Source organism: Flavobacterium omnivorum (assembly GCF_900099915.1).
Classification (GTDB): Bacteria; Bacteroidota; Bacteroidia; order Flavobacteriales; family Flavobacteriaceae; genus Flavobacterium; species Flavobacterium omnivorum.
The window spans coordinates 328,266-385,936 of the sequence record NZ_FNDB01000002.1; the positions used below are offsets into that span (position 1 = coordinate 328,266).

Genomic DNA, 57,671 nt, shown 5'->3' on the forward strand with positions numbered 1-57,671 from the left:
CGCTACAAAGGTCACCAATATAAGCAGACTATTTAGAAGAAACATTCCTTTATTAAACCATGAAAGATTTTTCATTTTCTATCTTTTTTATTTTTACAAACAGCTAAAAGTTGATTTCAATCAAGTAAAAAAATTTAAACAATCTACTTTGGCAGCGGACAAAAGAATTCCTTTTTTGGAAATTTTCCTTTTAATATAAAACTATCGGACGAGATGAAAGTCGGATTCTATTGCCAAGCATTTATAAATTACTTCCCTACCTTGAATAAAAATTCTTTTTCCTCTTTCGTTAAACTATCATAACCGGACTGACTGATTTTGTCCAAAATTTCATCAATTTGCTGTTGCGATTTATCTTTAGTGATTATTTTAGGAATACTTTTCTCTACTGGCTTAGTGTAATTTTTATGCACCTTTTTAAATGGAGTTGTTTTGTTTTTTTGGAACAAATTTGCAAAAAAACCAAAAAAACGAGAAACACCCCTACTTAAATCGGTTCCATTTTGAAGCAATTTAATAAAAATAAATCCAAATAAAGCTCCTGAAAGATGAGAAATATGTCCGCCCATATTTTCAGAACGCAGCTGCACTAAATCGATGAAGATGATGACGGCCGTAACATGCCATAACTTGACATTTCCAATTAGTAACAAGCGAAGATCCATTAAAGGATGATATGTCGTAGTTGCAACCAAAATAGCCATTATTGCGGCAGAAGCTCCCACGATTGGCGCATTTATATTCAAAACATAGAACACAAGAATGTAGCATATTCCAGCAAAAACAGCACTTAACACATACAATCCAAGTAATTGTTTAGCCGTAAAATAGGTCATAAATAATCGCCCAGAAAAATTCAAAACAATCATATTAAAAACAATATGCATGATTCCACTATGAAAAAAGGCATATGAAAGCAACGACCAAGGTTTCCAAAGCAAATGAGCCGGATTAGAAGACAAACTCACAAATTGAAGATAATCAATAGGAAAACCCAACAGAGATAGAAGAGCGAAAAACAACCATGGAAAAACAAATAAAGCTACGTTCCAAAGGATTAACTTGGTTACTATTCCTCCTATATTGTATTGTAATTTCAGGTCGTCAATAATATTCATAAGCTAAGTGGGAATTAAGATCTGATAGTTGCGTCGTCTAATTTAAAAAATTTTAAACTTTTAATTCCAACGATTGTTATTAAATTGATTTTTCTTCCAATACCACATAATCAGAAAACCGAACAAAGCACCACCAACGTGAGCAAAATGGGCAATTCCTCCACCTCCAAATATAGATTTTCCAGAAATCCCTAAGTACAAATCGACTAAAACGATACCTGGAACAAAATACTTCGCTTTTATTGGAACAGGAATGAACATCAGCGCCAATTCAGCATTCGGAAACATAAAAGCAAATGCTACGATCGTTCCATAAATGGCTCCCGATGCACCAACAGCTGTTCCCAAATAGGCACTAGTAAAATTTTGAAAATCAGATACCGACAAAATTTCCTGCCATCTTGTGTTAATTTTACCTTCATTCAAAATCTGCAAGATCTCCTGTTTTTGAAAACCATTGGCAATTAGTGTATTCAAATTATCCTGAAAAAAGTAATAATTCACTCCAGTGTGCATTAAGGCGGCACCTAAACCACAAGAAATATAGAAAAACAAGAATTTTTTACATCCCCAAACCTGCTCTAAAGCCGATCCAAAGGAATACAGCGCAAACATATTGAAGAAAATATGCATAAATCCGCCGTGCATAAACATGTGTGATATAGGTTGCCACAATTGAAAACTGGGATTTTCAGGAAAGTACAATGCCAATATCTTATATGCTGGCTCTTTTATAATTAGTGTACCTACAAAAAACAATACGTTAATAATTATTAATTGTTTTACGGTCTCAGTTACGTTTCTCATAGTGCAAATTTTTTATCCAAATCTTCCACACGCATCGTGATGAAAGTGGGTTTATGAAAAGGGGATGTATTAGGATCTTTACAGGCAAAAAGTCCATTAACCAAGTTTTCCTGTTCTTTTTCTGTAAGGTGTTTTCCTGTTTTTACGGCTAAACTTTTGGCCATGGATTTAGCAATCGTATCACTTTGACTGAAACTACTTTCTGGAATTCCATCCTGTAAATCGGCTAATAATTGCTCTAAAACAAGGGATACTTCACTTTCTGTAACATTTACAGGTATTCCTGAAATGACAATATGATCGGTAGTATTTTCTTCAAACACGAATCCAGTATTTTTTAATGACACTTGCAAATCCTGAATAAGTTCCATTTCACTACTAGAGAAGAACAAATTAAGGGGAAGCAACAACTGCTGACTTGATGCTTGATGTACTGTCATATTTACCAGAAATTGTTCATACAAAACACGTTGATGTGCCCGTTGCTGATCTACAATTACCATTCCTGACTTTATCGATGAAACGATGTATTTTTTATGAATTTGATACGTTTTATGAATTGAATGTTCTATGTCTTCATCATTGAATAAAGACGAGGTCATTTCTTCATTTTCAAAGGTAATGTGGGCTATATCGTCTGTATCTTGTTTTAATCCTACGTATAAACTTTCCCAGTTCGCTGTTGATTCCGGCTTCTTATAATTAGAAAAGTGTTTGTTTGGCTTATCATCAGAAAACGGATTAAAATTACCATCCACCTGAATTGTTGGTGTAGCACCTTCTAAATCTTTATAATGATAAGGGGTATCCAAATTGGAATCGCGATCAAAATCCAAAACTGGAGCAACATTAAACTGCCCTAAACCATGTTTTATAGAAGCTCTCAAAATAGCATATAAAGCCTGCTCATCATCAAACTTTATTTCCGTTTTAGTAGGATGAATGTTGATATCAATCGTGTTTGGAGGCACTGATAAATTTAAAAAATAACTAGGCTGTGCACCGTCTTTCAAAATTCCATCATAAGCCGCCATCACCGCATGATGCAAATATCCACTTTTTATAAAACGATCGTTGACAAAGAAAAACTGTTCTCCTCTATTTTTTTTGGCAAATTCAGGTTTACTGACAAATCCTTGAATCGCTACGATTTCTGTTTCTTCCTGAACTGGTATTAATTTCTCATTGGTCTTACCCGAAAAAATAGTAACAATTCGTTGACGCAAAGTCGAGGGTGGCAAATTAAACATTTCGCTCCCGTTGTGGTAAAAAGTAAAATGTATTTTTGGGTGCGCCAAAGCAACCCGTTGAAATTCATCTACGACATGACGGTATTCCACCGTATCAGATTTTAGGAAATTCCGCCTTGCTGGAATATTAAAAAACAAATTTTTAACAGCGAACGATGTCCCTTTTGGCAAAACTGCTGCTTCCTGCGACACAAACTTACTGCCTTCAATAATGATATGCACTCCTAATTCTTCTTGATCTTGCTTGGTTTTCATTTCAACATGAGCAATCGCTGCAATAGAAGCCAATGCTTCTCCCCGAAACCCTTTAGTGTGCAATGAAAATAAATCTTCGGCATGACGAATCTTGGACGTGGCATGCCGTTCAAAACACAACCGTGCATCAGTAACACTCATCCCCAAACCATTATCGATTACTTGCACTAGTGCTTTCCCAGCATCTTTAATAATTAGTTTGATATCGGTTGCCTTAGCATCAACTGCATTTTCAAGGAGTTCTTTAACCACCGAAGCGGGTCTTTGAACCACTTCTCCAGCAGCAATTTGATTGGCAACATGATCAGGAAGTAATTGAATTATACTCGACATTAAAAAAATTAGGTTAAAAGTTTAACCCTTCGTCTGCGCTCAGGGTGACTATAGTTTATTAAAAAACCAAGAAACACAAATTTAATGAATTTCTACTGGGAATGCGGACATATTTAATCATAAAAAAAACAAAAAACCTATACTATTTAGAAGACAGTATAGGTTAAATAATTAATTTTTTTGTAGATTATTCCTTCAGTTCCAAAGGTTTTCCTTCTTCAATTTGAATGGCTCCTGAGGATAATAAATGTTGATTGTCTATTTGATGTGATAAAGAAGCTTGCTGGCGAATATAGGCCATTTTTATAGCCGCAATAGCCGCTTCAGTACCTTTATTCCCGTGAATTCCTCCGCTTCTATCTATGGACTGTTGCATCGTATTATCGGTCAAAACACAAAAAATAACTGGAATATCCGTTTGTACATTCAAATCTTTAATTCCTTGGGTTACTCCTTCGCAAACAAAATCAAAATGCTTGGTCTGTCCTTGAATGACACATCCAATTGCAATTACAGCATCTACATTTTGTGTTTGCAACATTTTCTTTGAACCATATATGAGTTCGAAACTACCAGGAACATTCCAGCGAATAATATGCTGGGCTGGAACTTGGTTTTCTAAAAGGGCGTCAATTGCGCCTTTAAAAAGTCCTTCAGTTATAGTATCATTCCATTCTGCAACAACAATCCCAAAACGAAAATCTTTCGCATTTGGAATTGAATTTTTATCGTAATCCGATAAATTTTTATTTACGGTAGCCATTTGATTGTAGTTTTATGATTCTAGATTTTATATTTCAGATGTTAAAGATAGAATTTTGAAATCAGAAATCGACCCTCTTGAATCACCAATCTTAATTCACTTTTACTATTGTGCTAATCCCATCAAAACATCAACTGAAGCCGCTTCTGGGGTAGCTTCATAGTTGTCTTTAATATCTGTAAAATATTTTAATGCATCTGCTTTATTCCCTAATGCCAAAGCTGTTTTACCAGCTTTCAACAAGAAACGAGGTGTTGTAAAATCATTTTTATTTGATTCAGCAGCTTTCACGTAATTTTCTAAAGCTTCTTTCGGTTGATTTTTTTGAGAATAAGCATCTCCTATTGCTCCTTTTGCCAAAGCTCCTAAAACAATATCGTCTGATTTAAATTTATTAAGGTAATCAATCGCTTCAGTATATTTTCCTGTATTCAAATACGCAATACCGGCATAATAATTAGCTAAATTTCCCGCATCGGTTCCAGAATATTCATCTGCGATTTTCAAAAATCCAAATTTACCTTCGGATCCATTCAACGACAATTTATACAAAGAATCACTAGCTACTCCATCCGTTGCTTTTTGAAAATTTTGCTGTGCAAGAAACATTTCATTAGCCGCTTCCTCTTGTTGTGGTGCAGCAATAAACCTTTGATACCCTAAATAACCAATAGTAAAGAGGGCAGCAGCAGCAACTAATCCAATAATAATTTTTTGATTTTTAGCAACCCAATCCTCAGTTATTGTAGCAGTTTCATCTAATTTTGAAAAAACTTCAGCAGTTGTGCTGTCTTTTTCATCAATTACCACAGCTTCAACTCCTTCTCCTTTTACTTCTTTTTCTTTTGGTGCTTTATATCCTCTTTTATTGTAAGTAGCCATTTATTTTTAATTTAGTGAATCGCAAAAATAAAATTTTTATTCAATCCCACATAAAAAATATGCTTTTATATTTAAAAAAAATATCCTGTCCAATTCTTTCGTTCCAAAGGCGAAATAAATCCCAGAGAAAAAAGAGAAATACCCTTTTTATCAATAATTTTCGATAATTTGCACCCTCTTTAAAACAGCTGTTCAAAAACAGCAAAGTTCTCAATACCAGCAAGCCTTACCATGTATTTAAAAAAGATTTCATTATTCAATTATAAGAACTTTTCAGAAGCAAATTTCGATTTTGATAGCAAAATAAACTGTTTTGTGGGTAAAAACGGTATTGGAAAAACAAATGTACTGGATGCAATCTACCATCTGGCGTACGGAAAAAGTTATTTTAATCCGTTAGCCGTCCAAAACATTAAACATGGCGAGGAATTTTTTGTAATTGATGCTGAATTTGAAAAAAAAGACAGAACGGAACAAATCGTTTGCAGCTTAAAAAAAGGCCAAAAAAAAATATTAAAGCGCAATGGAAAAGCGTACGATAAATTTTCGGATCATATTGGCTTTATTCCTTTGGTTATTATCTCTCCAGCGGACAGGGATTTAATTGTAGAAGGCAGCGAAACTAGGCGGAAATTTATGGACAGTGTCATTTCGCAATTGGATTCGGCTTATTTGCAACAACTCATTCAATACCAGAAGGTCATGAGCCAGCGCAATGCCTTGCTAAAATACTTTGCGTTGAATCATGTTTTTGACATCGATACGCTATCTATATATAATGAGCAACTCCATGGTTTTGCCCAATCTATTTTCGAAAAAAGAAAAGAATTTATCGAAGATTTAATACCTATTTTCAACAGGCATCATCAAGCCATAACTGGTTCTCAAGAAACCGTACAATTGGTTTACGAAAGTCACTTATTTGAAAAGGATTTATTGACACTTTTAAAAGAAAATAGCAATAAAGACAGGACTTTACAATACACTAGTGTAGGAATACATAAAGACGATTTAGCCTTTGAAATTGACCACCACCCTATAAAGAAATTTGGATCACAAGGACAACAAAAATCATATCTAATCGCTTTGAAATTAGCCCAATTTGAATTTTTAAAGAAGCAAAGTGGCGTAAAACCCATCCTTCTTTTTGATGATATCTTTGATAAGCTAGATGAAAGTCGGGTAGCTAAAATTATCGAAATGGTCAACAGCGCTACTTTTGGACAACTCTTTATTTCCGACACGCATCAAGAACGAACCGAAGCGATTCTAAAATCAACACATCAGACCTATAGAATATTTAACTTATAACTTTTATTTAGCACTTTATTGACTTCAAAAATTTAAAAATTACCTAATTTAGCTTATTACATTTAAAAAAAAACAATGAAATACAATCCAATACTAGTGCTACTCCTCTCTTTTGTAATGCTATCGTGTAACGGTCAATCTTCAAAGTACAGTAAATCGATCGACGCGAAAGCTTTTTCTGAAAAAATCGCAGCAACACCAAATCCACAAATTCTCGACGTAAGAACTCCCGAGGAGTTTGCCTCAGATCATATCGACAAGGCTATAAATATAAATTGGCTAGGAGACAGTTTTGTTGTGGACAGTAAAAAACTAGACAAAACAAGGCCTCTTTTTGTGTATTGTAAAAGCGGAGCAAGAAGTCAAAACGCGGTTCAAAAACTAGAAGAACTTGGTTTTACAAATTTATACCAATTGCAAGGGGGAATTCTAAAATGGGAGGCTTCAGGATTTTCTAAACCAACTGACAAAATTAGCGGAATGACGGAGCAGGAATACAATAATTTACTACGCTCTGATAAAAAAGTATTGATCGATTTTTACGCAGAGTGGTGTGCTCCTTGCAAAAAAATGAAACCCTTCCTTTTAAAAATGGAAAAAGAATTGGCAGATAAAGTAACTATCATTCGCTTGGATGCCGATAAAAACAAAACCTTGATGACCGAAATGAAAATAAGTGAGCTTCCCACGCTACTACTATATGATAATGCGACAGTAAAATGGAGACAATCTGGTTTTGTAAGCGAAGAAGAATTAAGAAAACAAATACAATAGCTCAAAATGCTTTCAAAAGAAACCCTACAATTTCTAGATGATTTAAAAGCCAACAACAATCGAGATTGGTTTTTGGAAAACAAAAAACGATACGAATCTTTCAAAAAAGACTACCAACAATTAGTTGCTGATTTCCTAGACGCCATGAAACCGCTTGATCCTTCACTAGAAATGTTGGAGGTCAAAAATTGTACTTTTAGAATCAATCGTGACATTCGGTTTTCCAAAGACAAGACGCCCTACAAAACCCATTTAGGAGTCTGGCTTTCCTCTGGTGCCAAAGGGTTGAATCGTTCCGGGTATTATATTCACTTAGAAAAAGGAGCTAGTTTTATTGCAGGTGGATTGTATTGTCCCGAAGCAGATGACCTAAAAAAAATGCGTAAAGAAATTGCCTTTTTCTATGATGATTTAGAAGCCATTCTTGACGAAATAAATTTCAAAAAAGAGTTTAAGGATTTTGATAGAAATGAAAAAAACATGCTAAAAAATCCACCTAGAGGTTATGAAAAAGAACATCCAGCTATTGAATTACTAAAATTAAAAAGCTTTGAGTCTTCGCAAAAAATTGAGTTCTCCAGCGTTTCTAAAAAAGATTTTGTTGCGGTCATGAGTCATAAATTAATTGCACTAAAACCATTGAATGACTTTATAAATCGCGCTTTAACGTCGGAATAATTACAATGAAAAAAAAGAAAATACTTTTTCTTGGCGAATCCTATAGAGCCGATGCGATCACGTGGATGAACGGACTAAAGGAATTTGGTGATTTCGAAATTATTACTTGGGAATTAAAAACACCCAGCAATTGCTTCCATAATCGCATTTTAAGGATTTTCGAATTTCAATTTGCTATTTTTAAAATTAGAGAAATAATCAAATTACAGAAGCCTGATATGGTCATTGCAGAACGCACAACCAGCTATGGCTTCCTTGCAGCATTATCAGGAGTAAAACCTGTTGCAATAGCACAGCAAGGAAGAACTGATTTATGGCCAGAAAAATCTCTCTCGTTACCATTAAAAAAAATTATTCAACATTATGCTTTTCAAAAAGCGGATTTAATACATGCTTGGGGACCTATTATGACCCTTTCTATGATCAAGGCAAAGGCAGATATGACTAAAGTTTTAGTATTGCCAAAAGGAATTGATTTGAGGAAATTTGGAAACACAAATAAGGCAACACCCGAAAAAATTTGTGCTATTGTAACACGCTCTTTGCTGCCAGAATACCGCCATGCCACTATTCTAAAATCTTTTGGGATTTTAAACCAAAAAGGAATTGATTTCGAACTGACCATTATAGGTAATGGAACTGAACTTCCAACTTTAAAAAGTTTAGCTAAAAAACTAAAGATTGAAAAGAAAGTGAATTTTATGGGAAGAATTCCAAACACGGAGTTACCCACGTTATTACAAAAATCAAATATTTACATCAGCATGCCAATAACGGAAGGGGTTTCCGCCTCTTTATTTGAAGCTATGGCTTGTTATTGCTATCCTATTGTAACCGATATCCCTGGAAATAAAAGTTGGATTACCCATCGAGAAAACGGGGGACTCGTTGCTATTGATGATCATGCAAAACTAGCAGAAGAATTGATCTGGTCCTTTGAAAATAAAGCGCATCGCGAGCAAGCCGTTACTAAAAACGGAATATTTGTGGAAGAAAATGCTAATTACAAGATCAACATGAAGATTATTGCTCATAAATACCACGAATTAATCAACTCTAATCTTCCTGACTAAATATGTGTGGAATTAACGGAATCTTGCATTTACAATCCCAAAAAAAAGTAGACGAACGCATTCTCATCAAGATGCGTGATTCGCTAGAGCATCGCGGCCCTGATGACAAAGGTATATTTATTGACAATAACATTGGTTTTGGACACAGACGATTGTCAATATTAGATGTTTCTAGCGCCGGCCATCAGCCCTTTCTTTCGAATGATGGAAGATATGTGATGACCTATAATGGCGAAATCTATAACTATAAAGAATTTTATCCAGAGTTGAAGAGTAATGGATTTGACATTGAAACCACTTCAGATACGGAAGTTCTGATGAAATTGTTTGAGTTGCACGGCTTAAAAATGCTGCACCGCCTCAATGGAATGTTTGCCTTTGCGATTTGGGATAAATTAGAAAAAAAACTAATTGTTGCCCGAGATCGAATGGGTGTAAAACCCTTGTATTATTCTTTTTATAACGAAATTTTTTATTTTGCATCGGAGCAAAAAGCACTTTTTACCGCAGGTGTTCCGCTAAAAATGGCACAGGAAGGGCTAGAAGAATATATATTTAATCGATTTGTAGCCGGTGAAAACACGCTGTACCAAAACGTAAAAAAAGTATTGCCCGGACATGTAATGACCCTACACGAAGGCGGAAAAGTTACGACCGAAAAATGGTGGGATTTGAAAAAAGAAATACAGAACCAGCCTAAAATTAAAAATCCTGTAGAATGGTTTCGAGAAACATTTGATGATTCTATAAAAATGAGAATGATCAGTGACGTTCCTGTCGGTGTTTTATTAAGTGGCGGACTGGACTCCTCCTCTGTTTTAGCTTCTCTACACCACCAAAATTACAAAGACATTGAAACCTTTAATATTGGCTTTAAAGAAAAGGAACATAACGAATCGCACTTAGCCAAAATGATGGCTGAGAAATTTGATTATGGATTTCACACCATGCAATTAGAAAATCAAAATCTTTATGATCAATTGTTAAGTGCCACTTATTTTCAGGATGAACCTATTATGCATTTAAGTGAACCACATCTTTTAGCCCTGTCGAAAATGGCAAAACCATCAGTAAAAGTTTTGCTTTCTGGCGAAGGTGCTGATGAATTAATGGGTGGATACGTACGCTACAAAGCATTAAAATATCCCTCCTTATTAAATTCAATTGCAACAATTGGTGCTTTGGATCTTTTTAACAAACAACCTCGTTATGATAAGCTAACGCGTTATGCGCAAATTAGTAAAAAATCGGAACTGGTCATTTTTAATGGTTCCAATATCTATCCAAAAGATATCGCGGAAATTTATGGAATTAATGCACTTCCAAAAAATGAATATAGGAAGCAAATTTATAAAGACGCAAAATCGTTATACCCAGAAAATTTACGAAGACAGGCGCTTTATTTTGATCAACATACTTACTTGTGCTCACTATTGGATCGAAATGACCGCTGCACGATGGGCGCTTCTATTGAATGCAGAGAACCCTTTTTAGATCCAAGACTGATAATTGGCTTGGGCTCCTTAGATGACAAATGGTTATTTGCTGGAAAAAAATGGAAATTCATCCTCAAAAAGGCAATGCAAGAGCGTCTGCCCAATGAAATTCTGCAATTTAAAAAAGTAGGCTTAAGTGCCCCTTGGGGAGATTATATTACAAAAAGCACCGCTTTTAAAGACGAATTAGAATCATTTTCGAAAAGTGAACTTTTTCAAATGCCGTATTTTGAACACATCAACATCCAAAAACTTGTAGTGAATTTACAAAAAGGAGATAACCGAATGACACCGTACATTATGCCGTTATTTATGATGCATATCTGGATGAAATCCTATGCAGCTAAATTTTAATTCTTACTTTTGACCAAGAATATATAATTCAAATACGCCCTTTCGTTTATGGAAACACAAGCTAATTTCTCTTTAAGAAAACTCAATACTTTTGGCATTGAAGCCAAGGCCAAACAGTTCGTTGCCGTGCATTCTGTACAAGATTTAGAAACTATTTTAATTGAAAACAAATCACAGAAAAAATTTATTTTGGGTGGAGGCAGCAATATGCTTTTGACCCAGGATATTGAAGCATTGGTGATTCATATCGATTTAAAAGGTAAAAAAATTATAGAAGAAAATGAAGATTTTGTCTGGGTCGAAAGTCAGGCTGGCGAAAGTTGGCATGAATTTGTGCTTTGGACCATCGATCAAAATTTTGGTGGATTAGAAAACATGTCACTCATCCCTGGAAATGTGGGAACTACACCGGTACAAAACATTGGTGCTTATGGAACTGAAATCAAAGATACTTTTATTTCTTGTGAAGCAATGACAATAGAAAATCAGAAAATGAAAACGTTCACCAAGGACGAATGTCATTTTGGATACCGAGAAAGTGTTTTCAAAAATGAAGTAAAAAACCAATACATCATTACATCCGTCGTTTTTAAATTGACCAAAACAAATCATAAAATCAATACCTCTTATGGAGACATTACGGCTGAGTTAGCTAAAAACAACATTACAAATCCTACTTTAAAGGATATCAGTACTGCTGTAATTGCTATCCGACAAAGCAAATTACCAGATCCAAAAGAATTGGGAAACAGCGGTAGTTTCTTTAAAAATCCGATTCTATTGAAATCTGATTTCGAAAAAATTCATCAGCAATTCCCTGAAATGAAATATTTTGATATTTCTGAAACCGAAGTAAAAGTTCCTGCGGGATGGCTGATTGAGCAAGCGGGTTTTAAAGGAAAACGTTTTGGCGATGCCGGAATCCACAAAAACCAGGCTTTAGTTTTAGTAAATTATGGCAATGCGACAGGACAAGAAATTTTGACTGTTTCAAAGGATATTCAGCAAACCGTTTTTAATATATTTGGTATCCACATCGAGGCCGAAGTAAATGTGATTTAGAGTTCAAACTAAGAAGCAAAAAATACGAGTACAACAAATGAAAAATTTTAATTCGTCAATCTAAAATCACAATGTACACTCCAGAAATCTACAAAAACGAGAATTCAGAAGAAATCAATAAATTTCTTCAAGAAAATAGCTTTGGTATTTTAATCAATCAATCCAACGGGAAATTGTGCGCCACACATATTCCTTTGGAACTAGATGTTAATAAAGAAGGTGAAGATATTTTGTATGGACACATTTCTAAAGAAAATCCACAATGGAAAGGATTTACTGATAACGACCAAGTCTTAGCCGTATTTTCAGGACCTCATAGTTATATTTCTTCCTCTTGGTACGATCATGAAAATGTGCCAACATGGAATTATATTGCCGTTCATGTGTACGGAAAAATAAAAATTATTGAAGGAGAAGGCGTGGTCGAATCCTTGAAGAAACTAGTTGATAAATACGAACAAAACTCTGAAAAACCGATTCGAATAGAAGATTTAGCTCAGAAAACGATGTTGCAAAGTCGGGGTATTGTAGCCTTTGAAATTAAAATAACTGAAATCCAAGCTACGAGAAAAATGTCGCAAAATAGGGATGCAAAGAACTATCAAACCATTATCACCGAATTAGAAAAAATAAATACAGATCAGTCCATCGCTACCGCAAAAGAGATGAAGAAATGCCCAATATAAATTCTTTAGAAATTCACAGATTGTATTTAACAATTCGCAATTCTATTCATACCTTTGCACGTTCCCGAGATTTCGGGTATTAAAAACTCATTAAACTCAAAATGCTTATATTAATTCTTTACTTTTTTATTTTTATTGTTGCGGTTCAAATTTTTTATTATCTAGGTGTTTTTGGGAAATTTGCTTTCGCCAAAGCGCAAAAGATAACGCCCAAAAGAATCCCAATTTCAGTTATAGTGTGTGCTAAAAACGAAGAAGAAAATGTGACCAATTTCATTCCCTTGCTGGCTGAACAAAACTATCCAGATTTTGAAATTGTCTTGATTGATGATGCTTCAAGCGACAATACTTTGGCTATATTTGAAGGTTTTGAAAAGCAATATGCAAACGTTCGCTTGGTAAAAGTAGAGAACAACGAAGCCTTTTGGGGAAACAAAAAATACGCCCTAACGTTAGGAATAAAAGCCGCTAAAAAGGAGTATCTATTATTCACGGATGCCGATTGTTACCCCACTTCAAAAGAATGGATTACAGGCATGAGCTCTCAGTTTACGATGCAAAAAACTATTGTTTTGGGTTATGGTAAATATGAAAAAATCGCAAACTCTTTCTTGAATAAAATAATACGTTTTGAGACTTTATTGACCGCTATTCAATATTTTTCTTGGGCAAAAATTGGGCATCCTTACATGGGCGTTGGACGAAATTTAGCCTATAAAAAAGAAGAGTTCTTCAACGTGAATGGATTCATAGAACACATGCAAATTCGTTCTGGAGACGATGATTTATTTATAAACCAAGCTGCAAAAGCCAAAAACACGACAATCGCTTACACGCCAGAAAGCGTAACGCTTTCTAAGCCTAAAACAACTTACAAGGACTGGCTAATTCAAAAAAGAAGACATATTGCAACGGCCAATTATTACAAGTCCTTTGACAAGTTTCAATTGGGCCTTTTCTACGGTTCCCAATTATTATTTCTTATCCTCCCTATCGTATTGCTGGCTTTTCAATTTCAATGGATTCTAGTACTTTGCTTAATAGCGCTGCGATATATTATAACCTGGATCATAGTAGGATTTTCGGCAGGTAAATTAAAAGAAAAAGATGTCGTATATTGGTATCCAATTATTGAATTAGTATTAATATTCGCCCAAATTAATATCTTCATCACTAATACATTCTCAAAACCAGTACATTGGAAATAAACAAACAAATAGAAAAAGCAAAACAAGGCGATCAAGTTGCCTTCACTTTTCTATTAAATTATTATTGGAATGAAGTATATGGTTTTATGCTTAAACGCACCGAAAATGAAACCAATGCAGAAGATATTACTATCGAAACGTTCTCAAAAGCATTTGACAAAATAGCTTCGTACAACGCTGAATTCCAGTTTAACACTTGGCTGATTGCTATTGCAAAAAATGTCCACATCGACCTATTAAGAAAAAAGAAATCAAGCCTTTTTGTCGAAATTACTGAAGAAGAAGACCATCAAGCCTACAATATTGCAGATACCACTCCCTCCGCAGAAGATGAATTAATAACAGAACAAAATCTTTCTCAATTACTGCAATTCATCAAAGAATTGAAACCCCATTATCAAGAAGTCATTCAGTTGCGCTATTTTCAGGAAATGAGTTATCAGGAAATTGCCAATAAAATTAATGAACCTTTGAGCAATGTGAAGATTAAATTGCTTCGCGCCAAGAAACTTCTGGCAGAAATCATTCAGAATAAAAGGTAGTTTTATTTTAGAAAATCTGAATCTATTCTTTAGTAGCTGCAAAGAAAAGTGATCTAAATAATTTTTAGACCACTTAGTAACATCAAAGTATTTTTTAATAAAATTACCTTACAATTCTTTCCGGATAATCCGTTATAATACCACTTACTTTAAGTTGTTGTAAATTATCGATATCCACAAGTTCGTTTACAGTCCAAGGATATATTTTAAAATTATTCGCTTTCATTATCGCAACATTTTCAACCGTTAAAGTTTTAAAATAGGGATTTATTGCCTGAGCTTTCAGTTCTTTTCCTGTTTTAATAATATCCTCAATAGGATCTTTGTAGGTTAGTAAACCAATCGCAATGTCGGTACTTAAAGATCTCATTTTTTGCAATTCCCCTATTCGGAAACTCGAAATAAAAAAATCTTTATTTCTCCACCCTTTTTTCTTGTACTCTTCTATAATTCTATAGGTATCCGCTGCGGTGTTCGTTCCTTTCAACTCAATATTAAGCACCACTTTTTTATCAATAGTCTCAATCACTTCCTGCAAAGTTGGGATTTGATGTTTTCCGGCGACCAAAACTTTTCGCAAATCTTCAAAAGTATATGCTTCTATTTTTCCTTTTGCATTTGTGATTCGGTCTAAATCATCATCATGAAACACAACCACTTCACCCGTTTTAATTTTGAAAACATCAATTTCTACCATATCGGCTTTTAATTCCATTCCTTTTTTTATGGATGCCAATGTGTTTTCGGTTTCGCGTCCCATAGCGCCTCTGTGCCCACAAACAACAAATTTATTAGAAGTACAATTTGATAATAACAAGGCCATTGATGAAGCCATTAATAGTGTAGTGAATTTCATAATTTTCATTTAGGTTTTGTCGTAAAAATAGATGAATCGCCAAAATTAAACATTAAGTAAGGATTAAATTAAGACTATTTTACCTCAAGAAATTTGATCTTTCTTGGTCTACTTTGATTAACAGTATCTTAAAAAAAGCTAATAAAATACTCGATTTTTAAGGTTTCATTAACACAAAAGTATTTTACAGTTATTGTTAAAGTAACAGCCTTTTTTCAATTAGTCAATTCCTTTGTCAGCACTAAAAAACAAAAAAATAGTATTCATGAAACAACTTCACTTATTTTTATTTACGATGGTGCTAACGGTTTTTATTGGCGCAACAAATTTTGCCCAAACAACTCAAGCCTCTATTTCAGGTATCGTTTTTGGCAATAATTCAGAACCACTGAAAGATGCGACAGTTCAAATCCGGAATGAATCAACCGGATTCAAAACCAATTCATTGTCTAATTTCAAAGGTGTTTTTACGTTCAAAGAACTTCCTTTAGGCGGACCTTACACCATTAGCGTTACAGCTCTAGGTTTTGGAGAACAACAACGTTCCGGTTACACATTAAATCAAGGGGATTTAATAAATATCAAAATTCTGATGCAAGACGACATTCAAAATCTGGAAGTGGTTGAAGTGGTAGGTCGAGGACTGAAAAACAAAACAGGAAATTTAGGAGCAGCAACAGCTGTAACGGCAAAACTAATCAATGCGTTACCGGTCAATGGAAGAAATTTCACCAGCTTAATGGATTTATCGCCTTTGACCAGAGGCGGAAATATTTCAGGCCAATTAGCTTCCTCGACAAATTACACATTAGATGGAATGAATGCTAAAAACCCAACTTCGGCAGGATCTACAACCAGTCGAAGTGGCGCTCCCTACTCAATTTCCATAGAAGCCGTGAGAGAATTTAAGGTGGTTACCAATCAATATGACGTAAGTTACGGTCGAAGTGGTGGCGGAACAGTAAGTGCCGTAACTAAATCAGGAACAAATGATTTTACAGGAAGTATGTTTGCCTACAACCGCGCTGACTGGCTGTCAAGCCCGTACGACATTAGAGGAAACAGACGTCAAAATGATTTTACGACTACGCAATACGGTTTCACTTTAGGAGGACCAATAATTAAAGATAAATTACATTTTTTTGTAGCCTTGGATCATCAACAAGATTTACGGCCTTTAATCATCGCTGATGTTCAATCTGCAGACGACGAACTGCGTTTTAATGTTACGAGAGCTACCTTAGACAATTTTGTAACTATTGCCCGCAATGAATATGGTGTTTCCACTTCTCCACAATACGGAACTTTTGATAAAAAAAGGAATTCTGATGCCGCTTTCGCTCGTCTTGACTGGCAAATTAACAGCAATAATTTATTGACAGTACGAAATAACTTCACCTATGACAATAATAAATTAGGACTACAAGATAACACTGCCATAAATTTATATGAATCTTTTGGAGATGACTTAAATATTGACAATAGTATTTTGGCTTCTTTACGGACTAAAGTAAATGCAAGAGTCACAAATGAATTAAAAATACAGCATTTGTATACTTTTCAGGATAGTAATCCAGGTGATCAATTGCCTTCTTACAACATTCCTCGCGCTATTGTGGAAAATGTGGCTTCAACAATCAACGGCGCAATAAGAACCACAAATATTCAAATTGGAGGCCATCGATTTGCACAGGAAAAATTTACCAATACTGTTTTCCAAATTGTTGATAACATTTATTACAACACGGATAAAGTGAAATATACTTTTGGTTTTGATTTAATGCAAACACATTCAAAATCTTTATATGGCAGCGAAGTAAACGGTCGTTTCCATTTCAATAGTGTGGCTAACTTTGACAATCAAACTCCTTATCGTTATTTCAGAGAAGTTCCTTTGGTCGCTGATCCTACCGTGATTTCGAACATATTAAACGCTGGAATTTATGGTCAGTTGCAGACTAAAATTGGCGTGGGATTAGACTTGACTTTAGGGTTGCGTTTTGATTATGCTAAGTATCCGACTGCAACATTCAATCAGCAAGTTTTTGATGAATTAGGCATTCGTACGGATAATAAACTTCAGTCAGCTATTCTTCAACCAAGAGTGCAATTGTCTTGGGATGTAAATGAAAACCACAAAGATTACATTCGTTTTGGAGGGGGGATTTTTGCTTCTGATTTAAATAATTATGCGATAATCAACAACTTATATTTTGATGGAAATCACACTGCAACTGTAGATGTGCGAGCTCCAAATGTTCCTTTGCCAAATTTCATTGATTATAGAAATAATTATGCTAGTATTCCAACTTTGGATGCGTTTCAGCTACCTACAATAAATTTCACAGGAACAGATGCTAAAGTTCCTGTTGTTTATAAAGCGAATGCATCTTACTCCCATTTTTTTACTGATAGATTGAAAGCAGGAATAGCAGGATATGCAACTTTAGGACGCAACAACTATGTTTATGTAGACCGCAATATGGTGGCGAATCCATTTTTTACATTAGCCAATGAAGGCAATCGTGGCGTTTATGTTCCAGCAAGCTCAATCCCTGCAAATGGAGCCGGGGACTGGATGCAAGGGCGAATCAGTAATAAATTAGGACGTGTTTTAGAACTTAACAGCGAGGGTAAAGTCAATCAATTTGCAATGGTGGTAGATGCTACGTATCGTTACTTTAAAGACGGTGAAATATCGGCCAGCTACACTTTGAATGAAACCAAAGACAATACTTCATTTAACGGAAACGTAGCCAACACAGCAACTTTAGTGTTACCAGTAGAAGATGATCCAAGAGACTTGAGCAAATTGAGTTATTCCGATAATCATTTCCGTCACAAAGTAGTATTTTACGGAACACTGCCTACTTTTTATGGTTTCAACGTTGGTATCCGATATTCTGGCATTGGAGGAACACGCTACAGTTTATTATCTGGAGGAAATACAAATGCTGATTTTGTCACATCATCCAATGATTTAGCCTATATATTTGATATTAATAATCTGGCAGTTCCCCAAAATATAAAAACAGGATTGCAAACTATACTTGATAATCCGGCTGCAAGCCAAAGTTTAAAAAACTATATCAACAAATACTCCGGCAAACTAGCCGAGAGAAACGGAGGAATAAATGAGTTTTATGGCCTTGTTGATATAAGAATCACCAAAAGAGTCACTTTATACAAAAAACAATTTTTAGAATTTACAGCAGATATCTTTAATGTTGCCAATTTACTAAATAAAGAATGGGGTGTAAATAAATCGTTGGGAAGTCAATCACTATATGCTTTAGGCACGCCTGCATCAGGATCAACAGCTGCGGTTCCGGGATTTGACAGCACCAGACAACAATTTAATTACAGAGTAAACAATGCCGGACTTCCTTCGCTTTCTGGAAATCCATTCCAAATACAAATTGGATTCAAATATGCTTTTTAAACTCAAATTATAAACCATTTACACAATTGCAAAGCGCATTCATTAGTATGGATGCGCTTTTTTTATGAATAACACTATCTAAAAACAAAATGTGTATTAATTATTTACCCTATATGTTAAATAAATAAACATAAACTCAATTTAATGAAAAATAAACACTAAATTTATATACTACAATTCCTATTTTGCACGTTATCATTAAAAAAACCTTTTGCTTATGATTTAATTATACTTAACCACTAAATCCAAACATTATGTCAAAATTAAGCATTTACGAAACCGGCTGGATTAATCTTGTTTTCCAAGACAGAAACAAAGAATACGGAGCGTATCAGTTGCGTCAAGAAAGTACAAAAACGGCATTGACCTCCCTTTTTATGGGTGTTCTATTTTTATTTAGTGCTTTAAGCATTCCCATAATTATTACTTATTTTAATCCCAATCGAACACCCCCAATTGACATTCCTGATTTTACCAACACTATAGTGCAACTTACTGACATAATTCCAAACCAGCTTGAACCAAAAAAGGCATTACCAGAGATAAAAACTAAAAATGTTGCGGCACCAATTAAAAGCGCCCAACTGGTTAATCCGGTAATCGTTCAAGCTTCACAAGCCAATCAAGAAATTGCAAAAAACACCGACAATACTACCATAATAAATACAACTTCAGAAGGAACAGGTACTATTGGAGTAAATCCCGTTTCTCCTTCTGGAGCTGAAACAACAACAGCCATAGATACAGGGAATGCGATCATTAACAGCGTTTCGCTAGATAAACTTCCTGAATTTCCTGGGGGAATTAATAAGTTTTATACGTATGTAGGTAATAATTTTGAAAAAAAAGAAATAGAAGGCACTGGATCGATTCGGGTTTATGTTTCTTTTGTAATCGAAAGAGATGGCAGCATGAGTGACATTCAAGTCAAAAGAGATCCGGGTTATGGACTAGGAAAAGAAGCCGTTCGCGTATTGAAATCATTGCGAACAAAGTGGTCACCTGGCATGATTGACGGTAAAGCGGTGCGAACTGCTTACAACCTTCCCATTACAGTGCAGATGAATTAAAAAACAGAAAAAGCTCCAATTTAGTTGGAGCTTTTTTCAACTATTTTTTTTATCTCTAAAAAAATTCCCTTACACTTACAAAAAATTCTCACATAGCCCTGATTGAGCTGATATCCTCGAAGCAGCGCGCAGAGATAAAGGCGAAAGCAGGACAACTATTTCTTAGGATTCCTAAAAATTCTGCTCCTAAGACTTCTGCTGTGATTCCTTCAAATAAACGGCTAAACCAATACTAAAATAAACTACATTCCTTATCTTTGCAGCTTCAAAATATGATATATGGAAACTGTTTTAGAAAATACTTTACCTGTAGGCAAACCAAAGTGGTTAAAGGTAAAACTCCCAATAGGCCAAAAATATACAGAGCTTCGCAGCTTGGTTGATAAATATAGTTTGAACACGATTTGCACTTCAGGAAGTTGCCCAAATATGGGTGAATGCTGGGGTGAAGGAACGGCTACATTTATGATTTTAGGAAATGTGTGTACCCGCTCTTGTGGCTTTTGCGGAGTAAAAACCGGAAGACCCGAAACCGTAGACTGGGATGAACCAGAAAAAGTAGCCCGTTCTATAAAAATTATGAATATTAAACACGCTGTGGTTACGAGCGTTGACAGAGATGATTTGAAAGATGGTGGTTCTATTATTTGGATTGAAACCGTGAAAGCTATCCGCAGAATGAACCCAAACACAACTTTAGAAACCTTAATTCCGGATTTTCAAGGTATCGAAAGAAATATTGACCGCATTGTAGAAGCCAATCCAGAGGTAGTTTCACACAATGTAGAAACGGTTCGCAGACTGACTCGCGAAGTCCGTATCCAAGCAAAATATGACCGAAGTCTGGAAGTACTGCGTTACCTGAAAGAAAAAGGGATCAAAAGAACTAAATCTGGCATTATGCTGGGACTTGGAGAACAAGAAGAGGAAGTGTATCAAACCATGAGAGATTTACGTGCAGTACACGTTGATATCGTTACAATAGGACAATATTTGCAACCCAGTAAAAAACACTTGCCGGTAAAAGAATTCATAACTCCAGAGCAATTCGCAAAATACGAACAATTTGGTTTGGAATTAGGTTTCCGACATGTCGAAAGCGGACCTTTAGTTCGTTCTTCTTATAAAGCTCAAAAACATATTCTATAAATAACCTCTTGGTTTATTTGTTTAATCGGTTAATCAAATAAGCTTTGCCTATAAAATAAAGATCTTGAAAATAAGAATTGCCATAAATGGTTTTGGAAGAATTGGAAGAAATTTATTCCGCTTGCTTTTAAACCATCCATCCATAGAAGTAGTTGCCATCAATGATATTGCTGATAAAAAAACAATGGCACATCTAGTAAAATACGACAGTATACACGGTGTTTTACCATTTGCAGTTAGCACTGATGATAAAGGGATTTTGCTAGACGGACAACATTATTTGTTTTTTCACGAAAAAAAGATTTGTAACCTCGATTGGAAAAGCTTAAACATTGATTATGTAATTGAATCTACCGGGAAATACAAAACTTTTGAAGAACTGAATTCCCATATTATAGCTGGTGCTAAAAAAGTAATACTCTCCGCACCTTCAGAAGTGGATACTATAAAAACAGTCGTTTTAGGTGTAAATGATTCTATTCTTGACGGTTCTGAAACCATTATATCCAATGCCAGTTGCACGACCAATAATGCAGCTCCCATGATTAAGGTTATCAATGAACTTTGCGGCATAGAACAAGCGTATATTACCACAATACACTCCTATACAACAGACCAAAGCTTGCATGACCAACCTCACAAGGACTTGCGGCGAGCCCGAGGCGCTAGCCAATCTATTGTTCCTACCACAACTGGAGCAGCGAAAGCATTGACAAAAATATTTCCTGAGTTTGAAGGTAAGATTGGTGGCTGCGGTATTAGAGTGCCGGTTCCAGATGGTTCTTTAACCGACATCACGTTTAACGTGAAACGCGCTGTGACAATTGAAGAAATAAACGCGGCCTTTAATAAAGCCGCAAAAACTACTTTAAAAGGCATTTTAGATTACACCGAAGATCCTATTGTGTCTGTAGATGTAATTGGCAATAAAAATTCATGTATATTTGATGCTCAGCTAACTTCAGTTATCGACAAAATGGTTAAAGTAGTGGGATGGTATGATAATGAGATTGGGTATTCCTCTCGAATAATTGATTTAATACTTTTGACAAGCATAAAAAATAACCAATAAAAAAATCGGTAACAAATGAAATTGTTTTTCGTTTATGTACTCTTTTTAAATACACTGCTGTATTCTCAACCTAGTGAGGATACAGATAGCACCTCTTATTATAATAGTTTGAGTTATTCTCATGTTCAAAACAACAATTATAAAGAGGCATTGTCAAATACCCAAAAAGCAATACAGTACGCTAAAAAAAACAACAACATTAAAGATCAGGCAGTTGAAAACTACAACCTAGGAAAATTATATTACGACTTAAGAAAATATAACGATGCAATTGAATATTTTCTAAAAAGCAGTTCGCTTATCTCTATGCAAGAACCTGCAGTTATCCAAGCTGATACTTACTACAACCTTGGTTTATGCTATATGGCAAAAGAAAATTTCGATAGCGCTTCTATATACTTTCAGAAATCTAAATCTATACATACGGCACTAAAAATCCCCGATGCTGCTGAATTGTTTCAACTTCAAAAAGGATTAATTTACAAAGGTAAAAAGAAATTAGATCTCGCTTTAACGGTTTTCAAGACGATAATTGCAATTCCTACTACTCCTGCTTTATCAGATACCAAAACAGAAGCCTTGTACCAAACCGGTAGTATTGAAGCACTAAAAAACAGAAATAATTTAGCTTTAAGCTATCTTGATAAAGCGCTTGAATTAAATGCTAAATCGGAGAATCTTGAACAGAAATCTAACATATTGCTTGCCTTAAGTAATGTTCATGAAAAAATGTTAGATAAAAACAATGCCTACTCGTATTTAAAACAACATCTCAATCTGAAAGAGCGCCTTGCCATTATCGATAACGAAAGACTGGGAATAGAGGCTTATACAAAATTCAAGGAATCAGAACGGTTAAAAGAAATTGTTCAAACCAATAATGATACTAAAGAACAGGAAAAAGCTAGCAAGTTCTCTAAACTCATTAGTATTCTTGCTATTGCGTTGATCTCTATTTTATCCTTATTAAGTTTGTCATTGTACAAAAATAACATCATCCGAAATCAGTCCAATTTGCTGTTAAAGGAGAAAAATAAAGAATTAGAAATTGCAAAAGACAAAGCCGAAAAGGCGTCAAAAGCGAGATCTGAATTTCTATCGACCGTAAGTCACGAACTTCGTACCCCCTTGAATGCTATTAATGGAATCACCCATTTACTATTAGAAGAAAATCCCAAAAAAACACAAATGGACTATTTGTCTTCGCTAAAATTCTCAGGCGATTACTTGACCAAATTTATAAATGAGATTTTAGAAATCAATAAAATAGAGTCCCACAGTATTGAAATTGAACACACTAACTTCAACCTAAAACAACTTCTAGTTGGAATTCAAAACTCATTAAAAGAATTAGCTTTAGTAAATAACAACAATTTCAGTTTAAATGTCGATGCTGCGATTCCTGACTATTTAATAGGTGATCCAACAAAATTGTCACAAATTATATTAAATTTAATTAATAACGCCCTGAAATTTACTAAAAATGGTGACGTTACAGTAACCGCAAATCTACATGTTTTAGAGGACACAACGGCAACATTATATTTTGAAATAAGAGATACTGGAATTGGGATTCCTGAAGACAAACTGACCAGCGTGTTTGATAGTTTCTCACAAGGTTCGATTGAAGTCAATCGAAAATACGGCGGAACAGGCTTAGGATTGACCATTGTAAAGAAATTAATTAAAATCCTAGGTGGACGAATAGAATTAAAAAGCATCGTTGGCCAAGGCTCATCCTTTTCATTTAAATTAGCCTTTAAAATAAGTGAACTTCCTGTAGAATTTAAAACAACCAAAAAAATTGATTACGATTCTAAATTAGTAAACAAAAAAATATTATTGGTTGAGGATAATAGAATCAATCAAATGATCACAAAAAAGATGCTTCATAATAAGCGAATCATCTGTGAAGTAATAGATAACGGCGAAGATGCAATAGATTTAGTTCGCAAAAATAAATTTGATTTGGTACTGATGGACGTTCATTTACCCGGGATTAACGGAACAATCGCCACAGAATTGATTCGGACTTTTGATGCTGCCACACCTATTATCGCGCTTACCGCGATCTCGCTTCATGAAAACCGCGACATGTTATTATCATTTGGTATGAACGATGTTATTACTAAACCGTTCATACCAGAAGAATTTTATAGCGTGATTGCTGAATATATTTAGATTTAATAATTCAGAATTAATTCCTTAATAAGGCTTCTCACTTTTGGCTCTGCTTCTTTTGCTGCTTCCAGAACTTCATCATGAGAGATCGTACCAATACTTTCTGCGTTACCCATATCAGTAATTACTGAAATACCAAAAGTTTCCAAATCCATGTGACGTGCCACAATTACTTCTGGAACTGTTGACATTCCAACGCAGTCTGCACCCAAAATTTTTACCATTTTATACTCTGCCAAGGTTTCAAAAGTGGGTCCTTGCAAGCCTAAATAAATTCCTTCATGAACGGTAATGTTTAGTCCTATGGCTAATTCCGTTACTTTGGCAATCATTTTTCGCGAATATGGTTCGCTCATATTTACAAATCGAGGCCCAAAACGTTCGTCATTTTTTCCACGCAAAGGATGTTCTGGTGTCATATTGATATGATCCGTAATCATAACAATAGAACCTACTTTATAACTTGGATTTACACCACCTGATGCATTTGAAACTACTAGTTTAGTAACCCCTAAAAACTTCATCACTCGTACTGGAAAAGTAACTTCCGTCATCGTATACCCTTCATAAAAATGAAAACGTCCCTGCATAGCAACAACTTTCTTGTTACCTATTGTTCCAAAAACTAATGCACCTTTGTGACCTTGCACTGTAGACACCGGAAAATTTGGGATTTCATTATACGGCAACGTAAATTCTACTTTCATTTCATCCGTAAAACTCCCTAATCCTGAACCTAAAATCACGCCATATTCTGGTGTGAAATCAATTTTTTCTTCAATATAACTAACTGTTTCTTGTACTTGTTCCCACATAATCTATAATTGTTTTATCAAAATATTCACTTCCCGAAACGAAAGAACTTTGTATAGGCAAATAAAAAAGTTGTTCGTTTGGCACACTTCCCCTTAACCGCACAAAATCTTTTTCGGTAGTGATAATAATGTTGTTTTGAGCTAAATTTTTAATTTCTAAAATGTCTTTATCGGTAAAATTATGATGGTCTGGAAAAGACAAACAAACATCATTTGGGTTTTGTAAATAGGAAAAAAATGGTTCCGGTTTTGCTATTCCTGCCACCAATACTTTAGCAAAATATTGAATTTCATCAACTTTTATCTTTCGGTTTTCACCATAAATAAAATCATCATAAGCTATAAATGTAAAGTATAATTCTTGATTCTTCGAAAGATTTAATCTCTTTTTAATGTCATCCTGTTCTTCAAGTGAAAGATTGAAAGGACATTTGGTGACTACAATAATATTTGCTCTTGCTGCACCGCTCCGGCTTTCGCGTAAATTTCCGGTTGGCAAAATAAAATCATCCGAATACAAATCGCCATACGAAGTGAGTAAAATGTAAAATCCCGCTTTTACTTTTCGATGTTGAAAAGCGTCATCAAGCAAGATAATTTCTGGTTTTTCTGTTTGCGAAAGCAATTGTTCTATCCCGTTTTTTCTGTCTGCATCAACTGCTACTTGTATCGATGGGAATTTTTGGAAAAACTGGAATGGTTCATCACCAATAGTTGCGGCATTTGCATTGGCTTCCGCCAAAATAAAACCTTTGGATTTTCTTTTATACCCTCTACTTAATGTGGCGATTTTATATTTATCAGAAAGCAACCGAATCAAATATTCAATTTGGGGGGTTTTACCCGTTCCGCCAACGCTAAGATTCCCGACAGCAATAACAGGCAAATCAAAAGAGTACGATTTTAAAATATATTTATCGAAAAGAAAATTCCGAATACTTGTTATCAAACCATATAATATGGCAAATGGAAACAGTAATTTTCGAAGTAAATTCATTTTACGAAAGTAGAATAAATTATCTTTGATTTAAAATTTTGTTTCTTTTGTTTACTGTTTAAAGTTAATCAAACCTTAAACTTTAAATCTTAGGCTAAAACCAAATAATCATGAAAATAAAAGAAATTATTACCGTCCTCGAAGAAATGGCACCACTGGCCTATGCCGAAGATTTTGACAATGTAGGATTATTGGTTGGTGACCAAGAAGCAGAAGCAACAGGAGTTTTAGTTTGTCATGATGCTTTAGAAAATATAATTGACGAAGCGATTGTAAAAAATTGCAATCTACTGGTTTGTTTTCATCCAATATTATTTTCCGGTTTGAAAAAAATTACTGGAAAAAACTACGTGGAACGAGCCATCATTAAAGCTATAAAAAATGATATTGCCATTTACGCCGTTCATACCGCACTAGACAATCATCAAGAAGGCGTGAATAAAATATTCAGTGATGCATTAGGGCTAGTAAATACTAAAATCCTGATTCCAAAACAAAAATTCATTCGGAAATTAGTGACTTTTACCATTCCTGAAAATGCCGAAGAAGTGCGAAATGCGTTATTTGATGCTGGTGCAGGAAATATTGGCAACTATGAAAACTGCAGTTTTAATTCGAAAGGAATTGGAACCTACATGGGAAATGAGCAAAGCAATCCGCAGGTTGGCGAGCGATTTGAGTTTGTGCAAGGGGACGAAATCAAAATCGAAGTCACTTTCGAAAAACATTTGGAAAACAAAATCCTGAAAGCATTATTCAAAAGCCACGCGTATGAGGAAGTAGCGCATGAGATTTATGAGTTACAAAATCAGCATCAGAATATTGGTTTGGGAATGATTGGCGAATTGAAAAGTCCCATGAGTGAAAAAGATTTTCTGCTTTTTGCTAAAGAAAAAATGCAATGTGGCGGAATTCGGCATTCCAACTTTATTGGAAAGGAAATTAAAAAAGTAGCCGTTCTTGGTGGAGCCGGAAGTTTTGCAATAAAAAATGCTATTCAAGCTGGAGCTGATGCTTATTTGACGGCCGATTTGAAATACCATCAGTTTTATGAAGCCGAAAATAAACTTTTATTGGCCGATATTGGACATTTTGAGAGCGAACGCTATACAAAAAATTATATTGTAGAGTATCTTCGAAAAAAAATCCTTAATTTTGCAGTTATTTTATCAGAAGAAAATTCAAATCCAGTTAAGTACTTATAGAATATGGCGAATACGAAAGAATTAAGTGTTGAGGACAAGTTAAGAGCAATTTACGATTTACAACTAATTGACTCTAGAATTGACGAAATCAGAAACGTAAGAGGTGAACTTCCTTTAGAAGTAGATGATTTAGAAGATGAAGTGGCTGGTTTAAGCACACGTTCAGAAAAATTGAAAGGGGAACTTGAAGTTATTGAGGATCTTATCAAATCTAAAAAGAATGCAATTGATGAGCACAAAGAAGCTATCAAAAAATATACTAAGCAACAAGAAACTGTTCGTAACAACAGAGAATTTAATTCGCTGACAAAGGAGATTGAATTTCAAGAATTAGAAATTCAATTGTCTGAAAAGCAAATTAAAGAAATGAAAGCTTCTATCGAACACAAGAAAGAAGTAATTTCGAGCTCTAAAGAAAGATTAGAAGCAAAATCCAATCACTTAAAGCACAAAAAATCTGAGTTAGACGCTATCATGGCTGAAACTGCTAAAGAAGAAGCATTCTTGTCTGAGAAATCAGCTGAATTCCAAGCTTTAATTGAAGAAAGATTATTGAAAGCTTACACTAGAATTAGAACAAGTGTTCGCAATGGTTTAGCAGTAGTTTCTATTGAAAGAGGAGCGTCGGCAGGATCATTTTTCACTATTCCACCACAAACACAAGTAGAAATAGCTTCTAGAAAGAAAATCATTACTGATGAACATTCCGGAAGAATATTAGTTGACAGCACCTTAGCTGATGAAGAAAAAGAGAAAATGGAACAATTGTTTTCTAAATTCTAATTACATTTAAGTCCCGATACACATCGGGACTTTTTTTTTATGAAAAAATCACTTTATTTCCTGTTCACCAAATCTGTCGGTTTATACGTAAATTTGTTAAGCTACGTATTTCCTGATAAAGCAACTCAACTTGCCTATTCCCTTTTTAGCGAACCAAGAGAAGGCAGGCTTACAAAGGCAAATCTACCTAAAATACTAAAGGAAACAAAAACTGAAACTTTTCAGTATGACGGAAATGATATTCAAACGTATACGTGGAAAGGAAACGATACGGTTATACTGCTCGTACACGGCTGGGAAAGTAACGCCTCGCGTTGGAAAAAAATGTTACCCTATTTAAAAAAATCAGGAAGCACCATTATAGCAATCGATGCTCCTGCCCACGGTTTATCTAGTGGAAAGGAATTTAATATCCCCCAATATGCCAAATCTATTGATTTTATAGTTCAAAAATTCAAACCACTATACCTCATTGGTCATTCTTTAGGTGGAAAAACATGCCTGTACTACCAATCCGTTTATCAAAATAACAGCATTGAAAAAATGGTGATTTTAGGCTCTCCAAGTGATTTTAAAATTATTCTTAACAATTACATTACAATGTTGAGTTTAAATTCTAAAATTTCAAAAGGTCTAGAAGCACATTATCTAAACCATTTTAAGCTGAAACTTGAAAAATTCTCTGGTAAACAATTTGCATCAGAAATAAAAACAAAAGGTTTTATCGCACATGACACCGATGATAAAGTTGTTTTATTTGAAGAAGGAAAAAAAATTGCTAGCACATGGAAAGACTCGATTTTCATCGAAACTAACGGCTTAGGCCATAGCATGCATGATGAGCAATTGTACAAAAAAGTCATTCAATTTTTATTTGAAACTGACTAATACTTTATTCTACATTTTTTGAATAGTAATTTGTTATGTCACATTAGGATAAATTCATGAAAAGCTACTATTTTACTTTTTCAACTTTTACCAACCCAAAAATTCAACAACAATTTGATAGAGTGATGAGATTTCTATTTTGTCGAAATATGACAAAGATTATTTAAAACTCATATAACTATTTCCAAATTCATTACTTTTGCAATATGGAAGAAAATCTTAAACGCCTCAACAAATTTATAGGAGAAACAGGATATTGCTCTCGCCGCGAGGCAGATAAAATCATTGAAGAAGGTCGCGTGACCATCAATGGAGTAGTCCCAGAATTAGGTACAAAAGTATCTCCAAATGATGAAGTGCGAATTGACGGGAAATTAATTCGAGAGAAAAGAGAGAAATCTATTTATTTAGCTTTTAATAAACCTGTTGGAATTGAATGCACAACCAACTTAGAAGTTCGTGGCAATATTGTAGATTATATTAATTATCCAACACGTATTTTCCCCATTGGCCGTTTAGACAAAGCATCAGAGGGGTTAATTTTCATGACCAATGATGGCGATATTGTCAACAAAATTCTTCGTGCTCGAAACAACCACGAAAAAGAATACACCGTAACAGTCAACAAATTGATTACAGATCGTTTTATTGAAAAAATGAGTAATGGTGTTCCAATTTTAGACACGGTTACCCGAAAATGTAAGGTGGAAAAAATAAGCTCTACGACATTTAAAATCATTCTAACACAAGGATTAAACCGACAAATTCGTAGAATGACTGAATACTTAGGGTATGACGTTACTGCCCTGAAACGTATCCGAATTATAAATATTTCACTGGATGTTCCCGTAGGACGTTACCGTGATTTGACCGACGCAGAAATCAAAGAGCTGAATGAATTGATTGAACCATCCAGTAAAACAGAAGAAGCCAGCCTGCCAAAAACGGAAGCGCCAAAAAGAAGAACCGAATTCATCAAAAGAGATGATCCCAGATTTAAAGGACGAGGAGATTATTAAAAAATACAGATCCCATTCAAAAATGAATGGGATTTTGCTTTTATTTACTCGGTAAAAATTCATAATACAAAGCTTTTGATAAAAAGGACCTTGATTGCATACGACTAATTTCCTTCTCTCTTGAAATTTCAAGGTATTGACCCTCTAGTTTATTTTGTAAAAAATAGTCTCTACGCACTTCATCATTAAAGTTTAGTCCGGATAGAAAGGTAGGCTCTACTCCTCTGTTTACCGAAATATTATAATTGGTAATCAGATTTCCCCAGTTGACAAAACTGCACAGTAAGGTTGTTCCGTAGAAATACCAAATCATTTGATTGAAAAGAAAAGCATTTGTTTTTTGCTTGATGATTTTTATAAAAGAAATCACCAATCCGATTATAGCTAGAATCAAGAAAGCATAAACACCTAACCTTTTATAAGTCAATCCGAAAAACGAAACATATTCTGAGTTTTTAATAAAAGTGCTAAGGATTAAAATTGCATTTAGCAGAATCCAAATCTTAGCTAATTTTTTAAGGTTTTTAGCTTTTTCATCAAAATTAAACCCTCCTTTAAAATAGAATAAAAGAACACCAACCGCCATTATAATTGAAAAAATAACGGCAGTTACTCTTTCATGTGTATCAGAACTTAATTTAGATTTTTTGACCACTTCAAAAAACTGTTCGTAATTATAAGTTGCAATGAAAACCAAAAGAAGAATATTTAAAAGAAACAACGTAATCTCGCCACTTCTTCTTTCAAAATCAATATCCAAAAAAGAAAATGAATTTTGATTTTGCGTTTTGGCTCCTTCCTTAAAATCATTGTCCAGTAAATCATTCTTTTCATAACAAATCTCAGGAATCCAATAATTCCAGAAAGTGAATGAAATGAAAAATCCTAAAGCGGTCAGTACAAAAGCTTGCCACGCATCGATATCTAAATAATAACCCGTGAATAAAGACGAAAAATGATCGCTTCCAAAAGAATATACGATTAAAAATAATCCAAAAAATAGGACTGGAATAACAAAATAAGCAATCAGTTTTTTAGCAAAACCGCTATTGACTCTTTGCTTAGGAAGATATTGACTAAACATCAATATGCGACCTAACGAAGCGATTCCGTTGATCAACACCAAAGGAAGAGCCTGTAACAATTTAAGTTTTGGTTCCTGAGTTTTGAATTGTAAAAAGATTATCGACAAAGCCATAGCAAAAAATGAAGAAAAATCTCCGTACCATGCAAATGCAAAGCATGACAGAACCGATGTAACTATTAAAATCAAATGCAACCTACTGGTAAATTTCTCTTGAAAGAAATAACATATTAAGGCGGTTTGCACCATCCCGAAAATGGCCCAATTGAGACCCAAATCTTCCTTGTAAAAAAGCAGTGTGAAAACCAAACTGCTGACTAAAATAAAATCAAGTTTTTTCATAATTAACAATTTAAAAGTACTTTGCTTTTCAAAGTATAAAGTTAAAAAAAAGGGTTATTTCGATTTGATCAATTTTTCCAGACTATTAAAGTGTGAAATAAAAGCAGTTCTGCCAATATTGGTAACTCGATACGACGTTTTTGGTTTTTTACCAACAAATTCTTTTTTAACTTCTATGTATCCAGATTTTTCTAACGCCGAAGAATGACTTGCTAAATTTCCATCAGTGATATTCAATAAAGATTTCATTTCAGTAAAATCAATCCAATCGTTTACCATCAGAACAGACATAATGCCTAATCTGACCCGACTTTCGAAATCTTTATTTAATTTATCTATGATTCCCATTTCTATTTGTATTTTTTGAACACAATTATTCCGTACAGAATATGTAAAATTCCAAATCCAACTGCCCAAAAAACAAGACCAAAACCAAGATAAAAAAGGGAAATACATCCTAGAATAATTTCACAAGCGCCTAAATATCTAATATCAGAAAAAGTATATTTCCCGGCATTAATAAGTGCTAAACCATAAAACAATAAAGTAACAGGAGCAATCAGAGCGAATAACTGGTGGTATAAGAGTGCCATGCAAAACACGCCTCCAACCAGCAGAGGAATCGCTAGATTCAGTAACATTTTTTTAGTAGTATTGGTCCAAACCGGCAAATCAAACTTTTTACTTTTTCTCAAAGTAAAGAATATACCTGATCCTAATGCTAAGACTAAAATTCCGCAAGCAACGAAAACTAATTCGATTATTAAATCATAGCTATACACCTTTTGCTTACCATTAAAATATTCAATACCACTATTTTTAAATAATTGATACGCATAAATTGATCCTGCTAATGCGAATAACCCCGCAAATACTCCTGAAAGACCACTTAACGAAATAAATCTGGAAGAGCGCTCCATCATGGAACGAATATGCGATAAATCTTCTTGGATTTTTTGACTCATATATAAAGTACTTTGAAGTACAAAGTTATTTATTATTTTTAGATTTCAAAACAGAAATGGAATTATTTTTAATAATTATTTATTAAAAATAATTCCATTTCTGTTTAAAAGAAAAGATGAGCGTAAAAAATTTCGATTGCTCTGAATCTATTTTGAGCCTGCTTCCCAACCTCTTTGAATCTCACCAATAGTAGAGTCCCAATCATAGATTGTTTCTATGATAAAAAGTGTAGTAAATCCTAAAAAAAATATTTTTATGTCTCTGTTTGAAATTTTCATTTTTATAGTATTTAATTATTTGCTTAAGTATATAAAATTAATTGAATCAAAAACCGAAAAAAGTAAGATTTTTATTAATTTAAAATTAAAACCATCTTTTTCTTTTAAACAAAAACACTCCAAAAGCAGATAACAAAACTGATACGGAAATAACAATCCATATTCCATAGCGATTATCTTCTAAATCATTAGGAACATTCATTCCATACAAACTGGCAATCAATGTTGGAATCATCAGAATAATCGAAATCGAAGTCATCTGCTTCATAATCGTATTCATATTGTTAGAAATCACAGAAGCATACGCATCCATAGTTCCTGTTAAGATGTCACTGTAAATATTAGTGGTTTCTTGTGCCTGACGCAGTTCAATCTCAACATCTTCCAGTAAATCCAAATCAAAATGTCCCCTTTGTGACTTTATATTCTTGATCCGGTGCAACAAAATATCGTTCCCTTTCAAGGAAGTCATAAAGAATACCAAACATTTTTCCATTTGAAGTAACGCCTGCAACTCTTCATTTTTAATTGACTTTTCTAAATTGTCTTCGGCTAATTTTATTTTTTGGTTGACTTGTTTTAAGTATTTCAAAAACCAAACACTGGAGGAAAGCAATAACTTCAGCACTAAATCGAAGTTGTCTTTAATGTTGATATTCTTGCGTGTAGTATAGGTTACAAAATCCGTAAGCATTTCCGTTTTATGAAAACTGATGGTGATGCAAACTTCTCCTTTAAAAACAACTCCAACAGGAATCGTATGAAAAGGCAACTTCACATCGTTACTCTTAACAGGAATTCGCATAATGATCAAAGTCCAACCATTTTCTATTTCTATCCTTGGTCTTTCGTCAATATCTTCGATGTCATTATAAAATGCCTCGGGAATTTGTAACTCTTCGAGTAAATATTTCTTTTCTGCTTTGGTAGGGCATTCAATATTTATCCAGCAGTTTGGAATCCATTCCGTAATGGCAATTAATCCGTTATTGTTTTTGTAAAAAGCTCTCATTTCAAAATTCTATAGGTTTATGTATAGCCTCTTGAAAATAAGTCAAGTGCTACATTAGTTCAACATTTCCGAATAATAATCATCCATTTTAACGGTTTTTTTAAGTGATGCAAAAGTATTATTTAAATTCCGTTTTTGTATCAACCATCCAAAATTTAAACGTTTATTAAGACAAAAAAAGCCTTAAACATACATCTAAGGCTTTCAATCAAAACTATTTTGTCTTTATTTATTTCTTTTCATTTCTCTTGCCAAAAGCGTATTTTTCAGCAACATCGCGATGGTCATAGGTCCTACTCCACCCGGAACCGGAGTAATAAACGATGATTTTTTACTTACATTCTCAAAATCAACATCACCAGTTATAACATATCCTTTTGGGTTCGTTTCATCTGGAACACGAGTAATACCTACGTCGATAACCACAACACCCTCTTTTACCATATTTGCTTTCAGGTAATTTGGAACACCCAAAGCCGTAATAATGATATCCGCTTGAATGGTAATTTCCTCAATGTTTTTTGTGTAACTGTGCGTCAAAGTAACTGTTGAATTTCCAGGAAAACCCTTTCTACCCATCAAAATACTCATGGGTCTTCCCACAATATGGCTACGACCAATCACAACGGTATGCTTCCCTTTAGTTTCTACACCGTATCTTTCTAACAATTCTAAAATTCCAAAAGGTGTCGCTGGAATAAAAGTAGTCATGTCCAACGCCATTTTTCCAAAATTCTCAGGATGAAATCCATCGACATCTTTGCTTGGATCAACCGCCATCAATACTTTTTGCTCATCAATTTGTTCCGGAAGCGGCAATTGAACGATAAATCCATCAATGGCATCATTCTCATTCAATTCCTTAATTTTCTTTAGCAATTCAACTTCAGTAGTAGTACTTGGCATTTTTACTAAAGTAGATTCAAAACCTACTCTTTCACAAGCCTTTACTTTGCTTCCTACATAGGTTAAACTTGCTCCATCATTTCCAACAATCAGAGCTGCTAAATGAGGTACTTTCTCCCCATTGTCTTTCATTTTTTGTACTTCTACAGCAATTTCACTTTTAATATCTTCCGCTGTTTTTTTTCCGTCTAGTAGTTGCATTGTTATTTGGTTTAATATATTAAAGCAAAAGTCTCAAAATCATTACGACTTTAAGACTTTCTACTTTTGACTCATTTTATCTCATTCCTGGCATTCCGCCTTTCATTCCGCCCATCATTTTCATTAGGTTTTTCCCCCCTGGTCCTTGCATCATTTTCATCATCTTGCTCATTTGGTCAAACTGCTTCATCAATTGGTTGACCTGCTCGATTTTGGTCCCCGAACCTTTAGCTATTCTGGCTTTTCTTTTGACATCAATTAAAGCCGGCTTGCTTCTTTCAATTGGCGTCATCGAGTGAATAATGGCTTCAATATGTTTAAAAGCATCGTCTTCAATTTCCACATCTTTCATGGCTTTTGAAGCACCTGGTATCATTCCGACCAAGTCTTTCATATTACCCATTTTCTTTACTTGCTGAATTTGTGAAAGAAAATCATCAAAACCGAATTCGTTCTTGGCAATTTTCTTTTGGATTTTTCTAGCTTCTTCTTCGTCAAATTGTTCTTGCGCTCTTTCTACCAAAGACACAACGTCTCCCATTCCCAAAATTCTTTCAGCCATACGAATGGGATAGAACACATCAATTGCGTCCATCTTTTCGCCTGTACCTACAAATTTAATTGGTTTATTAACAACCGATTTAATCGAAATCGCAGCTCCACCGCGTGTATCTCCATCTAACTTAGTTAAGATAACCCCGTCAAAATTTAATCTTTCGTTAAAGGTTTTTGCTGTATTTACAGCATCTTGACCTGTCATTGCATCCACAACAAATAATGTTTCTTGAGGCTGTATGGCTTTGTGAACGCGTTCAATTTCATCCATCATTTCCGCATCAACTGCTAAACGACCGGCTGTATCGACAATTACAACATTAAACCCATTTGCTTTCGCATGTTTGATCGCATTTTGAGCAATCTCAACAGGATTTTTATTTTCTGGTTCAGAATATACCTCAACCCCTATCGAATCCCCAACTACATACAATTGTTGAATTGCTGCAGGTCGATAGATATCACAAGCTACCAATAATGGTTTTTTATTCTTTTTCGTAAGAAGATAATTTGCTAATTTTCCAGAGAAAGTAGTTTTACCCGAACCTTGCAAACCTGCCATCAAAATAACCGTTGGGTTTCCAGAAAGATTGATTCCAGCAACTTCGCCTCCCATTAATTCAGTAAGCTCGTCTTTGACTAACTTCACTAACAATTGTCCCGGCTGAAGTGTTGTCAATACATCCTGCCCAATTGCTTTTTCTTTCACTTTGGTAGTAAAATCTTTCGCAATTTTAAAATTAACATCGGCGTCAAGCAAAGCACGACGTACTTCTTTCAGCGTTTCTGCTACATTTACCTCAGTAATTTTTCCGTGACCTTTAAGTATATGAAAGGCTTTATCTAGTTTATCGCTTAAATTATCGAACATAGTATTGGTTTATTTTGAAATGCAAATTTAGGCATTTGATTTTGAAGTTTAAATAGTATTATAAATAAAAAGAGGCTGTCTTCTTAAGATAGCCTCTTTTATTATAAAATCAATCAAATTGACGATTAATCTCTATCATCTAAATCTGTTTCCTGTTCTAGTAAATTTTTTATAAAGTCCCCAATATCGTTGTGATTATCATCAGTACCAGTACTAATTTCGATAACTCCGTCTCCATCGGTATCTAACAATAGGCCTTGGTTTGCCAAAGTTGTTAGTTTATTCATTAAAGCATCTAACTGTATTTTAATGTTTAAAGAAATATCATTACTATTTATTGTAAAATCTTTGTTTTGGTCTTCAAAATCCAATTCAAGTTCGGCATCCTCATCGCTCCAGATCATAAATGGTTTCCCATTTATGGTTCCTTTTATCAAATAAGTCTTGCCATTCATTTCACCAACTAAAGTTGACTTTTCGAAATTAAATTCGATTTCCTCATATTGCGCATTCGGAACATTTACTGAAGTAATAAAAGGACTTAACGTTGAATTTGGATCAAGCAAGTCCAGTAAAAAAGGCCCTTCAAGTTTTACGTCATCATATATGGGATTCATACTGTACATCGCATCTTCTAAGTCGGTTTCAAATTCGATATTCCCAATATTAATCTTAAAATCAGTCAAAACTACTGTAGAGGCAGCCGTACGCGCAGTTAAAGAAGTCTTACCTGTTGTGGACACAGCAGAGGCTTTCAAAGTAACACTCCCTTCTGAAGCGGAATCATTTGTACAAGAACTTATGACAAGTACAAGTAAAGCTAAAATTGGAATTTTTTTCATAGTGGCATTTTTAAATTATTGTATTATTGTTAATTAATTATTAACGCAAAAAATACGCCATTATTACATTCTTTCTGGAACACTAATTCCTAGTAGTCTAAAAGAAGATGCAATCGTATCGGCTACTTTTTTAGAGAGTTGAACTCTGAAAATTTTCTTTTCTAGATCCTCTTCTCCTAAAATAGGAACCGCTTGATAAAATGAATTGTATTCGCGAACTAAATCGTAAGTAAAATTTGCAAGCAAAGCAGGACTGTGATGTTGTGCTGCACTTTGAATTACTTCAGGAAACAGCTCTAATTGCTTAACTAATTCTTTTTCTTTTTCATGAAGTGTTTCTATTTTTGACATATTTGAAAAATCAAAATTAGCTTTACGAATAATCGATTGTATTCTGGCATACGTATATTGAATAAACGGTCCAGTATTTCCAGCAAAATCAACGGATTCCTCTGGATTAAAAAGAATTCGCTTTTTGGGATCCACTTTTAAAATGTAATATTTCAAAGCACCTAAACCAATTGTACGGTATAACTTTTCCTTTTCTTCAGCAGAATAGGCCTCTAGTTTCCCTAAGTCTTCAGCAATTTTTTGAGCTGTATCCGTCATTTCTTGCATCAAATCATCGGCGTCAACAACTGTTCCTTCGCGGCTTTTCATTTTCCCCGAAGGTAAATCTACCATTCCATAGGACAAGTGATATAAATTTTTAGACCAATCAAAACCTAATTTTTTCAAGATCAGAAACAGTACTTTAAAGTGATAATCCTGCTCGTTACCAACGGTGTAGACCATTCCACCAACATCTGGATAATCTTTCACACGTTGTATGGCGGTCCCAATATCTTGTGTCATGTATACTGCAGTACCGTCGGATCGCAATACAATTTTTCGATCTAAACCTTCGTCTGTTAAATCAATCCAAACGGAACCGTCAGGATCTTTTTCAAAAACACCTCTGTCTAAACCAATTTGAACGACATCTTTTCCTAACAAATAAGTATTGCTTTCATAATAAAACGCATCAAAATCAACACCAAGATTTTTATAGGTTTTAGCAAAACCATCATAAACCCATTGATTCATGGTTTTCCAAAGTGTGATTACTTGTTCATCTCCTGCTTCCCATTTTAACAACATTTCCTGCGCTTCCAAAATGATTGGCGCTTGTTTTTTGCCTTCTTCCTCTGTTTTGCCGGCGTTCATAAATTGCGCTATTTCTTCTTTGTACGCTTTATCAAAAGCAACGTAATAGTTTCCAACTAGTTTATCTCCTTTTACACCGGTTGACTCCGGAGTTTGTCCGTTTCCAAATTTTTGCCAAGCCAGCATCGATTTGCAAATATGGATTCCTCTATCATTAATGATTTGAGTTTTATATACTTTTTTGCCGGAAGCCTTGATAATTTCAGCGACCGAATACCCTAAAAGATTATTACGTACGTGACCTAAGTGCAAGGGTTTGTTGGTATTTGGCGACGAATACTCTACCATAACCCCAGTGTCATCTTGACTAGGAGCAACGAAACCAAATTTAACATCATCTTTTATTTCTCCAAAGAAATCCAAATAATATTCATCTGAAATAACAATATTCAAAAATCCGGAAACCACATTAAACCGACTTACCTCAGCTACATTTTCAACTAAATAGTTCCCTATTTTATTTCCCAATTCAACTGGATTACTTTTCACCACTTTCAATAATGGAAAAATAACCATCGTGATATCGCCTTCAAATTCCTTGCGTGTAGTTTGAAATTCAACTTTATCAATAGTAACGTCAAATAAAGCTTTTACAGCTTTTTCAATAGAGGGCGTAAGAATCTGTTGTAATGTCATGGTGTAAATTTAAAAATGCAAAGATAATTCTAATTCCTTAATATGCTTATAAAAGTTTTTCAATTACATCTTAAAAACACTAATGAAGGAAAATAACCGTTCTACAACTATCTTTAAGACTGAGTTAACACTAATTTAGCATTTTTTAAAAATCGTATTTCAATTTTTACTATTTTTGATAAGTGAATTAACAACCTAAAAAATGAAAAAAACACTTATTTTTATATTGTTGATAGTTACATATACTGGTTACTCCCAGTCAGTTACCATAAGCACTACAAAATATACGGTTGACGAATTGGTAAATCAGGTATTGGTAAATTCGCCATGTGTTGAGGGTGTGAATGTAAGTTCAAGAACAGGAACAACATTTGGATCTTCAAACGGAATTGGCTATTTTGAAAACACCAATAGTGCCTTTCCATTTTCCACTGGCGTTGTCTTAAGCACGGGAGATGTGACTAAAATTCCTGGACCAAATACTACTATTCTCAGTGATGGTGCAGCCGCATGGTCAGGAGATTCTGATTTGGAGGCCAATTTACTTTCTCAGTCCGGAATAACTATTAATTCGACAAATGCGAGTTACATTGAATTCGATTTCCAACCCAAAACACCCAATTTCGATTTTTCTTTTCTTTTTGCTTCCGAGGAATACGGAACTTCCCAATGTAATTTTTCCGATGCTTTTGCTTTTCTCTTAAAAGACGTAACTGCTGGCGGCACAAATGTAAATTTGGCTGTAATTCCCGGTACTGCCATCCCGGTTTCTGTTGAAACTATTAGAGATGGAGCTTATAATTCAGATTGTCTGTCTGCTAATCCGAGCTATTTTGGCGCTTTTAACGGAAATGGATTTGGTCCTGCCATAAATTTCAACGGACAAACAGTTTCAATGCTAGCTTCGGCAACTGGTTTAGATATCACTCATATATACCGTATTAAATTAGTAATTGCTGATGGAGGAAATAATACCGGATACGATTCTGCTATTTTTTTGGAGGCCAATAGTTTTAATATCGGACAGGACGTATTGGGTCTAGATTACACTATAGCAAATAATGCCGCAATTTGCCCAGGGACTACATTGCCAATATTATCTGCCGCAGGTTTAAGTGCTGGGACTACATTTATATGGAAGAAAAACGGAATAGCATTTTCGCCAGCACAAACGGGAGAAACTTTGAACCTAAACAACATCATACCACTAGTAGGCTCCGGGATTCACACCTATAGCGTCACCTATACAGAACCGGGCTGTATTGCTGTTACAGATGAAATCATCATCGAAATTTACCCTAAAATTGCAGTAAAAGCAACCGTTCCAGATATTTACGCCTGCGAAACTGGCGCTTCGACCTATGATTTTGATTTAAATAAAAATAGTACCATCATTCGAGCTGGAGTCAATCAATCTACAAGTGCAGCTGGTGCTTTAGACGATTTACCCGCAGACACTATTATCTCCTATCATTTAACGAATGCAGATGCTATGGGAAATACGGGTGCAATATCAATTCTTCAAACCATTTCAACCGCTGAAAGTGGCAAACAAATTTTTGTCAGAATTCAAAATCCTAGCACGTTGTGCTATGAAATTAGGTCTTTTCAATTGCTGATTGTTGCGTCGCCAGTAATTGCCAATTTGCCTGCTGACAATACATTGTGTTCCAGAAATTTATCTGAAAATCCTCTGAAAGCTAATTTCAACTTAACATCACAAATTGCATCCATTATTGGTTCTCAAGACACCTCTTATAACATACTTACTTTTCACTCCTCAGAAACGGCAGCAAATAGCAATACTAATATCATAACTCTAAATTCGAGCAACCAATTATTATCGTCAAGTACAACGTTATGGGTACGGTTACAAAATATTTCAAATCCTAATTGCTATGTTGTCATCAATTTTAATTTGATTGTCAACCCTTTGCCAGAAGTAGATATATTAACAGATGTATTTGTATGTGACTCTTATACGCTCCCACCATTAACAAAAGCCGGAGCGCAATACTGGACCGGAAGTAACGCAACCGGAACACAACTTTTTCCCGGAAACGTAATAACTACTACCACATTGAATCTTTATGTCTTTAATCAATCTGGAGTATGTACCAACCAAGATTCCTTTAATGTTACCATTGCAGATTTGGACTCAATCACACCAGTATCAGAAACCTATTGTACTCAATACAAACTTCCGGCTTTACCTTATGCAAAATATTTCAGTCAAAGCGGAGGACCTAATACACCTGGAAATACACAACTTACAGCTGGATTTACTGTGAATACTCCAGGAGTGAACAGAATATATGTATGGTTTGAAGATACAACTGTTACACCATCATGTACAAAAGAAAACCCATTTGATATAACTATTATACCATTTACTGCCTTGCCTAATTATGCCAATCAATTTGGATGCACTTCCTATACATTACCATTTGATCTGAATGGTGGTGCTTATTATACGGGAAGTAATAAGAGCGGTTCTCTTTTGCCGGCAGGAACAGTGATAAGTACTACTACCCAGATTTATGTCTACAAAGAGACCAGTACTTCTCCAGTAAATTGTTCTGACGAAAAGACCTTTAATGTTTTTATTGGTTTAGCGAGTATTACCCCTCCAACAGATGTTAATTCTTGTTCTGCATATAAACTCCCTGCATTGACCGTAGGAGAATATCGAACTGCGGCAGCAGGAGGAGGAAATTCTATTCCTGCTGAAACATTCATCAACGCAACTACAACACTTTGGTTTTATGTTACGGGACAAACCTGTACCGATAATTTAGATTTTACTGTGACGGTAAATATTGCTCCTTTACCAGAAATACTCGATACTGCCCCACAATGTGACGTCTATTATTTACCTGCTGTTGCCCATTCAGGAAATTATTTCACAGGTCCCTTAGGAACGGGACAACTCCGTCCGGTGGGATATCCGGTAACCACAACACAACTAATGTATTTCTATGACAAAGCCCCCACTGGGCCTTGTTATGTTGAAAAAGAATTCGTGATTACCATTACTAAATCTCCTGCAATTGATGCAAAACCGGTGGAAGTTATTCGATGTGGTCAAAGTTATATTTTAGATGATTTAAGAAACGGGGAATATTACGAATTTGCTGGTGGACCTTCTCCTACCAATCCTGTTCTACCACCCGGAACCGTTTTGACAACTTCAAAAACAATCTATGTTTATGCCGCAGCCGTAGCCCCTAACACCTGTGTTTCTGAATACAGCATAGACGTAATAGTTACATTTGTAAATGACATAGACGATCAATATGCGTGTAATAGTTACAACTTACCAACTATCGTAGGAATGGGGAGTTATTATACCGCGCCAAATGGTCCAGCAGGAACTGGAGTACAATTACTACCTCCTTATTCTCCCATAACTGCAACGACAACATTATACGTTTATGTAAAAAATAACAATAGAGTTACCTGTATTGATGAAGATTCATTTATTGTTACCATCTACAATACTCCAACCATAACAGCAATAGCACCAGTAACTAGATGTGAATCTTATGAACTGCCAGCATATACAGCACCTATAACAAGATATTTCACAAATCCAGGCGGTCCTGGCAGTAACAACGCTGAAAGATTTCCAGGCGATTTTATCACTGTTTCAACTACTATTTATGCTTATGCCGAATCAGGAACATCAGCAACTGTGATTTGTCCTACTGAAAAACCAATGGTTATTACTATTACTCAGAAACCAAAACCAGACCTTACAGTTCCTACCATTTGTATTGATATTGATACCGGAATCACAACAAATGCTTTTATTAAAAGTGGGTTTATAGCACCACAATATGCCTTTGAATGGAAAAGTGAGGACGGAACTTTAGTAAGTACAGCCGAGAATTTCTCAACAAACGAGCCCGGAAATTATACGCTTACAGTCACCAATTTAGCAATATTTGGATGTACCTCTGACATTGTACCTTTTACAATTATAGAGTCTTCAAAACCAGCTTCGGTAACCTATACCACCAGCGGATGGTTTACGGATAATCAAACTATAACTGTAAACGCCGTACCGTTTATAGGTGATGGAAGCAATTTTCTTTATTCAATAGATGGAGGTTCATTTCAAATAAGTAACGTGTTTAGTAATGTCGTCCCTGGACTCCACGAAATTACAGTAAGCGATGCTAATTGTGGGACGTTTACTATTCCTGTTACCATCAAACTTATAAGCAGTCCCAAATTCTTCACTCCCAATGGTGATGGTTTTAACGATACTTGGAACATAACAGGAATTCCAAATAGTGAAAATTTAAAATTATATGTCTTTGATCGCTATGGAAAACTATTAAAACAATTGTTTCCTAACGGTTCGGGATGGGACGGAACCTTTAACGGATATCCACTTCCAGCAGATGACTATTGGTTTACCATTACCTATACTGAAGACAACATTGCTAAAGAATACAAATCACATTTTTCTCTGAAACGATAAATCGGATGACAAAAAACAAGAAGGCTTTCCTAATCGAAAGCTTTTTTTTGTTAAATAAAAAAAATATAATTAAAATAGCTGTAACAAAATAAGGCTTTAGCAGTCTACTTAGTAGATTTAAATAAATACCATTTATCGTTAATTAAAATAGTTTGGATTGCGTTACGTAATTACTTTTAAATCAAACCAATTGGGTGATTTAAATGTAATCCAATCTCCTCTTTATAGAGAAAGAAATATCGCTACAGATATTTTAAGGGAAATTTGATTTTGCCATAGAAATACGGCGCAAGTAAGAAGTTAATTTAATAGATGAAGCGTATTATTTTTTTAGGTTTCAATCATAGATGCGAAAAAAGTCCTCAATTCAAAAGTTTTTAATAAAAATTAGTTTTAATAGTTAGTTACAAAAAGAAAAACCCGGAGTATGCCAACTTCGGGTTTTTTGATGAAAAGTGCTACTTATTTGCAATCTAAATTTGCTTTAATAGCTTGGATTTCTTCGCCATCTGCAATTTCTCCCGAATCGACAATCGCCGAGGAGTGATAAAACCTATTACCCGTTTTCACTTTCAAAAGCTCTAAATTATTAGAGCGCAAACCGCCGCCAGGCATAATTGCAATGCGATTACCTGCTTTTTTAATCAACGTTGCTAAAACTTCTATTCTGTCCACACTATGTTCTGCCTGTCCTGATGTCAAAATAGTTTTAAATCCACATTTTAGAATTGACTCTAATGCTTCAGCAGTATTTTCAACCTCATCAAAAGCACGATGAAAAGTACAAGGCAATGGTTTTGCCAAAGCTACTAAATCACAATTCTGTTGTTGATGGACCGAACCATTGGCTTTTAAAACACCAAATACAAATCCGTCTGCTTTCGCTTCTTTGAACATAACTATTGAAGCTTTCATTTGTTCCAATTCAAAATCAGAGTAAACAAAATCACCACTTCGAGGCCGAATCATAACATACAGGTCAATGGTTACTTTATGGCGCACCATTTTAAAAATTTCAAGATCAGGTGTAATGCCACCTGCATTTCTATTGGCACAAAATTCAATTCGGTCAGCACCATTGGCTTGTGCCACGATAGCAGACTCCAAATTAAAGCACGCTATTTCTAACTTCGATTTTTTCATTTAGTGCAAAAAATATTCAGCATCAATTAATCGGTTTCCCGTTGTATCATGAATCGCGTAATTAAATCCTCCTTGAATACAATACGAGCCGTATTCCCCTTTTTTATTCAATGCAATAAAACCAACTTGGATGTCTTTTAAATTTTTATTTCTTTTCCGGGTCAAATTCACGATTCGGGCCACTGCTTCCTCACAGGCTTTTTGTGGTGATTTGCCTTGTCGCATCAGTTCGACAACTAAGTGACAACCGGAAATCCGAATCACTTCTTCCCCATGACCGGTTGCTGTGGCGGCACCAATTTCATTATCAACATACAAACCGGCGCCAATTATAGGCGAATCGCCCAAACGCCCGTGCATTTTGAAAGCCATACCACTTGTCGAACACGCACCGGAAAGATTTCCATCAGCATCCAAAGCAATCATCCCAATAGTATCGTGATTTTCAATATTGGCAATCGGTTTGTACTGACTGGTTTTCAACCATTCTTTCCATTCTTTTTCAGATTCTTCCAATAACAAATTTTCTTTTATAAAACCTTGAGATAAGGCAAACTGTAAAGCGCCATCGCCAACCAACATGACATGCGGTGTTTTTTCCATTACTGCGCGAGCCACAGCAATAGGATGTTTTATAAACTCCAAACATCCTACTGAGCCTATATTTGCATTTTCATCCATAATACACGCATCAACTGTAACGCGCCCATCTCGATCCGGTCTTCCGCCATAGCCTACACTACGTTCGCTTGGATCTCCCTCAGGAACTTTTACTCCGGCTTCAACGGCATCTAAGGCTCTTCCGTTGTTTTTTAATATTTCCCAAGCAGCGGCATTCGCTTGTATTCCAAAATTCCATGTAGAAAGTACAATGGGCTTAGTTCCTTTTTTAGATGAAAAATCATTTTCTTCCTCTGGTTTCCCTTTGAATGCGTTTAGCGCCACCGCCGCAGAGGCAATTGCAGCTGTTCTTATAAAATTTCTACGGTTTGTCATTTTGGTTGAATTAGTATTGTATGCATCATTTTTGAACTATAAATATATAGGTTCCACTTTAAATAAAAAAACCTGCGCAATAATTTGCGCAGGCTTAGACTTTTATCGAGTAACAATTGGAATCGGCATCCGATTCCTTAAACTATTTTTACCATTTAATAATAGCACTTCCCCAAGTAAAACCACTTCCAAATGCGGCTAATACAACCGTATCTCCTGATTTTATTTTGCCTTGTTCCCAAGCTTCAGTTAAAGCAATTGGAATAGAAGCTGCGGTCGTATTTCCATATTTCTGAATATTATTATACACCTGATCGTCTGTCAAGTTGAATTTCTTCTGGATAAATTGAGAAATTCTCAAATTTGCCTGGTGCGGAATCAACATATCAATATCCGAAACCTCTAGATTATTCGCTTGCAATCCTTCATTAATTACTTCACTGAAACGAACTACTGCATTTTTAAATACAAACTGCCCGTTCATATATGGAAAATAACTTTCATCATCTGGATCGTTGTCAGCCAAAATATCCGTAATCCAACGGCCTCCCATTCCTGGAGCTTTTACAATTAATTCCTCTGCATGTTGTCCTTCAGAATGTAAATGTGTAGATAGAATTCCTTTAGTCAAATCTTCTTCTCTACTCAAAACAGCTGCTCCTGCTCCATCGCCAAAAATTACCGAAACGCCACGACCGCGTGAGGTCATATCCAATCCAGTGGAATGAACCTCAGACCCAATCACTAAGATGTTTTTGTACATTCCAGTCTTAATGTACTGGTCTGCAACGGATAAAGCATAAATAAATCCAGAACATTGATTTCTTACATCTAATGCGCCAACGGTTCTTAGTCCCAAATCACGTTGTACTAAAACTCCTGGGCCAGGGAAATAAAAATCTGGACTTAACGTGGCAAAAACCACAAAATCAATATCTTCCTTTGCAACACCAGAACGCTCAATTGCTATTTTGGCCGCTTTCACGCCCATAGAAGTCGTGGTATCTTCTCCTTTTATTATGTGTCTTCGCTCTTGAATTCCTGTTCGCTCCTGAATCCATTCGTCATTGGTATCAATAATTTTTGATAAATCGTCATTAGTGACCACGTTTTCGGGTACATAATAACCCAATCCTGCTATTTTTGAATGATACATAGTATTGTTATTTTATTAAAATCCGACTGCAAATTTAAAACTTCCTCAAAATAAGAGGACCAAATTACCACTTTTTTAGCAATTTACAAGTTTTATACATTCATCCACATTTTATTGCTTCCATTAGACTAAATAGATGTGAAATAAAATTAGTACTAATCAAACAAGAATCAATGCAAAAGTTAAAAAGTGATAATTATTTTCAAATGTAACAACATTGGATTATTTTAGACTCATAATACATACTACAAACTCTAATTTAAAATCATTCAAATTATGAAATTAAAAATTCCATTATTTTTCTTTCTTGGGCTAAGCTTAACCACCTTTGCACAAGAAAACCTAAATTACCAGAAACCCTCCCAATCCATTTTAGAATTAGCGGATTACGAAAGAGCCCCTTCGGTATCCATGGATACCAAAAAAGAATACATGCTTTTGACCTATCGAAACACTTATAAATCATTAGACGATTTAAATCAGGAGGAACTGCGTTTGGGTGGATTACGAATTAATCCAATTACAAATATTTCCAGTTCTGTGACTTATGTAAACAACCTGAAATTACGTAAAATAAAAGACAAGAATGAAGTACAAGTAATAGGATTACCAATAAATCCCCGCATCAGTACTATCGCTTGGTCACCGAATGATAAAAAAATCTCATTTTCACATACGACAGCTTCTGGTGTTGAACTTTGGGTTATTGATGTTGCTTCGGCGAAAGCCACTAAATTAACAGAAGCCACGGTAAATGCTAATATTGGAAGTCCGTTCAGTTGGATGAATGACAACGAAACTATTTTGGTAAAAATGTTACCAAAAAATAGAGCAGCGCTTTTGGATGCCAAAAAAGATTTGCCAACTGGTCCGATAATTTCGAACGCCGATGGTGTAAAATCGCAAAACAGAACCTATCCGGACATGTTGAAAAACAAGAATGATGAAATCAATTTTGAGAACATCATGACTTCTGAATTGTACAAAGTAAACCTCAACGGAACAGCTACTTTGTTCAAAAAAGCTGATATGTATGCTGGAGAAAGCTTCTCTCCTGATGGAAATTTTTTAATGCTGACTACCATCCAGAAACCATTTTCCTATATCGTTCCATTAAGTCGTTTTCCATCCAAATCAGTAATTTACGACAAAGCTGGAAACGAAGTCAAAGTAGTAAACGAAGTGCCGCTAACCGAAATTATCCCTAAAGGTTTTATGGCTGTTCGAAAAGGAAAAAGAAACATGAGCTGGAGATCGGACAAACCAGCAACATTAGTGTATGCCGCAGCTTTAGACGGTGGTGACCCTGCAAACAAAGTGGAATTCAGAGATGAAGTTTTTCTTTGGAACGCACCATTTAATGCCGCAGCAACTTCATTGGTAAAAACTGCACAACGCTACGACAGAATGATTTGGGGTAATGATAACGTTGCCATTGTTTCAGACGAATGGTATGATACGCGTAATACCAAAACGTATATTATCAATCCATCGAATCCAAGTCAGGCTCCAAAAGTGATTTTCGACAGAAATTCTCAGGATGTGTATTCTGATCCTGGAAATTTTGAAACCAGAAAAAACGAATACAACAGGTATGTTTTGGCTATCGAAAATGACAATGCGTATCTTATTGGGGACGGATTTACTAAAAACGGTCAATTCCCTTTTATCAGTGAATTTAATTTGAAAACAGCACAAGCAAAACGTTTGTACACTTCAAATTACACCGATAAAAAAGAGGATATTTTGGAAATTGAAGACTTCAAAAAAGGAACGGTTTTAGTCCAAATTCAATCTAAAAATGAATATCCGAATTATTACTTGAGAAACATTTTTCAAAAATACAAACTAACTCCAATTACAACCTTCAAAAATCCTTTTGAAAGCATCAAAAATGTGAGTAAAGAAGTGATTAAATACAAACGTAAAGATGGCGTTGAATTATCAGGAACGTTATATCTACCTGTTGGTTATGACAAAGTAAAAAAAGAGAAAATGCCATTGTTGATTTGGGCTTATCCAGCAGAATACAAAGACAAAAATTCAGCAGGACAAAGCACACAAAACCAAAATGAATTCACGTTTCCAAGTTATGGATCGTTCGTATATTGGGTAACCAAAGGCTATGTCGTTCTTGATGACGCTGCTTTCCCAATTATTGGCGAAGGAACAACAGAACCAAATGATAATTTCATTACGCAATTAGTGGACAATGCAGAGGCTGCAATTAATGCCGTAGATGCTTTGGGATACATCAACAGAAAAAAAGTAGCAGTTGGAGGTCACTCGTATGGTGCTTTTATGACAGCAAATTTATTAACACACTCCAATCTTTTTGCTTGTGGAATTGCTAGAAGTGGAGCTTATAATAGAACGTTGACTCCGTTTGGTTTCCAAAGTGAACAGCGCAATTACTGGGAAACTCCTGAAGTATACAATATAATGTCACCATTCATGAATGCGGACAAAATGAAAACGCCAATGCTTTTAGTACATGGTGAAGCTGATAATAATCCGGGAACGTTCACGTTGCAAACCGAACGTTATTTTCAAGCTTTGAAAGGTTTAGGAGCTCCGGCAAGAATGGTAATCCTTCCAAAAGAAGCACACGGATATGTAACCAAAGAGAATATTTTGCACTTGCTTTGGGAACAAGATCAATTCTTAGAAAAATATTTAAAGAATTAATTCCAACTTGACATAAAGGCAAAACCCCGAAATCATATTGATTTCGGGGTTTTCTATTTTTAAGATAACATCAAGAACACTTCCTGATTGAGTTCTAATTCAGAATGATGGTCGAAGAAAATCGCTCTTCTTTCAAAAGCGGCTTTGACTAAATAATGACTTCCTTTGAAATAACACTGCTTTACGACTGCTTTCATAATGGCATTATCTACTACTTTCAATTGATGCGGATACAATAAAAGCGCTACATCTTCATCGTCCTCCAAGTCTATTAACTGCGATAATTTCAATTCGTTTACTTCTCCAAAAAGAGACGCAATGTATTTATTAGCCGGGTTTTCATACAAGGATTTAGAATCTCCTTTTGCCACTATTTTCCCGTTTTGAATCACAATGGTTTCATCAGAAAAAGACAACGCATCGGTGCTGTCATGCGTGGCAATAATACAAGTAATGCCTTTGTCTTTCAAGTATTTAAATAAATTGCGACGCAAGGAATTCTTTCTAAAAGAATCAATTTGGCTAAAAGGTTCATCGAGCAAAATAATTTCGGGTTCCAAAGCCAAAACTCTTGCCAAGGCGACTCGTTGTTGCTGTCCGCCACTTAGGAATTTCGCTTTTACTTTGGCGAAAGCGGTCATTTCGACCATTTCCAACAATTCTTGAATACGGGCTTTCTTTTGTTCCGGATACATATTCGACAAGAACTTCCCCACATTTTCTTCAACGGTTATGTACGGCATCAAATCGAAATCCTGCGCTAAATATTTAATGTAATCTTCTCCCGGTACCAGATTGTATTTGGGACCCAAAATGGGTTTTTCATTATAGGTTATTGCACCGCTGTCTAAATTATACAACCCATAAATCAGTTTTAGCAACGTGCTTTTACCGCAGCCACTTTCACCAATAATAGCGGTATTTTCCCCTTTGGCAATGGTGAAACTAATATTTTCAATGACTGGCTTGTCGCTGTAAGTAAACGATATGTCTTTTATCTCTAGCATCCTCTTTATTTAAAGCTGCAAATTTACGATGTTTAATTCAAATTTATGTACAAAAAAGGGCTGCTTCTTAACGAAACAGCCCTTGTTTTTAAAGCGTTTTTTGCTTAGTTTTTCACTTCAGCTTCTGCATCTTTAATCATTTTTTCATTTGCAGTAATAGCAAATTCAACACGACGGTTTTGGCTTCTACCATCCACCGTTTCATTTGAAGCAATTGGATCAGCAATTCCTAAACCAGTAACTTGAAATCTTCTAGAAGAAACCCCTTTGCTAGCTAAATAATTTCTAACTGAGGCTGCTCTTTCTCCTGAAAGTTTTAAGTTATAATCTGCTGGACCAGTACTATCTGTGTAACCATAAATTGTAATATCAGTATCTGGATATTCCGCGAAAACGGGAACTAATTTATCTAAATTTGCTTTTGCACCAGCAGTCAAAGAAGATTTGTTCGTATCAAAACGCACTGCATTTTCATTCAAAACTAATTTAATTCCTTCTCCAATACGCACTACTTCAGCTCCTGGAAGAACAGCATCAATTTCTCTTGCTTGTTTATCCATTTTGTTACCAATAACTCCTCCGGCAACGCCACCTACAACGCCACCTAGGACTGCTCCCATTGCACCATTACCGCCTTTACCAAGGTTGTTTCCTAGAACACCTCCTAATACAGCTCCTGCAACGGCGCCTATTCCGGCTCCTCTTTGCGTTTTGTTAGTGTTTTTTATAGCCTCACAACTGGTAAACATTGAACCCAAAACCATTATTGTTGCTATTGCAACTATCGAAATCTTTTTCATATCTATTTTCTTTTAATTAATTAACTTTTTGAAACTGATACACTACATCAGTCATTTTTCCTGCTACATCAATTTTATCAATCAATTGAAAAGAAGATTCTGTTTGATTGGCTACATATAAAACATATCCTTCTCTAACTTTTCTAGCTTTTTCTCCAGCATTAAGAACTTTAAGGACAAACTGCCCATCATTATTGACAAACCATGTAATTGGTGAGCTGAATGCCATACAATTTGCTTTTGTCAAAGCCATAGTTCCTTTATTATTATTCGAAACAAATTTCCAATTACTTCCTACGAAACATTCTGAATCCGCAATTTGAAAAGTATTCACTTTTACATATTGTGAACCTGGATACGTTACAGAACTTATTACCCAATTTCCTTTCATGGCAACCTGAGTTTTTCTATCGGTGTTTGTGCTTGTTGCTGATGTTGACTTACATGCAAACATCAGAACGGCTAATGTGCATAATAAAATAACTTTTTTCATCTTCTTAAATTTAATGAATTAATACTTACACAAATATACGAAGCTATAAATCACGTTTGTTTCAGAATTAAATTATTTTATATCATAATTAACGCTTGCGACAATTTGTCACTTCCATTATAATTGGTATTACATTTGAAAGAATTATAACCATCAAAATAAACTAAAAAATTCAAAATATGACAACAGGTAAAATTAATGTTTCGGTAGAAAACATCTTTCCCTTAATCAAGAAATTCTTATACAGCGACCACGAAATTTTCTTGCGTGAATTAATTTCGAACGGAACAGATGCGACACTTAAATTAAAGCATTTAACCAGCATTGGCGAAGCCAAAGTAGAATACGGAAACCCAATTATCGAGGTAAAAATCGATAAGGAAGGCAAAAAACTACACATCATTGACCAAGGTTTGGGAATGACTGCTGATGAAGTAGAAAAATACATCAACCAAGTGGCGTTTTCTGGAGCTGAGGAGTTTTTGGACAAGTACAAAGATTCTGCTAAAGATTCCGGAATTATTGGACATTTTGGTCTTGGATTTTATTCTGCTTTTATGGTTGCCGAAAAAGTGGAAATCATCACTAAATCGTTTAAAGATGAACCAGCTGCACACTGGACTTGTGATGGAAGCCCGGAATTTACATTAGAACCAGCTGACAAAACTACACGTGGAACTGAAATTATCTTGCATATCGCTGAAGATTCTCTCGAATTTTTAGAAGATTCTAAAATCACCGGGCTATTGAACAAGTACAATAAGTTCATGCCTATTCCAATTAAATTTGGAACAAAAACAGAGAAAATTGAACAAAAAAAGGGTGAAGAAGTTGCTGCCGAAGATGTAGACAAAACGTTTACAGAAGTTGAAGTAGACAATATCATCAACAACCCAAATCCGGCTTGGACCAAACAACCAACAGAATTATCAGCGGAGGATTACAAAACATTCTACCATGAATTGTACCCAATGCAGTTTGAAGAACCGTTATTCCACATACATTTAAATGTAGATTATCCGTTCAACTTAACTGGTATTTTGTATTTCCCAAAATTAGGATCTGATTTACAAATTCAGAAAGACAAAATTCAGCTGTACCAAAATCAAGTGTACGTAACGGATAATGTAGAAGGAATTGTTCCTGAATTCTTGATGATGCTAAAAGGTGTGGTGGATTCTCCGGATATTCCATTGAACGTTTCGCGTTCTGGATTGCAAGCTGATGCTGCGGTAAAGAAAATCTCGAATTACATCACCCGTAAAGTTGCCGATAAATTAAAATCATTATTCACAGAGAACCGTGAAGATTTTGAACAAAAATGGAACGATATCAAAATCGTTTTAGAGTACGGAATGTTATCTGAAGACAAATTCTACGAAAAAGCAGGCGCTTTTGTTTTATACCCAACTGTTGATGGTAAATATTTTACTTTAGAAGAATTAAAAGAAAATCTTTCTGCTAATCAAACGGACAAAGACGGAAAATTAGTGGTTTTATACGCCGGAAACAAAGAAGCGCAACACTCGTATATCGAAATCGCAAAAGACAAAGGATACGAAGTTTTATTGCTAGACTCTCCTATTATCTCACACTTGATTCAAAAAATTGAAGGCGACAACAGCAACATGACTTTTGTACGTGTGGATTCAGACCATATTGATAATTTAATTAAGAAAGAGGAAACGACAATTTCTAAATTATCCGAAGAAGAACAAACCAACTTGAAAACCGTTCTAGAAGCTATTGTTCCTAAGCAAACATATTCCGTTCAACTGGAAGCTTTAGATAGTAATGCGTCACCATTTATCATAACGCAACCGGAATTTATGCGTAGAATGAAAGAAATGAGTCAGTCAGGTGGCGGTGGAATGTTCGGAATGGGAAATATGCCGGAAATGTACAATTTAGTGGTAAATACGAACTCTGAATTGGCAACAAGCATCTTGAATAACAAAGACAAAGACGCTCAGGAAAGTTTGGTAAAACAAGCGCTTGACTTAGCGAAGTTATCACAAAACCTATTAAAAGGAGAAGCATTAACGGCTTTCGTGAAAAGAAGTTTTGAATTGATTAAATAGTTGGTCGTTTAATTGGTTATTCGTTTAACCGTCCTACAATAACATCCAAAGCCTGCTAGTGAAAACTAGTGGGCTTTTTTTATGGAGCAGAATGATAGGTTTTCAAGAGGCGTTTTGTCCCGCTATGCGCTATAATCTTTGCTTTTGGCTCCCGCCACAGCAAAGGATTTCCGCTGCTATCGGGGCTATTTACAGCATTTTACGGTTATAACTTCGTTTAGCAGTAGGAGTAAATAAGTACTATTTTGTAAATAATTATTTATATATTTGTTTAAAAAGTAAAGTATGACCAAGTCAGTATTATATACATGTTAACCGTGATTTTTGACCCGCAACATTTAAAAAAAACTATGAAAATTAAACAAATTGTCTTTTCATTCTTATTTTTAATCATCAGTAGCACTGGAAATGCTCAAGATTATAAAAAAACTATCGAAATTGAATTTACTGAATATCTAAATTCGATAGTTAATAAGAATTTTGCAAAGTCAATGAATTATGTAATTCCAGAATTTTTTGAAATTATTCCAAAATCTCAAATGATAAAACTTATGGAACAAACATTCAACAATCCTTCAATGGAGTTTGAATTAAAAAATCCAAAAATTCTTTCAATAGATGACGCGCAAAAAATTGAAGAAAAATTTTATTCGTTACTAAGTTATTCAAACCAAATGAATATGAAAATTCTAAACGAAGGTGAAGAAACTGAAGACGAAAAAAAAATGAGAATAGGTTTGACACAATTATCTTTTGAACAAAATTTCGGATCTGAAAATGTAAAATATAATAAGGAGACAGACTTTTTCGAAATTTTGGTGGAAAAGCAAGTATATACAATCTCAAAAGATGGTGAAACAGATTGGAAATTTTTGGTTATTGAAAAAAAACAGAAAGTCCTTCTTGAAAAATTACTACCAAAAGAGTTAGTAGATAAAATATAAACCGCGATTGCGCAGATTTGCTTTTTTTAGAGAACTATAAGAGGTTTTACGAACAATAGCTAGCGCGAGTGTCCCGCTCGTGAATATTTTCAAGAGTAAACAAATATCAATTTTAATACAGATATGCAATAATTAATCATCCTAAAAACAAATAAACTATGTCAAGAATAGTAATGGCACTAGGTTTAGTAATCGCTTTTATAGGTTGGATTTTATACCGACTACTAATCAAAAAAGACTTAAATAAAAATTTAAATAACGTATACCTTGGACTATTTTTTATAATAATTTGGGCATTATTTTATTTTTTTATTGTTGAATATTTTTAAAAATCGTGTGTTAATGGCTTTGCTTACTCAGAAGCCGTATCGCGAGGTATATTTATTTTAATAATGAAATCTGGCAAAGGCGATAACAAGTGTAAGTTATAAACCATTTTGAAGCAACCAATAAACTGTTTTACTATCTAAAAATGGGATTAAGCATTTATGAATTTTATAAAAAAATAGAAATTAAATATCTGAAAAATATAAAACCAATACCGATGAAAAAAATAATATTTACTCTGATTTTAGCTTTGACATTCACAATTTCTAAAGCGAATGAAAAAGAAATAATAGCCGAAATAGTTTTTGAAAATTTGACAGGTAAAGAATTAAACTCTGGCGAATTTTTCATAACTGAAACTAAAGAGCGAATTGTAATAAATGACACTAAAAGTTTCAAAATAACCTTGCCTGGTAAAGGCAAATATCAGTTCCGTTTCGCAACAAATGATTTTACAGCCTACACGTATTATCCTTCGGTAATTACCCATAAAAATAACACCATAACCATTCGATTGGTATCAAGAGCAGAATCGACTTTTAACACCAACACGTTCTCTTTTTCCATGAATTTAGAAACAGATTTGACAGATCAACAAATAGCACAGCGCATTGCTATGGGAAAAGTAAACTTCATCACACACGGACTAGACAACAAAATACCTAAAGAATTCATCGATTTTAAAGGAAAGTACGGTATTGGTCTACAAAAGGAGAACTGCACCATGGATCCCATGTCGTTTAAAAAAGCAACTGAAAACAATCAAATAATTTCAGATTATTTAACTAGAAAATATGGAAATGAATGGCAAAAGGAATTGCCAAACAAACCATTTGGCCTAAAATAAAAAGGTATTACAACTCGTTGACCAGTTGCAGTGGATTTCTACTATTTGAAAAAACCTTCACAAAGGAATGCGATATTCTAATCACCTGCTTAACAATAGTCCCTTATGCCCTGAACTCATGTAGGGCAGTGCCTTTAATTATTTATAGCTCCTTTTTTTTACAAATACCCCTTTTTATAGCGTACCTTAGATGCTATATTCAAAAAAATGAAAACACTTTACATCATTCTCGGCATCCTCTTAATACTCTTTATTGGCATACAGCTTTTTGCGATGAACAGCCAAAAAAATATTGAAACGTATCCATACACGGTCACTAAAAAATACAATACTTTTGAAATACGTACCTACCCAGCAACTTTGTTTACATCAGTGCAACTCACGGGAAACAAATACAAGGAATCGTCTAGTAAAGGTTTTTCAATTTTGGCGGGCTATATTTTTGGTGGAAACGAAAAAAATGAAAAAATAGCGATGACCTCGCCAGTAAGCATGTCTTTAGACGATTCCATGACAATGATGTTCATGGTTCCAAAGAAATTTAAAAAAGAAACATTGCCAAAACCCAATCAATCCGAGATTACATTTCGGCAGGAACCTGCAAAAACCGTTGCTGCTATACCCTTCAGCGGTTGGGCTGACGATGAAAAAATTGCTAAGTTCAAGCAAAAATTAATTGCTGCCTTGAAAACCGAAAATATAAAGCACACGAACCGCTTTTATTTTTTAGGATACAATGCGCCTTATGAAGTTTTTAATCGAAAAAATGAAATAATAGTGGAGCTGGAAACAAGTACGCCACAAATCACACGGTAATTTCACTAAATACAGCAACTTCCTGTTTTAATACTGTTTTTAGGATACCGTTCGGAATTGCAACTTATTGTTCAGTGCAGCGACTTGCATAAAGCGCAATTTTTCTGATTTACAAATCATTATAAAGGATAAGTCTATGTTTTCAATTAAGCAGGCGTTAATTGACCGGCTTAAAATTTCTAAGGTATTTTATTGCTTCCTTTTCTGCACCTATAATTACCAAATTAGTAGAGTAATGATTCGTCTCATAATGGTCTAATATTCCTTTTAGCTCCAATACTTTGATTTGCCGCAACGCTTTTTGTCTAAAATTAGCCAATTCCATCTCAATTGAAATTAGTTTTTCTTTTGATATTTTAAGATTTCCATTTTTATAATTGGACAAATTATAAATTTCAAGCAAATCCATTTCCTCTACTTGCTGGATTAAAATCTTCAAATTAAACGGATTGTTTACCAAGGGCAGTATAATTCTTATGGATCGAATGATTCGCTTTACCACAATTGGATCTTGTTTTCCCCACTGAAAAATTTGATCATAACAAAAGTCTATAAACTCCTCAAAATTAAATTCGTTGATTTGAATTTTTTTTGAACCTAATGTTCTCGAATCTGCTGAAGGAAATTCTTTTACGGCTAATTCTTTAGCAATTTCGCCAATTTGATCAATACAATTCAAGCAAGTAGTAGGGTCATTCACTGCAGGTGAAATGGCTTTTATTGCAATGTCAACTAGTTTTCTAACGCCAAAATTAATATCCTGCGTATGACTCCTAAATTGGCCCACCTTAAAAGTATCTTTTACTATAATACTCACTTCCTGTTTCAAAATATTGATTTCACTAGGTTTGATTTCCTCACTAAAAACTAAGGCCAAAAGTGTAGTAGTGTCTTTCATGATAAACTCTCCTACAAC

Annotated in this window: 49 protein-coding genes (2 of these 49 cut by a window edge); 24 read left to right on the forward strand and 25 right to left on the reverse strand. The window is 34.8% G+C overall.

The features are described from left to right. The 6 genes from BLS90_RS03520 to BLS90_RS03545 form a co-directional block, all read right to left on the reverse strand. On the reverse strand, positions 1-75 hold the start of the coding sequence (locus BLS90_RS03520) for an endonuclease/exonuclease/phosphatase family protein (protein WP_091255283.1). Its footprint begins 978 nt before the window's first position; 75 of the gene's 1,053 nt are visible here — the first part of the coding sequence; its start codon is at positions 73-75; its stop codon lies off the left edge, out of view. Positions 76-248: 173 nt separating this feature from the next. Beyond that, a complete protein-coding gene (locus BLS90_RS03525) occupies positions 249-1,118 on the reverse strand; it encodes a rhomboid family intramembrane serine protease (protein WP_091255286.1) in 870 nt (289 codons plus the stop codon). Positions 1,119-1,178: 60 nt separating this feature from the next. After that, entirely contained in the window at positions 1,179-1,925 is a 747-nt protein-coding gene (locus BLS90_RS03530; protein ID WP_091255288.1) for a rhomboid family intramembrane serine protease, read from the reverse strand. Continuing rightward, positions 1,922-3,763 carry a DNA mismatch repair endonuclease MutL gene (mutL, locus tag BLS90_RS03535; RefSeq protein WP_091255292.1) on the reverse strand — a complete coding sequence of 614 codons (1,842 nt, stop codon included), beginning with the start codon at positions 3,761-3,763 and terminating at the stop codon, positions 1,922-1,924. Before mutL ends, BLS90_RS03530 begins: the two co-directional genes overlap by 4 nt. A 187-nt stretch (positions 3,764-3,950) precedes the next feature. Next, positions 3,951-4,526: a 6,7-dimethyl-8-ribityllumazine synthase gene (ribH, locus tag BLS90_RS03540; RefSeq protein ID WP_091255294.1), complete on the reverse strand. Its 576-nt coding sequence runs from the start codon at positions 4,524-4,526 to the stop codon at positions 3,951-3,953. A gap of 105 nt (positions 4,527-4,631) precedes the next feature. Next, on the reverse strand, positions 4,632-5,408 hold the full coding sequence (locus BLS90_RS03545; RefSeq protein WP_091255296.1) for a tetratricopeptide repeat protein: 777 nt from the start codon (positions 5,406-5,408) through the stop codon (positions 4,632-4,634). Between the two features lie 231 nt (positions 5,409-5,639). Between BLS90_RS03545 and recF the strand changes: the two genes are divergently transcribed. The 9 genes from recF (at position 5,640) to BLS90_RS03590 (ending at position 14,592) form a co-directional block, all read left to right on the forward strand. Continuing rightward, the gene (gene recF, locus BLS90_RS03550; RefSeq protein WP_091255299.1) at positions 5,640-6,719 is read left to right on the forward strand and encodes a DNA replication/repair protein RecF; all 1,080 of its coding nucleotides are present in this window, start codon (positions 5,640-5,642) and stop codon (positions 6,717-6,719) included. 75 nt (positions 6,720-6,794) lie between these two features. Continuing rightward, positions 6,795-7,493: a thioredoxin domain-containing protein gene (locus BLS90_RS03555; RefSeq protein ID WP_091255302.1), complete on the forward strand. Its 699-nt coding sequence runs from the start codon at positions 6,795-6,797 to the stop codon at positions 7,491-7,493. Positions 7,494-7,499: 6 nt separating this feature from the next. Further along, complete coding sequence (locus BLS90_RS03560) at positions 7,500-8,171, forward strand: DUF2461 domain-containing protein (RefSeq protein ID WP_091255304.1); 672 nt, start codon at positions 7,500-7,502, stop codon at positions 8,169-8,171. A 5-nt stretch (positions 8,172-8,176) separates the two neighbouring features. Then, a complete protein-coding gene (locus BLS90_RS03565; RefSeq protein ID WP_091255307.1) occupies positions 8,177-9,244 on the forward strand; it encodes a glycosyltransferase in 1,068 nt (355 codons plus the stop codon). 2 nt (positions 9,245-9,246) lie between these two features. Next, positions 9,247-11,094, forward strand: coding sequence for an asparagine synthase (glutamine-hydrolyzing) (gene asnB / locus BLS90_RS03570; protein WP_091255309.1), 1,848 nt, complete (start codon positions 9,247-9,249; stop codon positions 11,092-11,094). A gap of 48 nt (positions 11,095-11,142) precedes the next feature. Continuing rightward, a complete protein-coding gene (murB, locus tag BLS90_RS03575) occupies positions 11,143-12,156 on the forward strand; it encodes a UDP-N-acetylmuramate dehydrogenase (protein WP_091255310.1) in 1,014 nt (337 codons plus the stop codon). Between the two features lie 71 nt (positions 12,157-12,227). Next, the gene (locus BLS90_RS03580; RefSeq protein WP_091255313.1) at positions 12,228-12,842 is read left to right on the forward strand and encodes an FMN-binding negative transcriptional regulator; all 615 of its coding nucleotides are present in this window, start codon (positions 12,228-12,230) and stop codon (positions 12,840-12,842) included. Positions 12,843-12,943: 101 nt separating this feature from the next. Next, positions 12,944-14,050, forward strand: coding sequence for a glycosyltransferase (locus tag BLS90_RS03585; protein ID WP_091255315.1), 1,107 nt, complete (start codon positions 12,944-12,946; stop codon positions 14,048-14,050). After that, the gene (locus BLS90_RS03590) at positions 14,041-14,592 is read left to right on the forward strand and encodes an RNA polymerase sigma factor (protein WP_073350674.1); all 552 of its coding nucleotides are present in this window, start codon (positions 14,041-14,043) and stop codon (positions 14,590-14,592) included. Before BLS90_RS03585 ends, BLS90_RS03590 begins: the two co-directional genes overlap by 10 nt. Before the next feature lie 103 nt (positions 14,593-14,695). Here the strand turns inward: BLS90_RS03590 and BLS90_RS03595 are convergent, their stop codons facing one another. Next, the gene (locus BLS90_RS03595) at positions 14,696-15,448 is read right to left on the reverse strand and encodes a glycerophosphodiester phosphodiesterase (RefSeq protein ID WP_245705037.1); all 753 of its coding nucleotides are present in this window, start codon (positions 15,446-15,448) and stop codon (positions 14,696-14,698) included. A gap of 265 nt (positions 15,449-15,713) precedes the next feature. On the opposite strand from BLS90_RS03595, the gene BLS90_RS03600 reads away from it, so the two are divergent. The 5 genes from BLS90_RS03600 to BLS90_RS03620 all read left to right on the forward strand — a co-directional run bounded on the left by BLS90_RS03600 (position 15,714) and on the right by BLS90_RS03620 (position 24,362). Then, positions 15,714-18,890 (forward strand): TonB-dependent receptor, encoded by a 3,177-nt coding sequence (locus BLS90_RS03600; RefSeq protein ID WP_091255319.1) that lies wholly within the window; start codon positions 15,714-15,716, stop codon positions 18,888-18,890. 254 nt (positions 18,891-19,144) lie between these two features. Further along, the gene (locus BLS90_RS03605) at positions 19,145-19,960 is read left to right on the forward strand and encodes an energy transducer TonB (protein ID WP_091255321.1); all 816 of its coding nucleotides are present in this window, start codon (positions 19,145-19,147) and stop codon (positions 19,958-19,960) included. Between the two features lie 279 nt (positions 19,961-20,239). Continuing rightward, positions 20,240-21,109, forward strand: a complete 870-nt coding sequence (gene lipA / locus BLS90_RS03610) for a lipoyl synthase (protein ID WP_091255323.1) — start codon at positions 20,240-20,242, stop codon at positions 21,107-21,109. Positions 21,110-21,173: 64 nt separating this feature from the next. After that, the gene (gene gap, locus BLS90_RS03615; RefSeq protein WP_091255324.1) at positions 21,174-22,181 is read left to right on the forward strand and encodes a type I glyceraldehyde-3-phosphate dehydrogenase; all 1,008 of its coding nucleotides are present in this window, start codon (positions 21,174-21,176) and stop codon (positions 22,179-22,181) included. Positions 22,182-22,196: 15 nt separating this feature from the next. Beyond that, positions 22,197-24,362 (forward strand): tetratricopeptide repeat-containing hybrid sensor histidine kinase/response regulator, encoded by a 2,166-nt coding sequence (locus BLS90_RS03620; RefSeq protein ID WP_091255326.1) that lies wholly within the window; start codon positions 22,197-22,199, stop codon positions 24,360-24,362. Positions 24,363-24,364: 2 nt separating this feature from the next. Here the strand turns inward: BLS90_RS03620 and BLS90_RS03625 are convergent, their stop codons facing one another. Continuing rightward, positions 24,365-25,177: a purine-nucleoside phosphorylase gene (locus BLS90_RS03625; protein WP_091255328.1), complete on the reverse strand. Its 813-nt coding sequence runs from the start codon at positions 25,175-25,177 to the stop codon at positions 24,365-24,367. Beyond that, positions 25,149-26,174: a tetraacyldisaccharide 4'-kinase gene (gene lpxK / locus BLS90_RS03630; RefSeq protein ID WP_091255329.1), complete on the reverse strand. Its 1,026-nt coding sequence runs from the start codon at positions 26,172-26,174 to the stop codon at positions 25,149-25,151. Before lpxK ends, BLS90_RS03625 begins: the two co-directional genes overlap by 29 nt. 110 nt (positions 26,175-26,284) lie before the next feature. Between lpxK and BLS90_RS03635 the strand changes: the two genes are divergently transcribed. From BLS90_RS03635 to rluF, 4 genes are all read left to right on the forward strand, one after another. Continuing rightward, entirely contained in the window at positions 26,285-27,379 is a 1,095-nt protein-coding gene (locus tag BLS90_RS03635; protein WP_091255331.1) for a Nif3-like dinuclear metal center hexameric protein, read from the forward strand. A 3-nt stretch (positions 27,380-27,382) separates the two neighbouring features. After that, positions 27,383-28,162 carry a zinc ribbon domain-containing protein gene (locus tag BLS90_RS03640; RefSeq protein WP_091255333.1) on the forward strand — a complete coding sequence of 260 codons (780 nt, stop codon included), beginning with the start codon at positions 27,383-27,385 and terminating at the stop codon, positions 28,160-28,162. A 39-nt stretch (positions 28,163-28,201) separates the two neighbouring features. After that, positions 28,202-29,050 (forward strand): alpha/beta fold hydrolase, encoded by an 849-nt coding sequence (locus tag BLS90_RS03645; protein WP_091255335.1) that lies wholly within the window; start codon positions 28,202-28,204, stop codon positions 29,048-29,050. 206 nt (positions 29,051-29,256) lie between these two features. Beyond that, positions 29,257-30,069 (forward strand): 23S rRNA pseudouridine(2604) synthase RluF, encoded by an 813-nt coding sequence (rluF, locus tag BLS90_RS03650; protein ID WP_091255336.1) that lies wholly within the window; start codon positions 29,257-29,259, stop codon positions 30,067-30,069. Between the two features lie 40 nt (positions 30,070-30,109). Here rluF and BLS90_RS03655 read toward each other — a convergent pair whose 3' ends face one another. From BLS90_RS03655 to argS, 9 genes are all read right to left on the reverse strand, one after another. Next, complete coding sequence (locus BLS90_RS03655; RefSeq protein ID WP_091255338.1) at positions 30,110-31,495, reverse strand: DUF4153 domain-containing protein; 1,386 nt, start codon at positions 31,493-31,495, stop codon at positions 30,110-30,112. A 54-nt stretch (positions 31,496-31,549) separates the two neighbouring features. Next, positions 31,550-31,843, reverse strand: coding sequence for a winged helix-turn-helix domain-containing protein (locus BLS90_RS03660; RefSeq protein ID WP_091255340.1), 294 nt, complete (start codon positions 31,841-31,843; stop codon positions 31,550-31,552). Positions 31,844-31,845: 2 nt separating this feature from the next. Further along, complete coding sequence (locus tag BLS90_RS03665) at positions 31,846-32,460, reverse strand: hypothetical protein (protein ID WP_091255342.1); 615 nt, start codon at positions 32,458-32,460, stop codon at positions 31,846-31,848. Between the two features lie 147 nt (positions 32,461-32,607). Then, positions 32,608-32,739: a hypothetical protein gene (locus tag BLS90_RS17220; RefSeq protein WP_262488560.1), complete on the reverse strand. Its 132-nt coding sequence runs from the start codon at positions 32,737-32,739 to the stop codon at positions 32,608-32,610. 85 nt (positions 32,740-32,824) lie between these two features. Then, complete coding sequence (locus BLS90_RS03670; protein WP_091255344.1) at positions 32,825-33,751, reverse strand: magnesium transporter CorA family protein; 927 nt, start codon at positions 33,749-33,751, stop codon at positions 32,825-32,827. 225 nt (positions 33,752-33,976) lie between these two features. After that, positions 33,977-34,858 (reverse strand): bifunctional 5,10-methylenetetrahydrofolate dehydrogenase/5,10-methenyltetrahydrofolate cyclohydrolase, encoded by an 882-nt coding sequence (locus BLS90_RS03675; RefSeq protein WP_091255346.1) that lies wholly within the window; start codon positions 34,856-34,858, stop codon positions 33,977-33,979. A 76-nt stretch (positions 34,859-34,934) separates the two neighbouring features. Then, positions 34,935-36,284, reverse strand: coding sequence for a signal recognition particle protein (ffh, locus tag BLS90_RS03680; RefSeq protein WP_091255348.1), 1,350 nt, complete (start codon positions 36,282-36,284; stop codon positions 34,935-34,937). Positions 36,285-36,409: 125 nt separating this feature from the next. Then, complete coding sequence (locus BLS90_RS03685) at positions 36,410-37,126, reverse strand: hypothetical protein (protein WP_245705038.1); 717 nt, start codon at positions 37,124-37,126, stop codon at positions 36,410-36,412. A 63-nt stretch (positions 37,127-37,189) separates the two neighbouring features. Next, complete coding sequence (gene argS / locus BLS90_RS03690) at positions 37,190-38,968, reverse strand: arginine--tRNA ligase (protein WP_091255350.1); 1,779 nt, start codon at positions 38,966-38,968, stop codon at positions 37,190-37,192. Positions 38,969-39,170: 202 nt separating this feature from the next. Between argS and BLS90_RS03695 the strand changes: the two genes are divergently transcribed. Continuing rightward, the gene (locus BLS90_RS03695) at positions 39,171-43,457 is read left to right on the forward strand and encodes a T9SS type B sorting domain-containing protein (RefSeq protein ID WP_091255352.1); all 4,287 of its coding nucleotides are present in this window, start codon (positions 39,171-39,173) and stop codon (positions 43,455-43,457) included. 462 nt (positions 43,458-43,919) lie between these two features. Here BLS90_RS03695 and BLS90_RS03700 read toward each other — a convergent pair whose 3' ends face one another. The 3 genes from BLS90_RS03700 to BLS90_RS03710 form a co-directional block, all read right to left on the reverse strand. Then, positions 43,920-44,600 (reverse strand): copper homeostasis protein CutC, encoded by a 681-nt coding sequence (locus tag BLS90_RS03700; RefSeq protein WP_091255354.1) that lies wholly within the window; start codon positions 44,598-44,600, stop codon positions 43,920-43,922. Further along, a complete protein-coding gene (locus tag BLS90_RS03705; protein WP_091255356.1) occupies positions 44,601-45,596 on the reverse strand; it encodes an isoaspartyl peptidase/L-asparaginase family protein in 996 nt (331 codons plus the stop codon). It abuts the gene before it with no gap. Positions 45,597-45,744: 148 nt separating this feature from the next. Next, positions 45,745-46,752, reverse strand: coding sequence for a 3-oxoacyl-ACP synthase III family protein (locus tag BLS90_RS03710; RefSeq protein ID WP_091255358.1), 1,008 nt, complete (start codon positions 46,750-46,752; stop codon positions 45,745-45,747). 276 nt (positions 46,753-47,028) lie between these two features. Here BLS90_RS03710 and BLS90_RS03715 point away from each other — a divergent pair, with 276 nt between their 5' ends. Further along, entirely contained in the window at positions 47,029-49,440 is a 2,412-nt protein-coding gene (locus tag BLS90_RS03715; protein WP_091255360.1) for an alpha/beta hydrolase family protein, read from the forward strand. A 59-nt stretch (positions 49,441-49,499) separates the two neighbouring features. Here BLS90_RS03715 and BLS90_RS03720 read toward each other — a convergent pair whose 3' ends face one another. The 3 genes from BLS90_RS03720 to BLS90_RS03730 all read right to left on the reverse strand — a co-directional run bounded on the left by BLS90_RS03720 (position 49,500) and on the right by BLS90_RS03730 (position 51,740). Further along, positions 49,500-50,447, reverse strand: coding sequence for an ABC transporter ATP-binding protein (locus tag BLS90_RS03720; protein ID WP_091255362.1), 948 nt, complete (start codon positions 50,445-50,447; stop codon positions 49,500-49,502). A gap of 104 nt (positions 50,448-50,551) precedes the next feature. Next, on the reverse strand, positions 50,552-51,247 hold the full coding sequence (locus BLS90_RS03725) for an OmpA family protein (protein ID WP_091255365.1): 696 nt from the start codon (positions 51,245-51,247) through the stop codon (positions 50,552-50,554). 16 nt (positions 51,248-51,263) lie between these two features. Next, positions 51,264-51,740, reverse strand: coding sequence for a lipocalin family protein (locus tag BLS90_RS03730; RefSeq protein WP_091255367.1), 477 nt, complete (start codon positions 51,738-51,740; stop codon positions 51,264-51,266). A 179-nt stretch (positions 51,741-51,919) separates the two neighbouring features. Here BLS90_RS03730 and htpG point away from each other — a divergent pair, with 179 nt between their 5' ends. The 4 genes from htpG to BLS90_RS03750 all read left to right on the forward strand — a co-directional run bounded on the left by htpG (position 51,920) and on the right by BLS90_RS03750 (position 56,755). Then, positions 51,920-53,821, forward strand: a complete 1,902-nt coding sequence (gene htpG / locus BLS90_RS03735; protein ID WP_091255369.1) for a molecular chaperone HtpG — start codon at positions 51,920-51,922, stop codon at positions 53,819-53,821. 350 nt (positions 53,822-54,171) lie between these two features. Then, the gene (locus BLS90_RS03740) at positions 54,172-54,765 is read left to right on the forward strand and encodes a hypothetical protein (protein WP_139171385.1); all 594 of its coding nucleotides are present in this window, start codon (positions 54,172-54,174) and stop codon (positions 54,763-54,765) included. Positions 54,766-55,309: 544 nt separating this feature from the next. After that, positions 55,310-55,939: an FEKKY domain-containing protein gene (locus tag BLS90_RS03745; protein ID WP_091255433.1), complete on the forward strand. Its 630-nt coding sequence runs from the start codon at positions 55,310-55,312 to the stop codon at positions 55,937-55,939. A gap of 207 nt (positions 55,940-56,146) precedes the next feature. Beyond that, entirely contained in the window at positions 56,147-56,755 is a 609-nt protein-coding gene (locus BLS90_RS03750; RefSeq protein WP_091255373.1) for an SOUL family heme-binding protein, read from the forward strand. A 157-nt stretch (positions 56,756-56,912) separates the two neighbouring features. Here BLS90_RS03750 and BLS90_RS03755 read toward each other — a convergent pair whose 3' ends face one another. After that, positions 56,913-57,671: the final stretch of a DUF2254 family protein gene (locus BLS90_RS03755; protein WP_091255376.1), read on the reverse strand. 762 nt of this gene lie beyond the right edge of the window; the window shows 759 of its 1,521 coding nt (coding positions 763-1,521); its start codon lies off the right edge, out of view; it ends in the stop codon at positions 56,913-56,915.

Bases quoted from the DNA above. Each gene is read 5' to 3' on its own strand.
- lipA (WP_091255323.1), top strand. From the start codon at position 20,240: ATGGAAACTGTTTTAGAAAATACTTTACCTGTAGGCAAACCAAAGTGG.
- BLS90_RS17220 (WP_262488560.1), bottom strand. From the start codon at position 32,739: ATGAAAATTTCAAACAGAGACATAAAAATATTTTTTTTAGGATTTACT.
- recF (WP_091255299.1), top strand. From the start codon at position 5,640: ATGTATTTAAAAAAGATTTCATTATTCAATTATAAGAACTTTTCAGAA.
- BLS90_RS03665 (WP_091255342.1), bottom strand. From the start codon at position 32,460: ATGAGTCAAAAAATCCAAGAAGATTTATCGCATATTCGTTCCATGATG.
- BLS90_RS03700 (WP_091255354.1), bottom strand. From the start codon at position 44,600: ATGAAAAAATCGAAGTTAGAAATAGCGTGCTTTAATTTGGAGTCTGCT.
- BLS90_RS03715 (WP_091255360.1), top strand. From the start codon at position 47,029: ATGAAATTAAAAATTCCATTATTTTTCTTTCTTGGGCTAAGCTTAACC.
- BLS90_RS03655 (WP_091255338.1), bottom strand. From the start codon at position 31,495: ATGAAAAAACTTGATTTTATTTTAGTCAGCAGTTTGGTTTTCACACTG.
- BLS90_RS03695 (WP_091255352.1), top strand. From the start codon at position 39,171: ATGAAAAAAACACTTATTTTTATATTGTTGATAGTTACATATACTGGT.
- BLS90_RS03670 (WP_091255344.1), bottom strand. From the start codon at position 33,751: ATGAGAGCTTTTTACAAAAACAATAACGGATTAATTGCCATTACGGAA.
- BLS90_RS03645 (WP_091255335.1), top strand. From the start codon at position 28,202: ATGAAAAAATCACTTTATTTCCTGTTCACCAAATCTGTCGGTTTATAC.
- BLS90_RS03675 (WP_091255346.1), bottom strand. From the start codon at position 34,858: ATGCAACTACTAGACGGAAAAAAAACAGCGGAAGATATTAAAAGTGAA.
- BLS90_RS03565 (WP_091255307.1), top strand. From the start codon at position 8,177: ATGAAAAAAAAGAAAATACTTTTTCTTGGCGAATCCTATAGAGCCGAT.
- htpG (WP_091255369.1), top strand. From the start codon at position 51,920: ATGACAACAGGTAAAATTAATGTTTCGGTAGAAAACATCTTTCCCTTA.
- BLS90_RS03745 (WP_091255433.1), top strand. From the start codon at position 55,310: ATGAAAAAAATAATATTTACTCTGATTTTAGCTTTGACATTCACAATT.
- argS (WP_091255350.1), bottom strand. From the start codon at position 38,968: ATGACATTACAACAGATTCTTACGCCCTCTATTGAAAAAGCTGTAAAA.
- mutL (WP_091255292.1), bottom strand. From the start codon at position 3,763: ATGTCGAGTATAATTCAATTACTTCCTGATCATGTTGCCAATCAAATT.
- BLS90_RS03555 (WP_091255302.1), top strand. From the start codon at position 6,795: ATGAAATACAATCCAATACTAGTGCTACTCCTCTCTTTTGTAATGCTA.
- BLS90_RS03640 (WP_091255333.1), top strand. From the start codon at position 27,383: ATGGCGAATACGAAAGAATTAAGTGTTGAGGACAAGTTAAGAGCAATT.
- BLS90_RS03720 (WP_091255362.1), bottom strand. From the start codon at position 50,447: ATGCTAGAGATAAAAGACATATCGTTTACTTACAGCGACAAGCCAGTC.
- murB (WP_091255310.1), top strand. From the start codon at position 11,143: ATGGAAACACAAGCTAATTTCTCTTTAAGAAAACTCAATACTTTTGGC.
- BLS90_RS03705 (WP_091255356.1), bottom strand. From the start codon at position 45,596: ATGACAAACCGTAGAAATTTTATAAGAACAGCTGCAATTGCCTCTGCG.
- BLS90_RS03605 (WP_091255321.1), top strand. From the start codon at position 19,145: ATGTCAAAATTAAGCATTTACGAAACCGGCTGGATTAATCTTGTTTTC.
- lpxK (WP_091255329.1), bottom strand. From the start codon at position 26,174: ATGAATTTACTTCGAAAATTACTGTTTCCATTTGCCATATTATATGGT.
- BLS90_RS03620 (WP_091255326.1), top strand. From the start codon at position 22,197: ATGAAATTGTTTTTCGTTTATGTACTCTTTTTAAATACACTGCTGTAT.
- BLS90_RS03585 (WP_091255315.1), top strand. From the start codon at position 12,944: ATGCTTATATTAATTCTTTACTTTTTTATTTTTATTGTTGCGGTTCAA.
- rluF (WP_091255336.1), top strand. From the start codon at position 29,257: ATGGAAGAAAATCTTAAACGCCTCAACAAATTTATAGGAGAAACAGGA.
- BLS90_RS03560 (WP_091255304.1), top strand. From the start codon at position 7,500: ATGCTTTCAAAAGAAACCCTACAATTTCTAGATGATTTAAAAGCCAAC.
- BLS90_RS03635 (WP_091255331.1), top strand. From the start codon at position 26,285: ATGAAAATAAAAGAAATTATTACCGTCCTCGAAGAAATGGCACCACTG.
- BLS90_RS03545 (WP_091255296.1), bottom strand. From the start codon at position 5,408: ATGGCTACTTACAATAAAAGAGGATATAAAGCACCAAAAGAAAAAGAA.
- BLS90_RS03730 (WP_091255367.1), bottom strand. From the start codon at position 51,740: ATGAAAAAAGTTATTTTATTATGCACATTAGCCGTTCTGATGTTTGCA.
- ribH (WP_091255294.1), bottom strand. From the start codon at position 4,526: ATGGCTACCGTAAATAAAAATTTATCGGATTACGATAAAAATTCAATT.
- BLS90_RS03595 (WP_245705037.1), bottom strand. From the start codon at position 15,448: ATGAAATTCACTACACTATTAATGGCTTCATCAATGGCCTTGTTATTA.
- BLS90_RS03625 (WP_091255328.1), bottom strand. From the start codon at position 25,177: ATGTGGGAACAAGTACAAGAAACAGTTAGTTATATTGAAGAAAAAATT.
- BLS90_RS03580 (WP_091255313.1), top strand. From the start codon at position 12,228: ATGTACACTCCAGAAATCTACAAAAACGAGAATTCAGAAGAAATCAAT.
- ffh (WP_091255348.1), bottom strand. From the start codon at position 36,284: ATGTTCGATAATTTAAGCGATAAACTAGATAAAGCCTTTCATATACTT.
- BLS90_RS03525 (WP_091255286.1), bottom strand. From the start codon at position 1,118: ATGAATATTATTGACGACCTGAAATTACAATACAATATAGGAGGAATA.
- BLS90_RS03685 (WP_245705038.1), bottom strand. From the start codon at position 37,126: ATGAAAAAAATTCCAATTTTAGCTTTACTTGTACTTGTCATAAGTTCT.
- BLS90_RS03740 (WP_139171385.1), top strand. From the start codon at position 54,172: ATGAAAATTAAACAAATTGTCTTTTCATTCTTATTTTTAATCATCAGT.
- BLS90_RS03530 (WP_091255288.1), bottom strand. From the start codon at position 1,925: ATGAGAAACGTAACTGAGACCGTAAAACAATTAATAATTATTAACGTA.
- BLS90_RS03600 (WP_091255319.1), top strand. From the start codon at position 15,714: ATGAAACAACTTCACTTATTTTTATTTACGATGGTGCTAACGGTTTTT.
- BLS90_RS03710 (WP_091255358.1), bottom strand. From the start codon at position 46,752: ATGTATCATTCAAAAATAGCAGGATTGGGTTATTATGTACCCGAAAAC.
- BLS90_RS03750 (WP_091255373.1), top strand. From the start codon at position 56,147: ATGAAAACACTTTACATCATTCTCGGCATCCTCTTAATACTCTTTATT.
- BLS90_RS03660 (WP_091255340.1), bottom strand. From the start codon at position 31,843: ATGGGAATCATAGATAAATTAAATAAAGATTTCGAAAGTCGGGTCAGA.
- BLS90_RS03725 (WP_091255365.1), bottom strand. From the start codon at position 51,247: ATGAAAAAGATTTCGATAGTTGCAATAGCAACAATAATGGTTTTGGGT.
- asnB (WP_091255309.1), top strand. From the start codon at position 9,247: ATGTGTGGAATTAACGGAATCTTGCATTTACAATCCCAAAAAAAAGTA.